Here is a 55,537-nt window from a genome sequence, read left to right as displayed (position 1 = left end):
CAAATGCGAGCAACGTCGTCATTTGTTGCATCGATCGCCCAAGTGTACCAATCTCATCGGAACGGTTCTGAAAATCATTCTGTTCCAATCGATCAGGCTGTTTCGTTTGATCGACGAGATCGAGTAAATCTGTTCGAAAAGACCGCACAAGTCTTAAAATCAAGTAACTGAGAAGACAAAAAGCGATGATCATCACACCAAAGGCGTAGCGTAATACTTCAGCGGTTCTTTGTTGTAGCGACTGCTGTGCGTTTTTCTCTTCATTATGAATCATTCGAAAGTAGTCGTTAACGACGAAGTCAGACTGCTGAACCAGCTTTTGATTATCCGTAGGTATTTGCAAAGTGACTTCCTGTTCCAAAAATCTTGAAAATTGAACGAGTTGATTCGCAAATCGTTCGTCTGATGGATCTGAATAACGTTGACTGAACGATTCAACGTTTTTTTGTAAACGTTTCAATCTTTTATTGATTTGCTTCAGATCATCTTGATCATTAAAATCAATTTGTTGGACTTGGAGATTGACTTGTTGTGCTTCATTCCAAAGCGTGCGAGCTTGCGTTTTTTGTAATGTGATCTTCTGTGATGAAGTTCGGTGTTGCTCTAGCTCTTTTTGAGCAAAGTAAAATGTTAAGACGCTGATGCTTGCAAAAATTAAGAAATTCGAAAACAATAAAATATAAAACCGATGGAACATACTTGATGAGAGCCAATTCATGACAAGACCTCTTTCTAAAAAATATATAAATAAACTTTAAACGTACATGTTTAAAAGAATCTTATCATAGACTTGAAATAACTAAATGGTTTGCTTCATCAAATTAAAATACCATTTTACTTTTTCCGAGAAATGCCTAGATTTTGACACTTCATATCCTTTAAGATAAACGATATACATATGTGCAAAACCACTATAAACGACACTTTAAGCCATACTATTGATTGTGAAAATGAGTGAGCTTCTGTACTATGTCTATATAAAGGAAAGAAAAAGAAGGTGAAATGGATGAAGATGACTCGCTCTACGGACTATGCCATTCGTGTGCTTATTTTCGCAGCGTCGCATCCGACTCGGCTCGTGCAAATTCAGGAAGTGGCAACCCATTATGATATTTCTAAAAATCATTTGATGAAGATTGTCCATTCATTGAGCAAGTTTGGTCTCATCATTTCTGTACAAGGTCGTAATGGTGGGTTCAAATTAGCGAAATCCCCAGAAACGATTACGTTAGGAGAAATCGTTCATTTATTTGAAGAAGTATCCTATCTTGAAAATGTGACAGTTCCAAATAAAAATGGTAGTTTGCAAAACACACGACAAGCGTTCGATCAAGCATTCACGTCCTTTACGGACGCGCTGCAGGCATATACGTTACAAGATTTAATCGCGCCAACGATGAACGATTGATGGAAGAGTCAGAGAGGAATAGATGATCTCTGGCTCTTTATCCGTGTACATATTCCAGTCATGCAGATTTTTATCAGATGATCATATTAAATATGATTATAACTAGTATCTTTTATGTTACTATAAACAAGATTCGGAGGCTATTCGAATCTTAGTTTTGAAACATAAACATGTACACTTTGTACTTGTTTTTGTGGTATAACTTTACAGAAGGGAGGTTTTTTTCCCAATTCACCTGCTTGATTTCATACAGGACTCTTACTGTCCATTCACATAAAGGATTAAAGGCATTCGTCCGTTGATCCATGCAAAAGGGAGGGTTTCGGTATGTCCGAAATGACCATCGAAATGTTCGTTCACTTCGTTCAACATTTAGTGCATTCTCCACGATTCATCGTCCAGCGTCAGCATGAACATGAGAACGCCTACATGTTTGAAATTCGAGAGTTGAATCTATCGCGAGTCTCAAAAGCCGTATTGCTTCATAAGACAGTTGATCTTCTCCAGGAAAAGACGTCAGAAGATACACGCGAAACGTTGACGAATGAACTGGTCACTCTATCACAAAAGACATTAATGAAGTCAGATACGATTGCTACACTTAAAGTGGAGTCAACAATAGACGACTCATTGCATCTTACATTTTCAGAAGACAAAAAGATCTGGTTTTCTGGAAATCTTGATACAGAAGAAGCGATCAATCGATTCACAGAACATTTTCAAAGCGTCATAAATGACGATCGAACGTCTTATTAAATAAAGCAGGTCGAGCCACATCAGTGGTTCGACCTGCTTTTGTCTTATCTTCTGCAGAGCATTAAGACGTTGCCGTTGGAATAAAGTAAGCAAAATCATCGAAACATTTAATGTCATAAATGATAAATGCTTGTAGTGGTCGGACGAACTGATAAGATGCATCAATGTCCGTCGTATAATAATTAAACAAGGCATGTGGTGAAGGAGGATGTCGATCTATTGCGTCATTCGTGTGATCATCGAGCGTTAAACGAGCTGGACCTTCGAAGGGATTATTATAGACAGTTGACGTGACACATAACGAATCAAACGGCAGCTGAAGTAACTAGTGATACCAAGCGGCGAAACGTCTTACATCTAAAAGACAGTGTTCAAACAGTGCACAATGAGAGGAAACGAAATCGACATAATAATCTCATGCTTCATTTTTCATACATGTTCATTTCAGTGAGCACATCTTAATCCCTATAATTGGAATATGTTAAGATGTATCAGGAAAATCATTTACGAATTGGAAAGGAATGATGATATGGAAACCATCATCTGTACGACGTGTGGAGTCGAACAAATCAATCCGCATCGCGAAACGTGTTTGATTTGTTTAGAGGAGCGACAGTATGTCAATCCAACCGGTCAAACATGGACGACACTCGCTGCCATGCAAGCGTCAGGAACGTACCAAAATATCATTACGGATGACGGAGCAGGTGTCTATGCGATTCAGACGACACCAGCATTCGGCATCGGTCAAACGGCATATCTCGTCCAAGGAAAATCGTTCAACCTGTTATGGGACTGCATTACATATCTTGATTCCGCAACGAAAGAGCAGCTTGACGAATTAGGCGGGCTTCAGGCGATCGCTTTATCACATCCGCATTATTACGCGACACAAGTCGAATGGGCAGAGGCTTTTGACGTACCGATCTATATTCATGAAGACGATGCGTCGTTCGTGACGCGACCAAGTGAGCGCATCGTATTCTGGAGTGGTGAACGCTTGGAGTTAACGGAAGATTTGATGTTACATCGCGTCGGTGGTCACTTCAAAGGAGCAGTCATCTGTGAACGAAAAGATGCGTCAGCAGGACTTTTGTTGACAGGAGACATCATTCGAATCGTTGCCGATCGGGCATGGGTCAGTTTCATGTACAGTTATCCGAATATGATTCCGCTTCCTGCAAAGACGGTCGCGCGCATGGCAGAAACGATACGCCCGCTTCGCTTTGAAAAATTATATGACGCCTTTCATCGGAAGATCGAAACCGGTGCGTCTGAAGCAGTGGCGCGCTCTGCAGAGCGGTACATTGCTGCCTTGAACGGAGACTGGTTCACGACATGAAGTCGCGCTTGATCGTCATCCGCGGGAACTCCGGTAGTGGAAAAACGACGCTAGCTAAGGCATTACGATTGGTCTTACCGGATAGTATCCTGTTTTCGCAAGATGTCATCCGTAGAGAAATGTTGAACGTAAAAGATGGACCAGGAAATCCGACGATTCGCTGGATCGAGGAGTTGGTTGGACTTGCTGATGGACGTCATGCGACGATTCTGCTAGAAGGAATTCTCGCACAGGATTGGTACGGTGAGATGATTGACCGGTTGGAACGACGCTTTACTTCACGGTATGCGGCGTATTATTTTGACGTTTCATTCGAAGAAACCGTCCGTCGCCACGCAATGCGCCAGCCGACGGAGTTTTCTGAGACGGATATGAAACGCTGGTGGATTGATCAGGATCACCGCCCGACGGATCGTCTGATTGCTGAGGATAGATCCATAGAAGCCATGATTCAGATAATAAAGCGTGAGCAGATAGGAGAGAGTCAATGACACATTATATTTTTGACATGGATGGAACGTTGTTTCAAACGAATGCCGTGCTTGCGCATGCGCTAGAAGATGTCTTTCATGAGTTGCGTCAGACGGGGCGCTGGGAAGGAGAGACTCCACTCGCGCTCTATCAGCAGATCATGGGCGTCTCGTTACCGGAAGTCTGGCAGACGTTACTACCGGACTTTTCAGCCGCAGACCAACAGGCTGCGGATCAAAAGTTTCGACATGGCTTAGAGCAGGCAGTCAAGTCCGGACATGGTTGTTTATATCCAGGAACGGTCGAGTTGCTCGCTCGTTTGAAACAAGCGGGTCACTCGGTCTATATCGCTAGTAACGGATGGCCGTCCTACCTATCAGCGATCGTAACGACGTATGGTCTTGAAGCGTATATCGATCATGTCTATAGCATTGAAGACATTCGTTCCGGTGATAAATCAGCACTCGTACGAGAGATTTGTAAGACGCACGATATCTCGTCCGGATACGTCGTCGGTGACCGTTTGTCCGATTTCAAAGCAGCGCAAGCGAACGGACTAGTAGCAATCGGTTGCCAGTTCGATTTTGCGCAAGAGCAGGAACTCGTAGTTGCGGACCGAATCGTAACAGAGCTGAGTGCTGTCTACTAAAAAGAGCCGTCTTCTGCGGAAGACGGCTCTTACTTGTAGCAATTATTCTGCCCACCAGAGGGCATCGTCTGGTTTTTTTGCGATCGACGCGACTTCTTTTTCACTCGATACAGTCGGATGCGATCCTTTAAGTGCTTTACCGGCTGTATTTTTAAAGAGGAAGAAGAACGTGACGAACCCGATGACGCTGACTGCTGTTAGATAGAAAGCAGGAGCGAGCGGATTTTGCGTCTCATGGACGAGCCAAGTCGAAACGAGTGGCGTCGTTCCACCGAAGATCGAGACCGAGACATTGAACGTCACGGATAGTGTCCGGTAGCGGACATCCGTATAGAAGATACTTGGTAGCAGACTTGGCATCGTTCCTTCAAAGATCGCCAAGAAGAATCCGAGGATGAAGATTCCGATTCCGACGAACAAGAGTGGTTTAAGACCAATCAAGAAGAACGACAGGATCGAAAGCAACGATAGTCCTGCTAACGCGAAGAGGACGATATTGCGATTGCCTTTTTTATCACTTAGTTTTCCGAAGAAATAAGCGAGTGGAATCATGATCACCATGACACCGGTGATGAGAATCGTACTTGTCGAACTTGACATACCAATGACTTCATCAAGGTATGATGGCATGTAGGACAAGAGCATATAGTTCGTAATGTTGAAGAACGCGACAGCAATGAAACAAAGGATGATATCACGCTTATGATCGCGTAAGATTTCGCGGAATGTCGCGGGTTCTTCTGTATTTTCATTAATCTCATTTTCGAAGATTGGCGACTCATCCAAATGACGACGTAAATAGAGACCGAATAAACCGAGTGGTGCTCCAAGGATGAATGGAATCCGCCATCCCCAAGATGCCATTTGATCATCTGATAAAGTGACAAAAAGTGTTGTAGCAAGTAATGAGGCAAGAATGTACCCACCGAGTGTTCCGATTTCAAGACCACTTCCAAGAGCACTCCGTTTGTTATCAGGTGACGACTCGGCAATGTAGACCATTGCTCCGGCATATTCTCCGCCAGTCGAGAACCCTTGTAAGATGCGGGCTAATAGTAAAAGGATGGGTGCCCAAATTCCAATTTGATCGTAGGTCGGTAATAATCCGATGATAAGCGTTGAACCGGCCATCATAACAATTGTCGTCGTTAAGACGACCTTCCGTCCAAGTCGATCTCCGATGCGTCCAAAGACGATTCCGCCGATTGGTCGCATTAAAAAAGCGATCGCAAAGGTCGCAAAAGTAAAGACAAGCTTCAGTTCATCATTTTCAACAGCGCTAAAGAAGTTTTGACTGATGATGATTGCGAGATAGGAATAAAGACCAAAATCGAACCATTCCATCGCATTCCCAATTCCGGTCGCGTAGACACTCTTTTTGGTTTGCTGCATGTCAACGACATTGACTTTTTCTTTTCTGAATTTCATAAGTTCTGTTCACTCCCTTTGATAAGTTTGTATCGTACCATAGCGAGAAATGAAGTCAAGTTACCAATGGGCTTAACCAATTGAAAATGACTGAAAACGGCTCTATGCCGGGGGTTGTCAAACCGTTGATGCTCTAAGGACGAACAGGGGTGTGCATTTTTTATGAAAAAAATTGAAATTTTTTTAGATGTTTTCTTAAAATCGAAACTATTTTCATGTGTTTTCATAATTTAAAAAATCAGTAATCCGCCTATAGAAGGAGGGCAGGAGGACCATATTTTGGTAAGTTAAAAATGCAGATGGAAAAGTGAAGGAGGAGTACATATGAAAAAGAAATGGATCGCAATCCTGGTTATCGGTCTCATTGTAATAATCGGTGGTTGGTATGTCAGTTTTCAAGAATCACAAGTATCTGGTTTTCCGGTGCCGCGATTTGCTACGGCAATTGAAAAACAAGGTGAGTGGAAGATCAAAACTCGACTTGTCTCGGAAACCGATGGACCGGGTTTACTGTATGGAACTCGGATTCGACAAGCCGGTTGGGAAGAACTCGATCGTGAAGGCGCAACAGCGTGGTATGAAAAAGACGGGAAAGTGGTTGCCTTGACGACGTTTGATGGGGAACTGTACCTCGAAAATTCTAGTAAAGAAGAGATTCGATTATAAAATCACAAAATGAGGCCATGATTGGATCATTGCTGTAAGAACTTCAAAAGGATTGCATGGCACTGGCTCATGCAATCCTTTTTGTTTTAATCGTCTTTAGAAGAGGAGAGTTGTTTATGGGTCTTAGAATCATAAATTTTATAGGAAATCGGGAACTGATGATTCTTCGTTGAAATGACGCGACAATAATAGGGCACGTCTTCTCCGTACGCTCCTAATTCCGGATTTTCTAGGAAGGTGAAATCCTCATAATCCTCTGTTGAGTCGAAAATAATAGAAATGGAGTGAGTCTTACCCGAGTTTTCCTCTACATAACAGTCACCTTTGATGACAGCATGGTTCTTGAAAACGATCTGCGTAAGGCTAGGAACCGTCCAGTAGAGTAGTCCAACTCCAAATAACGTGATCAAGATGAATTGAAGTTTGGTTTTAAATGATTCTGTTGAGTCTTTCCATGTACTAATCGTAAAAAAAACGCCGCCAAAAAGTGTAATGATTCCGAGGATGAGCATTCCATAGTATTGAATAAGTTCACCATTCATTCAAGTTTGCTCCGTTCCTCATAAATATAGTCCGTTCGCCTGGACGACGAAGTGTGAATGTTCGTAGTGGTAGGTTATGACGGAATAGTCGAACGGACGACCATTCGTTAAGTGAAAGACTGTCTCGATCGTCAATCCAGGATCGCCCTCGGCGAGATCCAGATGACGAGCCGTCTCTGCGCTTAATTTCCCGACGTGCATGTACATATCCGAGAATCCAATGTTCAATTGGAGTGCTGTCTCTAAGTATTCGAAGATCGATTGTTCGACGATTTCGCGATTTAAGTACGGAACGATCGATTGACGATAATAAGACTCTTCGAGACAGAGGATTTTGCCGTCAATGAAACGGATTCGCTTAACGTAATAGACTGTCTCACCCGATTCGATCCCAAGATTCTTCGCGATATTATCCGTTGCATCGATTGGTTCGAGTACGAGAACAGTTGACTCAATCGTATGACCGACGAGATTCTGCTTGAATCCTTGAGTCGAGAACAGTCGAATATAGCCGGTCCGATTCGTCTTACGGACAAAAATCCCGCTTCCACGGACTTGAAAGATGATGCCTTTTCGTTCAAGCAATTCGAGTGATTTTGTCATCGTCGTTTTACTGACAGCGAACTGCCGGATTAGTTCTTCGAGGATGGGTAGTTTGTCGCCTTGCTTTAACTCATGTTTTTCTATGTATTGCTCGATTTCATCGGCAGTTTGCTGGTATTTCAGCATAGGACACCTTCTTTTCTCACGAACTGATTTCTAATGTGAGTTTAGCATATTATTGATGTCTCCAAAATAGAATAGTTAATTAAATTATTTATGTATTGATTAATTGTGCATGTACAATTAAAATGAAAGGGTATTCAACGCGTCATATTCAGGGGAGGTACACAATATGGGCAAGGTTCGCGATTATCAAAAACTGGCGCACTCGATTTTAGAAGCGGTCGGAGGAGAAGAGAATATCATCAGTGCTGTTCGATGCGCTACACGACTTCGTCTTGTCTTAAAACGTTCAGATCCAGTAGCCAAAGAAACGGTCAGTGCATTACCTGGCGTCATTACGGTCGTTGAGTCTGGTGGGCAATTTCAAATCGTCATTGGTCAACACGTTGGAGAAGTCCATCAAGAATTTGTGAAACTCGTCGATCTAGAGCAACCGGACACGGAAGAGGCACCGAAAGGGACGGTCCTTAACCGAATCATAGCGACGATGTCAGCCGTATTTGCACCGTTCGTTTATATCTTAGCTGCAGCAGGGATTCTGCAGGGAACATTGATTTTAGCCACACTTGCTTTTCCGGCATTCGCGAAGACGGGCACTTATGAAGTCTTCAGCTTTATCTCGTGGGCGCCTTTTACGTTCTTGCCAATTTTCATTGCCATCACGGCAGCGAACCATTTTAAAGTCAATGCATTCATTGCCGTTGCGTGTAGTGCGGCACTGGTCAGTCCAACGTGGGCAGACATCGCGGCGCGCATTACTGCAGGTGAATCCATCACGTTTCTAGGAATTGCTTTATCCGGAACAACTTATACATCATCGGTCTTACCTCCATTATTCCTCGTCTGGATTTTGTCCTACGTCGAACGATTCCTGAACAAGACGATCCACGAAGTCGTTCGTCCATTGTTCGTGCCATTCTTTAGTATGGTGTTGATGGTTCCATTCACGATTCTCTTGATCGGACCGATTACGACACTTGGTGCAGAAGGGATTGCAAATGGGTATAACTACTTAGCAGAGAATGCTCCTGCGGTCGCTGGTCTGATCATTGGTGGCTTCTGGCAAGTCATCGTCATCTTCGGTGTCCACTGGGGTGTCACGCCGATGGTGCTTGCGAACTTCGAACAATATGGTCGTGATTCATTCCAGGCGTACCAAACGATTGCCGTCATCGCTCAAATCGGTGCTGTCATCGGCGTCATCTTGAAAGCACGCAACAAAGAAACAAAAAAAGTCGGTGTCTCAGCAGGACTAACAGGTATCTTCGGCATTACAGAACCAGCCATCTATGGTGTGACGCTTCGTTTTAAGAAACCGTTCATCTACGGTTGTATCTCTGGTGCGATCGGCGCCGTCACGGCGAGTTTCTTTAAACCGTATTACTTTGCTTACGCCGGATTACCGGGACCATTGACGCTCGTCAATGGAATCGATTCCGACTACCCGTCGTCCATCATCGGTTTATTGATTGGAACAGCGATTGCCTTGATCCTGCCGATTGTCTTGATTCAAGTATTCGGTTTCGGTGAACAAGCATCACCTGTCGTCGCAACGGAAACGACAGCGACCCCTGTTGCTGAACAAGAAGTCAGTGCGACACTAACGAACGAAGAGACGCTGCGTGCACCGCTTGAAGGAACAATCGTTGCCTTATCGGATGTACCGGATCCCGTCTTTGCATCCGGTGCAATGGGACAAGGGATAGCGATTCGTCCGACGAACAACCGGGTCACGGCCCCGTTTGACGGGACCGTCGTCATGGTCGCCCCGTCAGGTCACGCGATTGGATTACGGTCGACGAGTGGTGTTGAAGTCTTGATTCATGTCGGTCTTGAGACGGTGACACTTGACGGCAAACCGTTTACACTTCACGTCAAAGAAGGTGAGGCGGTGACGACAGGTGATCTCCTCATGACGTTTGATGCGACAGCGATTGAGACACATGGACTCGAGACGATCACACCAATCATCATTACGAACACACAGAGTTATGCGCAAATTCTACCGACGGACGAGACGGTCACGACGGCAAATACACAGATTTTGACGATCATCAAGTAAGAGAAAAAGAAGGAGGACATGAAGATGAAGACATTACCAAACGATTTTCTATGGGGCGGTGCGCTAGCAGCGCATCAATTCGAGGGTGGCTGGAACGCTGGTGGCAAAGGACCGAGCGTCGTTGATGTATTGACGGCAGGAGCACACGGCGTCGCACGACGTATCACGGATCAAGTAGAGGAGAATGAATTCTATCCGAACCACGAGGCGATTGATTTTTATCACCGTTATAAAGAAGATATCGCATTGTTCGCTGAAATGGGACTGAAGTGTCTTCGGACATCGATCGGTTGGAGTCGGATTTTCCCGAATGGAGACGAAGCTGAACCGAACGAAGAAGGACTGAAGTTTTATGATGATGTCTTCGATGAATTACTGAAATACGGCATTGAGCCAATTATTACATTGTCGCATTTTGAGATGCCACTTCACCTTGCGCGTGAATATGGCGGTTTCCGTAATCGGAAAGTAGCATTGTTCTTCGAGAAATTCGCAGAAGTCTGTTTCACGCGCTATAAAGACAAGGTCAAGTACTGGATGACGTTCAATGAGATCAATAACAAAATGGATGTCAGCAATCCACTGTTCCTCTGGACGAATTCCGGTGTCCTCCTCGATCCGGAAGAGAACGCGATGGAAGTCATGTATCAAACGGGACACCACGAGTTACTCGCAAGTGCGCTTGCTGTCGCAAAAGGGAAAGCAATCAACCCAGACTTCGAGATCGGGGCAATGGTTTCGCACGTGCCAATCTATCCGTACTCATCGCACCCGGAAGATATTCTACTTGCTGAGACATCGATGCGTCAGCGCTATTTCTTCCCGGACGTCCAAGTCCGCGGCTACTATCCGTCTTATGCGTTGAATGAGTTCAAACGGGAAGGGTATGATATTCCGATCCTAGACGGTGACTCAGAAATCTTGCGAAACGGTACGGTCGACTATCTTGGATTCAGTTACTATATGTCGACGACCGTCAAACATGATGCTGTCGTCAATAACACGGGCAACATCGTCAACGGTGGTCTCGCGAATGGTGTCGAGAACCCATATATCCAATCGAGCGACTGGGGCTGGGCGATTGATCCGGTTGGTCTGCGCTATGCGATGAATCGTCTCTATGACCGCTACCAGATTCCGTTGTTCATCGTCGAGAACGGCTTTGGTGCGATTGATACAATCGAGGATGGTCAGATTCATGACACGGCGCGAATCGATTACTTGCGTGCGCATATCGAAGCGTTCAAAGCAGCCGTGCTCGAAGATGGCGTCGAATTGATCGGCTACACGCCGTGGGGCGTCATCGACATTGTCTCTTTTACGACAGGAGAGATGAAAAAGCGCTACGGCATGATCTATGTCGACCGGGATAACGAGGGCAAAGGATCAATGGAACGGATGAAAAAGGATTCGTTCGATTGGTACCGTCACGTCATCGAGACGAACGGTGCTGCGTTACACAGTTCAGAGACGGCCAAATGATGATGTAAGGGGTAACGGAAAAAATCCGTTGCCTCTTTTTTTTTAAGAATTAGAATGAAAAAGTAGTGGGGTATGGCACACTAAGGAAAAAACGGGGGACCGGTAAATGATCAAAAAACGCTATGCCGATCGACATGACTGGCGTCGCATCACACAACGACACTATGTTCATGAACAAGTAGAAAACGAAGTGTTTAACGGACATGTGACACTTCTTCAACTGATTGAAGTCGCTTCACCGTTAGATGTCCGTTATGGTGACGAAACGATTCGAATCGCTGACGCTGGTTACGTCTGGGTACAACAATTCCCAAGCGATGCTCATCATGCCGTGACCTCGATGTTTGACGCCACAGGTCAGTTGGTACAAACCTATATCGATATTTGTCTTCGTACCGGAGTGGAGGACGGACGAGTCTACTGGGAGGATCTGTTTCTCGATCTGATCGTTTTGCCATCAGGAGAAGTCTTATTAGTCGATGCGGACGAACTGGAAGCAGCGCAGGAGCAAGGGATTATCTCAGAAGCGGAATACACGCTCGCTTGGGTGGAAGCTAAACAATTGCAGAAACAACTACAAAATGGAACTTTTCTGCTCGTCACACACGCAGAAGTGATAAAAGAACGGCTAGAACAGCAATTTAAACAGGGAACACCGCGTTGACGGGGTTCCCTGTTTTTTAGGCGTGTCGTTCTGCTTCAACTTCGTTCGTCGTAAAGTACCGTTGCTTGCTCGGGAGGAGAACCAATCCGAGAAAACAGATTGTCACGATCACGAGGAGGCAGGCAAATAGAATCGTACTGAAGCGAATCGACCAGATGTCACCGAGCAGACCGATCGCGACGATTGCTAGAATCTGTAGCAGACTGACGCCGACACCGTAAAGACTCGTAAAGCGTCCCATCAAATGAAGCGGAATATTCGTCTGTTGGAACGTTAGGAAACCGGTCCCCGCAAATGCGTGGAACCAACCGAGTAACAAGAAACCGATACAGACGATTGAAAACGAATTTGCACTTGCGTACAGCATATAACCGATAGCGACAAACGTATAGCCAATCGTCAGCATCGTCCGAACGGAAAGGGTTTTAGCGTAGCGAGCGACGATCCAGCTTCCGGCAACAGAACCAATCCCCGTTAGGCTCATGAGTAAGCCGTAGTCTGTTTCTGATAAGCCGATGCTTCGCTGTAAAAAGACGACTTCTTGCGTATCGAGTGCAAGCGTCGCAATCATCATCAGCATCGCGAGGACATACAATCCAGTCACATAATACGCGTCTTTACTGAACTGATAGACAAGCCGCCAATCGGACAGGATGTCTTGTAGCCGCATCCCTCGATCGACCGAAGCGGAAAAACGCGGCAACCGCATCAACAGAACCGCTGATCCGAGGAATGAGACGGCATTGAGCCAAATCGCAACGTCAGCAGAAGCGACATATAAGAGTCCACCAGCGAGAGCTGGACCAATTAAAAAAGCACCAGACGTGATCAGACTACGATAGGCATTAAATGATGTCCGATCGTCTTTCGGTACAAGCGTCGTGATATAGGTTAAGGTCGCTGGTTCGACGATAGATTTAATGACGGCTAAGGCAAGCAAGTTGATGTAGAGCATGGATAGTGGTAGAAATGGCAAAATGCCAATCAAGATTGCACGGAGTAAATCGGTCTGAATCAATAAGCGACGTAAGTCGGATCGGTCGACCCAACTCCCCGCGAACGACTTGATGATGAGAGAGACGACCGGACTGATGATCCACAGCGCAGCAACAGCGGACGCTGAACCGGTCAAGCGATAGATGTATACGTTGATCGCAACAAGATAAATGAAGTCACCAAACTGTGAAATACCGAGCGCACTTAAGAGTATTCGTTCCCGAGAAGACATGACAGCATCCTTTCTTACATCATTTTCCAATAGTATACCAGAAAATTCTGATAACGTTTTCGTATAGCTCTATACTTTTTATAGAAGAGTGGGTATACTTGGAAAAAATCAAAGGAAGAAGGGTTCGATCATGTTAACGACCATCGATTTATATCATGCTTTGCCTGTACTTGAAACGGAACGACTCCGTTTGCGACCGGTTCGCACGGAAGATGCAGCAGATATCTATGCCTATACGAAAGATGAAGAGACAGCAAGATATGTCAGCTGGCATGCGCATAAAAGCCTCACGGATTCTGAACAATTCGTCGAACACATCCTTCGCCAATACGAACTAGGGAATCCGGCACCATGGGCAATCGAAGACAAAACGAGCGGACGGGTCATCGGAACGATTGATTTCATCAAAGTCTCGTTTGAGCAACAGCAAGCAGAACTCGGTTATGCGCTGTCGCGCGAGTACTGGGGGAAGGGTTTGATGCCGGAAGCAGCATCGCGTCTTGTGCAGTACGGCTTTGAAACGCTCGGACTCGAGCGCATTCAAGCCCGTTGTTTTGTTGCAAATGATGGATCTGCTCGTGTCATGGAAAAGATCGGTATGACGTTCGAAGGAATCTCGCGGAGTGCTTTATTCGTTAAAGAGCGTTTCTGGGACTTAAAAATTTATGCGATCACGCGTAGCGATTACGAAGGGGAGTAAGCGATGGGTTCACGACTAATGCATGCCTACATCGGACAACGATTGATTACGTCATTACCGAAACTTGACCCGGCTCGATTTCTTCTCGGTACGATCGCTCCTGATGCACGCTATGACGAGAAGGAGCAAGCCCACTATTATACGGGTGAATTAGCGAGCGGGACACGAACAATTGACTACGAAGCATTTTGGAGAGACTCGACGTCTTGGGATCCATCTTTTCGAAGTGGCTACTACGTCCATCTGATAGCGGACGATATTTGGTTACGCGGTTTTTATATGGGGTGGTTACGACAAGCGATCATAGCCGACGCCTCGATGGGTTCAAGGTATCATGATGACTTTAGGCGGTACAATACACGCATCGCTCCGTTCGTGAACTGGAATGAACAAGCGATCAACGGAGCGCTTCATGAAGTGAGTGAACAGTCGAGATGGGAAGCACTTCCACAATTTGTTGGCGAGGTAGAAGAGGACCGACGAACCGTTCTGCCACAAGAATATGATATCTTGTTGCCGCATCAATTGGACGGATACATCGAAACAGCGATTGAACGGTCCATCTATCACCTAGGTGAAAAAAGGCTAAAGATCAATCCAGCCAAAGAATCATCTCCGAATCATTGAAATGATCCATTTAACGGTTCCGAATAAGATGTAGCAACATCCGTTCAGCAGACCAATCCAAATGATACTTAATAAATTTCCTATACCTGTGAACCAGTCCGTAAATGGTGTGAGAAATAGAAAGAATACGATAACGGTCGAACTGACAGAAAGAACGAAGAAAAAAATTGCTAAACCAGCGAGAATGGAAGAAATAAGTCGTTTGTAGATAAGATAGATCGCTGCAACGTTCAAGAATATAATATAGACCACAAAGGCAATTGAAAATAATTGCGACATAAAATACCTCCAATTAACGATTTGATAAGGAACGCATCCACATAAAAATAGGATGCGTTTTTTCTTTATTCAATTGTAAGTTGTTTCAAGAGTACTTATATACATAAGCTTACACAAAAAGAAAATCGATTTTTAAATTTTAATTCAAAGCAAAACACTCGGAATAAGTTTAGAACTATGTTATATTGGAAATAAGAAAAGTAAGGAAGTAAGGAATACAAGAAAAACACAGAAAGAAGGAAGTTCGTGATGGAGCTATCAAAGTTAACGTCAAAAGGACAGATCACCATCCCCAAAAAAATTCGGCAAGCCTTGCAAGTGGAGGAAGGAGATCGCGTGGCATTCATTGAGGAGGACGGGTTTGTCATCATGGCGAAAGCGGATTTGAAACAGCTGCATGACCTTCAAGATATATTGAGCGATGAGACGTTCAAGACACTCATCCACAAAGCGAATCATCATTTGTAAAAAACAAATAAGGAGGAAATAACAGATGGATATGCGCGAAGTAGATTTACCAGGAATCGGACGGAAGTTCGAAGGCATCACGACACGAGGAGATAAGGTGGTCGTCATCGTCCATGACGACGGACGACGCGAAATGCATCATTATGATGACGATGATTTTGATGAGAGTATCTCGAGCGTGACGTTCAATGATGCAGAAGCTCGTCAGATGGCAGGGATTCTCGGAGGGTTGTCTTATAAGCCAAAGGATCTTGAAAAAATTGAACTCGCGTTTGATGATCTCGTCATCGAGTGGTTTAAAGTCGGTCAGGATTCAAAGGTCAACAATCGAACGATTGGGGAACTCGATGTCCGTAACCAATATGACATCTCGATCATTGCAGTGCTTAAACATGACCGTTCGAAATCGCTCAATCCTGGACCAGAAACGCGCCTTGAAGCGGGAGATACGATTGTCCTGTCAGGAGAACGTCAAAACGTCCGTCACATCACGAAAGCATTATTCTCAATCGAAGGAGGCGGATAATATATGGATCATCTCATATTTGAAGTCGGTACCGCGCTTATCTTAGTGGCAATCGCGGCAGTGCTCGCGAACAGACTCAATTTCTCGATTATCCCGTTTCTGATTATTCTCGGGATGATTGTTGGACCGCACGCTCCGACAATCGGGATACTAGACTTCAAGTTCATTGAAAGTGCTGAGTTCATCAGTTTCCTCGGACGAATTGGCGTCCTATTCCTCTTGTTCTATCTCGGACTCGAGTTCTCGATCGGTAAGTTGATCCGGTCTGGAAAATCGATTGTCACGAGCGGAACGATTTATTTATCGATTAACTTTACCGGTGGTCTCTTATACGGATTCATCGCCGGATTCCCACTCTATGAAGTGCTCGTCATCGCCGGGATCATCACGATCTCCTCGAGTGCGATCGTGGCGAAAGTCCTCGTTGATCTCCGCCGGACCGGTAACACGGAGACGGAATTGATCCTTGGGATCATTATGTTCGAGGATATCTTCCTAGCAGTTTACTTGTCTGTTTTATCAGGACTCTTGCTTGGTGATGGAACAACCTTAATGTCTTCTGTCACATCGATTTTGATTGCTCTTGGGTATATGTTGTTGTTCTTCATCATTGCTCGAAAAGCGACACCACTCTTGAACAAAATGCTAAAAATCGCTTCGGATGAAGTCTTCATCATCGTTGTCTTTGCTTCCCTGTTCTTCGTTGCTGGTTTTTCAGAAACGATTCATGTCGCAGAAGCAATTGGTGCCTTGTTACTCGGTCTCGTTTTCTCGGAAACCGATCAAGGAGAGCGGATCGAACATCTTGTCGTCCCGTTCCGTGACTTCTTCGGCGCCATCTTCTTCTTTAGTTTCGGATTGAGTATCGATCCGACGATGCTCTTAGATGCTGTCTGGCTCGCACTTGGTGCTGTCGTCATCACGATTGTCGGAAACTATGTCGCGGGAATGATTGCGGGGCGTAAAGCAGGCTTGTCACACAAAGCATCCTCGAACATCGGCTTGACGATTGTCTCGCGCGGGGAGTTCTCGATCATCGTCGCGAATCTCGGAATCGCCGGTGGATTGATGGATATCTTGTCACCATTCTCTGCCTTATATGTCTTGATTCTCGCCATTCTTGGACCGTTGATGACGAAGGAATCGAAACGCATTTACAACTTCATGAATAAAATCTTCAAATGGACGGAACCGAAAGAGAAAAAGACAAAGAAAAATGCGTAATACGATGTAAACGAACAGCCAGTTCGGATTTCTCGAACTGGCTGTTGTTTTGTTTAAGTCAAGACATCATATGTCGCCATCAGGAATTGTCCCGATTGACGACTGCCCTTCAAGTGAAGTTTCGTTTCAACGGTTCCTTCTGGGAATAACGGGATACCCGTTCCGAGAATGACAGGGGCCATCGCGAGTTCGATTGAACTGACGCACTGTAACCGTAGCGCTTCTTGAATCAATTCGCCGCCACCAACAAGCCAGACCTTGCCATCAATTGTCGGTGTGATCCGCTCAAGTAATTGATCGAGCGGTTCATCCGTATAGGTGACCGTCTCTGACGTTCGTTGCGTCCGGCTGTAAATATAACTTGGAATATCCGCGTATGGATACGTCTCGCTGAGTTGAAGGACTTCCTCATACGTTTTTCGACCCATGATGACGGCACCAATCTGTTCATAAAAAGTTTGATAGCCATTATCACCGTCTCCAGCAACAGCAAATAACCAGTCGAGGGAACCATCGTGTCTAGCAATTTTTCCATCAAGACTACAAGCGATATACAGTACGGTCGTAGATTGAGACATTAAAATTCCTCCTTAAGATTTGTGTGACTTCATCTTAGCGTATAATGACGACAAAAGATGTCGTCATTTGAGGAGGAACTTTATGAATACGAGACAATGGCGTTTGGTCCGTTTATTAAACCGGGGGGAACACTTTTCTGCACGTATGCTAGCGGAAGAATGTAAGGTATCGATCCGGACGATTCAACGAGACATGACCGTTCTTGAAGCAAATGGTTATCCGATTTACAGTGAACCGGGCATAGCCGGGGGCTACCGGATGCTGCCGCACCGGAATATGCCGCCACTCGTTTTGACAAATGAAGAGACGATTGTCTTGTTCATGCTACTCGAATGGGTCGGTCAGATTCCAGATTTTCCGTTCGGGACGATCCGCCAGGAAGTCGCTGAACGCTATGCGAACGAGTTACCGAAGATGACGGAGCAACAGATTGTAAAATGGAAAGACCGCTTTCGCTTTCAAGCGGTCGATACACCACCGTCACCGCAAAATCCTGCGTTACTCGACCTTTTAGAGAGCGGACGTATGGGGAATATTCTCTATGAGACGACAAAAGGACGACGCATGATCGTTGTAGATCCGATCGGCTTATCGTTCGAACACAATCGTTGGTATTTTTATGGACGGACTGACCGTGGATTTCGGCAGTTCCGTGTCGACCGAGTTCTAGGTGTATCGCTTCATGAGTTGCCAGCAACTGATTTGACCTTTTCTGATTTAGAAAAGAACATGACACATGTACCGATGACGACGGTGAAACTAGAATTAACTTCTTTAGGTGAACGAATGCTCGAAGGCATTTTACCTCTTCGTCGTGACCGAACATGGCAAATTCCGATTCGCGAGCTCACTTTTTTAGGACGACAATTGATGCGGCTCGGTCCGGAAGTTCGAGTCATAGAACCGCAGGATCTCCGCGAACAATTGATTCGTCAAGCAGAAAAAATGATCGCTGTGCAACAGTCCGATAAGCCGTTCGGACAGAATTGATCAAAAAACTATGTTACGATATAGCTAGAAAGAAACAATAGAGGAAGGGGTCTTCCATGGAAACACTATCACTGATTTTATTGATGCTTGCGCTCATCTTACTGACGCAAGTCGTCGGACATTACATCCGTTTCATCCCAACGGCTTTGATCCAAATCATTGCCGGAACCGTCGCCGCTCTCCTGATGAGTGGCTTGACGATTGAGGTCGAATCCGAATGGTTCCTCCTGTTATTTATTGCTCCGTTACTTTATAACGATAGCTCTCACTTTCCGCGCGAAGATTTGTGGCGGATGCGCACAGCGATCTTCGGTAATGCAATCATCCTCGTCTTATTGACGACGATCGTCGGAGGATACTTCATCAATTGGTTGATTCCGGTCATTCCAGTTGCTGCTGCGTTTGCCTTAGCCGCAATCTTATCGCCAACGGATCCAATTGCCGTCAACGGAATTGCAAAACGTGTCCAGATTCCAGAACAAATCTTGACACTCGTTCGCGGAGAATCGCTGATCAATGATGCATCGGGATTAGTCGCGTTCAGTTATGCTGTTGCCGCTGTTGTCACGGGTTATTTCTCGATTCAGAGTGCGACAACAGAGTTCTTTTACATGTTCTTCGTTGGAGCCTTGATCGGATTGTTGATTTCGCTCACGATGAACTTTCTCAAGGTACGCTTGCGTCGAGCGGGTATTGAAGATGTCGTCTTCTACGCTTTACTGCAAATCCTGACACCATTTATCATCTTCTTCGTTGCTGAAGAAGGATTTCATGCATCAGGCGTCATCGCCGTCGTCACAGGTGGTATCTTGCATGCCTTGATCAAAGAACGAACAGAAACGTTCTTTGCGCAAGAGCAGACGTTGACGGATAACATCTGGACGATGATTGCGTATACGTTAAACGGGATTATCTTCTTATTGCTCGGTTTGACGTTGCCAGAAGCGACACGCGAGATTTTTGCGGATGACGCGATCAACAACTGGCGTCTCATGCTATATGTCATCGAAATCGGTTCATTCATTCTCGCGATCCGTCTCGTCTGGACGATGTTCTTCAATTGGTTCGATCATCGGTTCTTTAAAAAAGAGGACCGCGATCATCGTCGACCGTCCTTCAAACAAGATTTAATTACGACACTGGTCGGGGTTCGCGGAACGATCACGATGGTCGGGGTCTTGTCATTACCGTTCTTGACGGAGTCCGGCGAAGCCTTCCCGGAACGCTCATTGATTATCTTCCTTGCAGCGGGTGTCATCATCTATACGCTCGTTCTCGCGACGATTCTCTTACCGGTATTGAACCGTGGTGAGGCGGCAACGCCGATCGCACTCGACCTGAATGCCCAAAAACAACGGATGATTCGCCGGGCGATCTCAGAGATCAAACAAGTGACGGACGAAGACAATGCGGTCGTTGCGTTTGATTTACTCAATGAGTATCATGTGATGCTCCGGTTGTTGCGCGCGCAGGAAAAAAGTCAAGAAGAGCTCGATCAATTCAATGATCAGTTGAAGGCACTTCGTCTTGAAGCCGTCCAGTGGGAAAAGGAAGAATCAAAACGTTTCGTCGCTGAGAACAAGGTGCCGGATCTGCTGAAAAAGGATGTTTTCCGCTCGATTGAAAATCGTCGCAAGGCAATCGGTAAGGATTCGCGTTTCCAGATCGTCCAGCCGATTCGTAAATTGTGGTGGAAACGGAAACGATCGAACATGTCGTCGGATGCGTTAATTCAAATGACGCAAGTCGAGCATGATCTGTATGAAAAGGTCATGGGCACAGTCATCGAACGTCTCGAGAATTGCCGCACGTCTTATCCACCAGACGTCGTTCAAAGTGTGCTTGAGTTCTATAAACGACTTCGTTTCAAACATACGCGTTGGTCATCACCAATCGGTGGCAAGGACGTCGATCAGCAGAAGGAAGAGCTCTGCTTGAAAGCCATCGAAGTCCAGCGTCTTGAAATCGCCAATATGTCAAAAGAAGGGGATCTCTCGAACGAAGAGGAGAAGGAGTTACGCCGCTTCATTCACTATATCGAGAGTGTCGTTCTTTACGAATACGTTGAATAATATATAAAAAAAGACAAGAAGAGCAAACTTTTAATGCTCTTCTTGTCTTTTTTTATATCACGACTTGAGTGCCAACTTCTGAAAAAATAAAACGAGTAACTGTATGCGCATAAGGATGGATTTGTTCTATAAAAAATTCTGCCTCTTGAAACGTTTGGAAATGTAATTTTAGCATGAAGCAAGAATCACCAGATATTCGATAACAAAAGTCAACGTTAGTAAGTTGCTGAATATGATTTTTAAATGAATCGTACCGTCCTTCTTTAATGGTTGCTTCTACTAAACATTCAATAGGAGAACCTAGCTTTTCGTAATCGATTTTTAAACTGTATTCTTTAATGAGTCCAAAAGATTCCATTTGTCGGACACGCTCTGTTACGGAAGGAGCTGATAAATTAATTCGTTTAGCTAATGAACGCATCGACAGTCGACTATCTTGAGCCAGTTCATTTAATATTTGTCGATCAATCATATCGATTTTCAAATGTAAATCCTCCTTCAAAATAAGTTGTTGGATATAAAGTATTAGTTCGATATTTGTTTCAAATGAAATGTGATAATTTTTAATCATTATATAAAATTATTGTAGAAGGAGTGAATAAAATGACAAAAATACCTTTATCCCAAATAGGAGAAACACCATTTCAAAAATTACTAGGTCATAATCCTAAAATCTTATCCAGTTGGACAAGGCTAGAAAAAGATTTGATTGAAGAGGGAGCCTTAAGTTCGGATGTGAAAGAACAAGTTAGAAGAACATTAGCGCAATCAAATGGATGTGCATATTGCAAGGCAAAAGGAAAGCCAAAGAAAAAAATGATGGATGAAAAAATGATTTTAGCAACTGGATTTGCAGATCTTTTTTTTAAGGTGAAAGGAAATATTCCTGATTCAATATTTTTACTCATGAATGAAACATTTACTATTCCAGAAATCAGTGAATTATGTGCATTCATTACATTTTGTACAGCATCTCAATACTACGGAGCAATCATGAATTTACAGCCAATTGATAGTCCCTGATTTTACTTTTTTTACACACTTTTATATTTTTTCTTTAGTGCATTCTGAACAGTCCATCTTTGATGTTCATGAAATAGATGATCGATTGCATCAGCCGGATCGATCCATTGTAAGACATGATCATCCTCGATTGGACTTTGTACTTCCTCTCCAGCATCACAACGATAGAACTGCCCTTCGTTCAAATAATATGTCGTTTCATTTTGTGAATAGAAATATTGATTGGCTCGTCCGATGAAATCACCGATATTGACGTCCATTCCCGTTTCTTCAAGTACCTCTCTTTTTAAACATTCTTCTGGCGTCTCATTGGCCTCAATACCGCCACCCGGAAGAAACAACTTGCCGTCCTTTTTTTGAATGACGGCGATTTTACCTGTTTGAGGGTCGCGCATGACCACATAAACAGCAGGTCTCGTGATGTAGTGTTGGTTCTGTTGTCTCTGCCCGAATGTGATGACATCCATTGTTTAATCACTCCTTTTCGTATAATCATTTGAATTCAATCATACCTTACAAAATAGTATGTAAGCATCAGCCGTACAAAAACCCCTCATTTCGATTTAGAAATGAGGGGTTACCTATGAATAAAGATGGTTCGTTTCAAACGAAATGTCTAATGGATTAACCGAGCGACAAGTATTTGACTTCGAGATAATCTTCGATGCCGTAGACGCCACCTTCACGGCCAAGACCACTCTCTTTATAGCCACCAAATGGGGCTTGTGCAGCTGATGGCGCACCATCGTTCAGACCGACGATCCCGTATTCGAGTCGTTTTCCGAGCATCAATGCTTCATCGATGCGTTCAGAGAACGCGTAAGCCGCAAGTCCGTATGGTGTGTTGTTCGCCCGTTCGATGACTTCATCAAGTGTCTCAAAGACAGAGATCGGTGCGAGCGGACCAAACGTCTCTTCCTGCATGCAAAGCATATCTTCCGTGACATTCGCAAGCACGGTCGGTGTGACGAAGTAGCCGACCGATTCGTCAATCGTACCACCAGTCAAAATCGTTGCTCCTTTTGCGACAGCGTCATCGATGTGTGCTTTGACTTTTGCAACGGCTTTCGCATTGATCAATGGACCAACTGTCGAGTCAGCGTCCATGCCGTTCCCGACTTGTAGTTGTTTGACGGCTGCTGTGAATTTTTCCGTGAATGCATCAAGGACCGATGCTTGCACATAGAAACGGTTCGTCGCGACACACGCTTGACCACCGTTGCGGAATTTTGAACGCATTGCCCCTTCGACAGCTTTATCGAGATCCGCATTTTCCGTGACGATGAAGGGTGCGTGACCACCGAGTTCAAGTGATAGTTTTTTCATCGTATCGGCTGCTTGGCGCATGATCAATTTCCCAACGGCTGTTGAACCTGTGAACGTGATTTTGCGAACACGGGAATCGGCTTGCCAGACACCACTGATTGTTGCCGCGTCACCTGTTAGGACATTGATGACACCTTTAGGGATACCTGCTTCTTCTGCTAGTTCAACGAGGCGAAGTGCCGTAAACGGTGTCTCTTCCGATGGTTTAAGGACGATCGTACAACCTGCTGCAAGAGCCGGTGCGAGTTTACGTGTGATCATCGCTGCCGGGAAGTTCCACGGTGTGATTGCTGCAACGACACCAACCGGTTCTTTTTCGACGAACAGTCGCTTTCCTGGAACGGAAGCCGGAATCGTTTCACCGTAAATCCGACGTGCTTCTTCAGCGTACCAACGAACATATTGATTGCCGTAATCGACTTCACCGAGCGCTTCGACATACGGTTTCCCTTGTTCCGTCGTCATGATTCGGGCGAGTTCCTCGCGGTGTTCATTGATCAAGCGATACCAGGCATCGACTAAATTCGCACGTGTGTCTGCGGTTTCGTTTGACCACTTGACGAATGCTTCGCTCGCTGCGTCAACGGAACGTTGTGCGTCTTCCGCTGAACTGGCCGGAACATGTCCGAGCAATGCTTTCGTTGCTGGGTCATAGACCGGAATCGTTTCTGACTTATCGTACCATTCCCCATTAATTAAGTTCTTTTCAATCATCTTGTTGCACCTCCGTGAATTTCATTACGTCCTCCATTAAACACCTCAAAACGAATGAGCGGAAGTTCCGCTTTGGATGGACCGTCATAACGAAACGGAATGACTCAACGAAATAGTTAATCGACTGAATAATCGGGAACAGTTACAATAAATGGGGAATGAAAATGTCAAAATTGATAAAGGGGTCGAAAGTCATGAAATGGAACTGGATCATTAGCGGTGTGGTGCTAAGTTTACTACTAAGTGGATGTGGGGGAAGCGAAGTCGCCGAGAAAAAGTCTGAAAAACCACGAGAAACTGAACAAAAAAGGCAAGCTACTCAGCAAGCATACATAGAAAAGACGATCCAGCGAGCGGAGCGTTACGCTGCCCAGTACGATTATGACCGGGCGATCAAGGTATTAAAACCCGTGCGGACAAAAGAGACGAAGCAGAAAACGGAAGAATACGAAAAGAAAAAGCAGGCGCTTCTGCCTTTGACAAAACCTGTGCCGCATCTCTTCTTTCATTCATTGATTGCTGATCCAAAACGAGCATTTGACGGCGACCGGAAGGAAGCAGGATACGATGATTACATGGTGACGCAACAGGAGTTCGAACGAATCTTAGATGCGTTATACAAAAACGATTACGTACTCGTTCGACCGACGGATTTAGCAAAAGAGATGAACGGCAAGATCGTCGAGACACCCGTCCGTTTACCAAAAGGAAAACAACCGCTCGTGTTGTCGCAGGACGACGTCAATTATTACGAATACATGGAAGGGGATGGATTTGCGAAGAATTTGAAAGTGAAGGATGGTAAAATCGTCAACGAGATGGTCGGAAAGCCGGATGGTGCTTATGATCTCGTACCGCTCGTTGATGCGTTCGTCCAGTCTCATCCTGACTTTTCCTATAAAGGAGCAAAAGGGTTGCTCGGTATTACAGGTTATAATGGGGTGCTCGGGTATCGTTCCTCCTACAACCAGTACGGACACAATAAACAGGTCGAAACGGCACGAAAACAAGCGAAGCAGACCGCTGTCGCATTAAAACAGGACGGCTGGCAGTTCGCGAGTCATACGTACGGACATATTTGGGTCGGGAAAGAATCAGTCACGACGATTCGCGCGGATCTTAAACGCTACAAACAAGACGTTGCACCGCTGATCGGAAAAACGACGCAATTGATTTATCCGTACGGCAGTGATGTCGGGGATTGGCACGATTATTCGGGTGAGAAATATCGTTTGCTCATCGATAGCGGTTTCCGCTATTTCTTTAATGTGGATGCGAGTCAACATGCGTGGAAACAAGTTGGTCCCGACTATTTCCGTCAAGCCCGAATCAACGTTGACGGGATTCGTCTACGTCAAGCCGTTGCTGGAAAGACGAGTGTCCTCGATCCATTCTTTGATGCGAAAAAGGTCTTTGATCCAGCGCGACCGGAACGGAAGTGAGTGATTGAAAACTAGTTAATCCATCGAGTAAAGCAATTAAAACGGTAGTGGCTGCGTCCCGTCCTGATCTGTAAATTGATACGTCTTCGCGAGATCGGCAACGAAGATGGCTTGTCCAGAATAACGGCTAACGGCGTCATCCGCCATCAGCGCTGCAACGGCTCGTCCGATATAGGTCGTCGATTCAGTCGCGGCACTCGCGAATCCAGCATCGACGACCCGTTCCGTTCGCATGAAACCGGGGCAGAGCGCGATAACGGAGATGGTCGTCTGAGCTAACTCCTGCGCCATGACGTGCGTCATCCGATTAATCGTTTGCATCGCCAAATCATAATAGAGGTTTCCAGACACCTGCTCTGGAGCGAATGACGTCAGATTGATGACGAGCGCGGCTGGACTCTGTTGCAGTAATGGCATCGCAGCCCGAATCGTCCACAAATACGCTTGTGGTCCGGCAGACATCATCGCGTCCCAATGTTCTGGTGGTCGCTCCCAAAACCGTCGTCCGGTTCCAGACGGCAAGTGGCTTTCCGAACCACCGAACACGCAGTTGACGAGGAGATCGATTCGACCATGTTGATGTTGGATCTGCTGAACGAGACGATCGATATCATCAAGACTTGTATGGTCACAAACGACCGGGATGCCAAGTCCGTCGCGTGCCGTGACACCAGCAGCCGTCTCTTCGATCGTCTCGCTACGATTGTCCGTCGTCTGTTCATTCGTACTTCGTCCCGTGACGTAAACAATCATTCCGGCGTCACCTAAAGCATAAGCGATGCCACGTCCGGCGCCACGGGAGGCGCCAGCTACGAGTGCAATACGTTTTGGCATGATGAAACTCCTTTCAGATATGAGAAGACGGATGGGCAGATGCGCATCCGTCTTCTTCTGTTTTAAAATCCTTTAATCGTCATCCCGCCATCAACATAAAGTGTTTGTCCCGTCACGTAACGGGCAGCGGCAGATGATAAGAAGACAACTGGACCAACGAGCTCTTCTAATTCACCCACCCGACCGAGTGGTGTCACGTCAACGATCTCCTGCAGATATGTAGGATCTTTTAGTAAGGGTTCCGTCAGCGGTGTTTTAAAATACCATGGTCCGATCGCGTTGACACGAATGTTTCGTGGTCCCCATTCAAGCGCCAGTACTTTCGTCATCTGAATCATCGCCGCCTTCGTCGTCGCATACACGACACCGGTCCGTAAAGCGACGTGCCCCGCGACGGAGGCGATGTTCAGAATACTTCCACCTGTCTCTTGCATCCGTTTCCCGATTTCTTGAGCAAAGAAGAAGGCGGATTTCAGATTCGTCTGTTGAATCGTTTCCCACTCGTCTTCTGTTACATCGAGTGCCTTCGAGCGAATGTTCATTCCGGCATTGTTGACGAGTCCATCAATCTGCGGTACTTGTTCATAAGCTCGAGCTACCGTCTCGACGACTTGTTTCCGGTCAGTGATGTCGCACGGGAATATGTAAGCCGTTCGACCGAGTCGTTCGATTTCTTGCGCTGTCTCCTTTAAGTCACGTTCCGTCCGGGCGACGAGAATGATGTCGGCACCAGCTTCTGCCATCCCGATAGCAAGTGCCCGTCCAATGCCTCGCCCAGCTCCGGTGATAAGAAATGTTTGATTCGTTAACGAAAAACTAGGAAGATACATGATGTCACGTCCTTTTATTGAGAGTCACTCCTTACTCTAATGAAAAATAGACTGAAAAGAAAGAAAAATCAATGCATTCCGAAATGATAATGGTAAAATATTGAAAAGGAGGGATGAGATGAAGCGTGGTTTAGTTATGACATTATGTATAGCACTCGTGAGTCTTTTAGCTATTCAATTGGTCGGAACGGAAGTCTACCGTTATTTCTTTTATGATCCGGCAACTTCTCAAGCCCAAATTATAGTTAATGGAGGAGGAGAAGAAGGTAAACCGACCAAACAAAAGATAGATGTACGAAGCGAGGGATTTGCGGATAAGGATGCATTAGGAGTTGTTACCTTTTACGGTGTCGTCGGTCTTGTCATACTACTGATTGTCCTCTTCAGTGTACGCTACTTCTTGAAGCGTTTACGAAAACGACGCAGACGAGAGAATGTAATCGACGATTTAATGGAGCCGCCGCCAGTGTTTACACAGAATCGTTCGATACGACAAACACTTGTTGGTGAAGAATCAGAGTCAGAGATTCGCCGTCTGTTACAAACGTTCGATCGAAAACTGACACGACAAAAACGCCGCCGCTCCGAAGAGACGGTCGGCGAATGGTTACAGCGGATTGATGTCACGCTCGATCCATCGATCTATCATCTCGTCCGGTACGGTGAGACACCGGACTCGGCGATTTCACAAGATCAGGTCGATGATCTAAGACATGAACTACAAGTGCACCTTCAGCGCGACTGACCGAGTAAATCAAGCAGGATCGCATGATGGGAGGCGTCTCGTGAGACGAGTGACAATTCGCGGACGACATCAAGCCCGTCGACCGGTAACGTCTTGATTTCAGGGGATAGTCCATCTTGGAAAATCTCCGGCAATAGAGCGATACCAAGTCCTGCACGGATGAAACCGAGGACGCTCGATCCGAATTCCATCTCGTTTTCTGCTTGATAGACGGCACCTCGCTCGATGAACGCGTCCTTTAGGATGTTCGTCGAATCGCAATCGATCGGAAGCGATAAGAAAGAGGCGTCACGAATTTGCTCAAACGCCACAGACGTACAGCCTATAAATCGTTCATCGTCTTGATGCAAGTAAAGCAAAAAATTCTCCGTGTACAAATGCGTCGTATGATACGGATGGACATGGTGACGATCGTCGAGTAAGACAGCATCGTATCGCCATTCTTCAAGACCTTGCATCAAATCGATCGTCGTATGCGCCGTCTTCAACTTGAGATCCGGGGCCGTCGCTTGACGCGAGACGTGACGGGGGAGATACGTCATCGCGACGCTTGGCCATGATCCGAGCGTCAGGGTCGTCCGTTCGTCGATCGTACCGATTCGTCGTTTCATCTGATCGATCCGGTCAAGCAGTTCACGACTCTCTTCAAAGACGATTTCGCCTGCAGGCGTCAACGTGACACCATGTGCTGATCGGTGCAACAGCGAGACTTCGAGCGCACTCTCAAGACTCTTGATTTGTTTACTTAATGCCGGTTGCGTCATATGCAGTACTTCACTTGCTTTCGTCAGGCTTCCGGTTTCTGCAGTGACGAGAAATGCTTCCATCCATTCGGTCTTCATTGGTTCACGCTCTTTTCATACAGGTTGTCTAGAACGTACGCCATTTGAACGCGTCTGACAATCATTTTGCACTTTTTATATTCTTGGTTTGGAATATTCCGAATTGGGAATATATAAAATAAAGAGGTGAACGGATATGAACGAGCAGATGTCCGCACGATTTTCAGCACTCGGCGACCCAATACGATTACAACTCATCGAAGCATTACGAAATGGTCCTCGCTCCGTCAATGAGTTAGCCGATCAACTACACTTACGCCAACCGCAAACCTCGAAGCACTTAAAGCTGTTGCTTGAAGCAGAACTAATCACTGTCGAGCGGCAGGCGAATCGTCGCTTGTATAGCCTTCGTCCAGAAGCTTTTCGAGAACTTATCACGTGGAGTAACACAATGGCTCAGATGGAAGCACGCATGTATCGTCTAGATGAACATTTGCAGCGGATGCAATCATCCGCGAAGGGAGACGAGACGAATGAAAAAGGAACTGAAGACATCGATTGATGGTAAGGTGCTACGAATGGAATGGGTTTGTGAGGCACCGCGAGAAATCGTGTTTGCCGCATTCACGGAAAAAGAGCAACTCGAAGCCTGGTGGGGACCAGAAGGCTGGGAGACGACAATCAAGACGTTCGAATTTCAACCGGACGGCGTTTGGCATTATTGCATGCGGTGTGTCGATCCAACACAAGGTGATTTTTATGGCATGGAGTCGTGGGGGAAAGCAATTTTTAGACATATCGATGCCCCGAACACCTATAGTCATGCCGATTACTTCTCCGACGCGTCAGGAGCTATCTCTGAAAATTTACCAGGTAGTGAAAATGTCACGACATTCATTGACCATGGAGAAACGACCTTGATTGTCTTTGAATCGACCTACGAAACGGAAGCAGCTGTGCAAGAAGTGCTGGGGATGGGAATGAAGGAAGGTTTCACGTCGCAACTGTATCGCCTAGATCACCTATTGACGAAACAGTAAGAAGGAGTCGATGTTTTGGTGCGGAAGATCGGTTTGGCTTTATGTATCCTATTCTTAGTAGGTTGCGGAAAATACACGATGGAAGAGGCAAAGGAGAACGGCGACATCATCGTCCAGAAAGGTGTTGAGAACAGCGACCGATTCGAGTCTTTTTTGAATAAGTCGAAGCAAGGAAAATCAGATCAGATTCGCATCACAGCCTACACGACCGAGGGAGATCCGATTGTGTATGACGTCGAGTATGACGGCAAGACGTATCAGTATTCGTCTGATGCATCACGTGATCAGTTCGGTTCAACAGACGACGATCGAAAGAATGAAGTCTGTCAGCAACTCGATAAAACGATCGTGAAGCAAGAGGCAATCTATACGTTAAGTAAATGCGCTGAAGGAACGGATCATGAATTGCTACGATTACCAAAACAATAATCAAAAAGGATCGTGTCCCGTCGAAATGATCAGCGGGCACGATCCTTTTCATTCGCTATCAAGACGACGCAAAGCTTCACGCCAACTTGAAAAACGTTCAATCAATAAAGTCAGTGAAGGTGCTTGGTGCGCACGTGCCCACTTAGCATACTGCTGACTCGTCAATAACGGTCCATGAGTTTCTGCAGCTTGTTTAAGTGCTTCTAGGCAGTCTTGGTCAGTGAAGAAACCGTTCGAGGTGAGGTCGAAGTGTGCTAAGGCTTTTTTCCACGTACCGAACCGACGAATGATCGTATTCGCACTTAACATCTCTGGATGTAAATCCCGTAATTCCGTGTAGGAGCGAATCGTCATGTTCGTTCCTTTTTGTGCGACATAAAAGGCGACGCTTTCTTCGATTGACCACCGTTTCGTTCGTTTGACCGCAGCCGGGCGATTCAACGTCATCCGGTCTTTGGTCGATAAGTGAGAAGCCTTGACGATGCCAGCTTTCTCTAAAAGGTGTGCCCACGAGCCGAATCGTGCATTGATTTCTTCAAGTGATGGGTAAGGAAGTTGAGCCGCTAACTTTTGATAATGGGTAGCTTTCATAGGTGAATGGTGCATTTGATGAAGACCTTGAATCAAGCGGATGATCTTCTCATCCGTTGCTAAGGTAGAAGTGGAAGTCGGATGTTGACGCATGCAAGATATCTCCCTTTTGAATGGTTGTTTCAATTAAAGGCTAGTGTAGCATGAGCGATTTCTAGAACATACTAACAATATCGTAAGGTAAGAAAAATAGCGCATTCTCATCCAAGAAATACAGGGGAATCAGAGGTGATATACGAATGTTTTATTATAGAAGAAAAGAGGGGTGACTGATCAAGGACAGAAATTTAGACGATTGATACGATGGAGGATATTTTAAAGATGCTCGATGCGCGACTGCATGAACCAGGACCGTTTTGGGACAAGTTTTATGAAGATCGGAAGAAACCGGTCCCGTTTTTTTAAGAATATTCCTGATGAGAACTTAGTTCGCTACGTCGAACAGGGTTGGATCTCGCCAGATGACGTTCTAGATCTCGGAACAGGACCGGGGCGAAATGCGATCTATCTCGCAACACACGATTTCTCGGTGACAGGACTGGATCTTTCAGCAACCGCGTTAGAATGGGCAACGGAACAAGCACAACAGACTAGAGCGCATGTTGCGTTTCGAAAGCAAGATTTTCTAGAGACGACAGAACAGAATACATATGATTTCATTTACGATTCAGGCTGTTTTCACCATATGGAGCCACATCGCCGTTTGATCTACGTGACGCGACTGAAAGAGATGCTACGACCAGGAGGATATTTTGGGCTGACCTGTTTTATTGCGGGCGGACCGCTTGGCGGGGCGACGTTGACGGACTGGGAAGTCTATCAGGAAAATAGTCTCCAAGGTGGACTTGGCTATACGAAAGAGCGATTACTCTCCATATTCGATGCATTCGACATCATCGAACTAACGGAAATGAAACCCGTCGACAATCCAGAGGCATTATTTGATCATGCTGGACTGTGGACCGGTTTGTTTCGATTAAAGAATTGACTCGTCCGACATCCGAGTTGAGAACCAATCAATAAAATAACGGACAACTTCCAGAGAGACGATTTGTTGCGTATCGTAAGCGGCGAACAGTGACAAAAAGCGCGGTTCGTCAGGAAAATAATGAAACAGGATCGGTCGAAGTGTCTCTAGGTCATGCACGAAGCTTTGATCTTTCTCTAAGAGGAGGTGATAGGCGCTCCGAACAATCCGTTTCACGATTGAATCCGAATCAAGCAGAGCGACCTGACCTGTTTCTAGGAGAAATAAATCAGTTTTCAACTGTTCGCATAACCCACCGTTTAACGCGAAACCAAGAGCGCGTGTCGGACGAAGGGACGGAAATCGACTTTGGAGATTTTCGCCTGCCAAAAATAAGTTGACGGACTTCAACCAGACGCCCCAGCGAAGTGCTTCGTCATCCCGTATGACGTCGCCAAGCAGACCGATGTCATAATCGATTTTGGTGACAAATGGATAGTTCGTCAGCCAATGTTCTGTCCGTTCATCTAACTGCATGTGTTCTTCTTCCGTCAACGGTTCTGTCAAAATCAGTGTAAAATCGAGGTCGGATTCAAAGGGACGAGCCGTTCCTTTTGCAACGCTGCCATACAAGTACACGCCATGAAACGCGGATAAGGTTTGTACATAGGCGACGACGTCGCGAATCACGGTACGATAACGGACAGGAATTGCTTCAGCGGAAGTTGGATTGTGGATGTAGCCATTTTTCGTGCCAAATGTCGTTGGATACTGCATCTGTCTTCCTCCTCATCCTTCAGGAATTGATTGATAGCGATACCAGGTCTTGTTTCGCTGCACATATAAAAACATCGTATCATCTTTTTCTTGATAGATGACCGTACCGCTCTTAAGTCGATTCGCCATGCCGTCCTTGAGTGTCGTTTCGGATCGCATTTTTTTGATACGTGGACCAGGTGTTAAGGAGAGATCCGAGACAGTTACTAATTGATCGAGTCGATAAACACGGTCATTTAAGCGGATCACATCTTGATTTTGTTCGATGGCTTCAGCCGCGATGAGGTCTGTCGTTGTAATCGTCGTCTCTTCCTGGCATCCACTGAGACAAAGAACAATTAACATTGTAGTAGCTAAAACTTTTTTCATGAAACACACCTCTTTTTCTAGTTATATATCGTAATTTCGATATATTCGGGTTATGCGATATAAGGGGGAGCATCATGATTTCATCTGATTTTGAAAAAAATTTACAACCGACTACAGTCACGGTTCAAAGAAAACCTATCTCACCAGAGTGTACGTATTCTCCAACAAATTCAATTTGCGACGAATCCGACGATCAAGGAGATTGCCGAGGCATTTCGCCTCTCACATAATACGACGTCCGAGCACGTCAAAAAGTTGGAGAAATTAGGTTATATCGAAAAAAACGGAATCCGGAAGATCAACGTCAAGTAACGATCGATTTAACAAACGATGGAGATACCATCGTTCGGCGTCACACAGAACTTGATCCTGAACGGTTGAATCGAGTGTTTGCTACGATGTCAAAAACAGACCAACAGACGATTGAACAGGCGTTTCGATTATTGCGGGAGGCTGCAGATGATTGCTTTTCTCGTTAAGGTATTGTCAAGCGCAGTGGTCATCGGTCTCGTTACCGAAGTTGCCCGTCGTTCACCGTCACTAGGTGGCGTATTGTCCGCGTTGCCGGTCGTTAGTCTGATCAGTTTCGCCTGGCTCGTCAAACAAGGAAGTGAACGGACCGAGCTTAGTACATTTTTAAAGAGTGTGTTACTCGGGTTACCGGCGACATTTTTATTGCTAGCTGTCTTGTATTGGCTCATTCGCTTAGGGACTCCAGTGTTTTACAATATAGTTAGTGCAACGAGTTTTTTTATCGTCTGTTGGTATGTTCAACGTTATCTACAACAGTGGTGGCAGACGTAACGGAAAAGGAGAGAAAGCGCTGGTAACCCTTCAAACAGAACGATTGACGATTTATCCATGCACAGCGACAGACGTAACGCGTTTACAACAACAGCAATATGAGAACGGACCTGAAGTACAGCATCACTTGACGTTACTCGCGTCAGATCCATTGATGCTGTACTCGCAAAGACGGATTTGACGAATCAAGCATCGATCAGGGTGCTTGAAAAAGCGGAATTGATTCAGATTGGGAGCGACGATCGGTATATCATGTGGGAGCGTTTGAAGTAGGTGTAAAGGAAACTTGACAGGTGATGCGTTATTTACATATAGTGGAATAAGCGAGGTGGAACTATGAAAAATCAGGTCAAGAAGATGCGCGAGGAACGAGGTTGGTCGCAAGGCGAACTGGCAAAACGATTGAACGTATCGCGTCAGACGGTCATTTCCATCGAAAAAGAGCGGTATAATCCGTCACTTGACCTCGCTTTTGCACTGGCTGATTTGTTTGAGCAACGAATCGAAGACATCTTTACACCGAGTCGAACGAACGAGGAGGGAGCGGAATGATGCGAGTCAATGTGTTACTAGATATTTTTTTAATAGGAGTAGGTCTGTACTTAACAATGACGGATCCTGCGGCTAAAACACTCGGAATCATCCTCGTTTTAGCAGGTGTCACGTCACGTATCACAAGAACGGTATTCTCGCCAACGGAACCGTATGATGAGCGTCAAGGAACGATTAAAATCCGTAGTGGACATATCGCTTATCTCGTAAGTATCGGATATCTTTTTTTGATCTTGATTCTCGTCAATCTGTCGATCATAAAAGACATTCAATTTGCTCTGTTACTAGCATTAGGAGGACAAGTCTTGTTCTTTCCACTTATACTGCTGTACGTGAATCGAAAGATATGAAGAAGCAAATGTTTATAAAAATGATACTTGTAACCGTTATCAACAATGGTATAGAATGTAATGGAATAGGGATTGTTACTGGTCAAGCAGGCGAAACCCAAATCAGCGATCACTGAAACCGTGAGTGACGTTTGATTTGGGTTTTTCTATTTTTCCTGATTTGAAAGGAGGTAACCGATGATCATTCACCAAATTTTCAACAACAATGTTATTAGTGTATTTGACGAAGTAGGGCGTGAGCGAGTCGTCATGGGGAAGGGAATCGGATTTAAGCGGAATTCAGGACAGACGATATTAGCCTCAGATGTAGAAAAAGTCTTTTATCTCGATGATGCAGGTAATCATGAACGATTTAAATTATTACTTCAAGAAATTCCTGAAGAAATCATCGTCTTGACTGATGATATCGTAACGATTGCTAAATTGACGCTTGGAAAAAAACTCAATGAACTTGTCTACATCGCTCTTGCCGACCATTTGCATTTTGCATTAGAACGTCATGAAAAAGGTTTAGAGATCAAAAATGTATTGCTTTGGGAGATTAAGCGTTTATACCAAGATGAGTTTAATGTAGGTTTGCAAGCGCTTAAATTGGTTGAAGAAAAATTCAATATTAAATTACCTGAAGACGAAGCAGCCTATATTGCACTTCATATCGTGAATGCTGAATTAAACGAAGAGATGCCGAATATCGTTTCAATGACAAAAGTCATTCAAGAAGTATTGAATCTCGTAAAATACCACTTTTCACTGGAGTGGGATGAGAATACTCTCGCCTATCATCGTTTTGTTACTCATCTCAAATTTTTTGCACAACGACTCGTGACGCGAACCGAATATGAAGGAGATGAGAGTGCGCTTTTTGATCTAGTGAAAATGCAATATCCCAAGTCCTATATTTGTACTGAAAAAATTTCTTCCTTTATTCAGACAAAATATGATTATCGGTTGACGGATGAAGAAAAATTATACCTAACGGTTCATATCACAAGATTAATTAAAGAAAAAAAGAGTAGTTGACATATAAAGGTAAAAATGTTATTATTTGTTTATTAAATATATATTTATTGGGATTGTTACTGGTCAAGCAGGCGAAACCTAGGTGAAACAAGACGTATTTTCATGAAATACGTTACTTGTTCTCATCTAGGTTTCTTTTTGTGTCTATCAACTATGGAGGTGTCTTATGAAATACGATCAATTAGCAAAAGAAATCATTGAATCTGTCGGAGGCGAACAAAACGTTAGTGCACTTGTTCATTGCGCGACTCGACTACGTTTCGTACTTAAAGACAAAGCAAAGGCTGATAAATTAAAACTTGAAAAACTAGAAGGTGTCATTGCTGTAAAAGAGAGCGGAGGGCAGTTTCAGGTCGTTGTCGGAAATACAGTACCTGAGGTATATCAAGCAATTGGAAAACAAACAAAGCTGATGGAGGAGTCGACAGAAACTAGTAAGACAAATGAAAAAGGAAACATTTTTGGTCGAGCAATCGATATTATTTCAAGTATCTTTACGCCATTGCTTGGTGTCATGGCGGGAGCTGGTATCTTAAAGGGTTTACTTGCGATTGCGACGAATGCAGGTTGGTTAATTCCTACTGAAACAACGTATATCATCTTAAATGCTACAGCGGATAGTCTCTTTTACTTCTTACCTATTTTGTTAGCGGTTACATCAGCGCGAAAGTTTGGTGCCAATCAATTTGTTGCCATGACAGTAGCGGGTGCTTTGATCTATCCAACAATCATTCAATTGAAGACGGATGCAGTCGCGACGACATTCTTCGGTATACCCGTGACGATGATGTCATATACATCTACGGTCATTCCAATCATTCTTGCCGTTTGGGTTATGAGTTATGTTGAAAAATTCTTCAATCGACATGTCCATGAGAGTGTTAAAAATTTTGTTACACCTTTGATTGCTCTCATTACAATCGTTCCATTAACGTTAATCGTGTTTGGACCAATCGGTGTCACGTCAGGCGACTTGATTGCTGCCTTCATTCTAAAGGTATTAGCATTTAACCCAATTTTAGCAGGGGCGTTCATTGCTGGTGTATGGCAAGTCCTCGTCATTTTCGGTATTCACTGGGGAGTCGTTCCGATTTTCATCAATAACATTGCCACTAAAGGATATGACTATATCAAACCGGCAACTGCTCCAGCAATTTTTGCACAGGCAGGAGCATCGTTCGGTGTCATGCTTCGTTCAAAAAATAAAAAGTTAAAAACATTAGCAGGTTCTACGGGAATTACCGCGTTATTCGGTATTACAGAACCTGCCGTATATGGAGTCACTTTACGCTTAAAGCGTCCTTTCATTGCAGCTGTCATTAGTGCAGCAGTGGGTGGAGGGATCGTAGGGCATTTTGGAAGTGTAGCAGTAGCTTCTGGTCCTCCGGGATTATTGACGTTACCCGTCTTCATTGGCGATAGTATGACAGCATTTTACGGGTTGTTAATTGGTGTCGGTGTCTCATTCTTTTTATCGATGGTCTTAACATACATCCTTGGATTTGAAGATGATCCGATTGAAAAAGAAGCAGAAAAAAATGTTCGTTCATCAACAGATATGACGATTCCAAGCCCAGTTTCAGGTCAAATCGTTTCTCTCGAAAAAGTTTCTGATAGTGTATTTGCGAGTGGAGCGATGGGACAAGGTTTCGCAGTCGTTCCAACTGAAGGAAAAGTAATCGCCCCAGTATCAGGTCAAGTAACTGCTATATTTGCAAGCAAGCATGCGATTGGTATTCGATCAGAGAATGGGATGGAAATCCTCATTCATGTTGGGATTGATACGGTACGCTTAGATGGAACTCACTTTGAATTACACGTCGCACAAGACCAGAAAATCGAACCAGGAGATGTATTAATCACTTTTGATATTGAATCGATTCAAGCGGAAGGATATGACATCATCACACCTGTGATTTTCACGAATTTATCAGAAGAACGACAAATTACGATTGATCAGGATCAAATTTCAGTAAGTGAATACAATAAACCTGCTTTTGCATAAGAAAGGATGAGACGATGCAATTTCCAAAAAACTTTTTATGGGGTGGCGCTATTGCGGCCAATCAAGCAGAAGGTGCCTATTTATCCGATGGGAAAGGATTATCTTCCGTTGATTTAATTCCTAGTGGTTCAACTCGAAGAGCCGTTATGAAGGGAGAATTATCGCATTATGAGCCCCTTCCAGAATTAATTTATCCATCCCATGAGGCGATTGATTTTTATCATCGTTATAAGGAGGATATCGCTCTATTCGCTGAAATGGGGTTTAAAGCGCTTCGTTTATCGATTTCATGGGCACGTATCTTCCCAAAGGGTGATGAAGAACAACCAAATGAACAAGGATTGAAGTTTTACGATGAGGTGTTCGATGAATTATTAAAATATGGAATTGAGCCAGTCGTTACAATGGCACACTTTGATGTACCCGTTCATTTAGTAGAGCATTATGGAAGTTGGCGTAATCGAAAAATGGTCACATTCTTCGAACGATATGTTGAGGCGATCGTATCTCGTTATCATTCGAAAGTACGTTATTGGATGACTTTCAATGAAATAAATATGTTGTTCCATCTTCCTTACATGGGAGCTGGATTAGTATTCGCAGAAGGAGAGAATCGACAACAGATTCAGTATCAAGCGGCACATCATCAATTGGTAGCGAGTGCGCGTGCCGTGGAAATTGCTCATACGATCAATCCGAATCTTCAAGTAGGGTGTATGTTGGCAGCAGCCATGACGTATCCTTATACCTGTAATCCAGATGACGTCGAAAAAGCAATGGAACGTGATCGTGAGAATTTCTTCTTCATTGATGTACAAGCTCGCGGTGCCTATCCGGGTTATGCATTAAGACAATTGAAAGAGGCTGGTATTGAAATTCAGATGGAACAAGGTGATATTGAACTATTACGCAACCACACAGTGGACTTTATTGGTTTTAGCTATTATTCGAGTCGCTGTATCAGTACTGATCCAGAAATACTGGATAAAATGACGGCGGGGAATGTGTTCCCGACTGTCAAAAATCCATATTTGAATCAATCAGAATGGGGATGGACGATTGATCCGAAAGGACTCCGTCTAACGGCAAATCAGCTATACGACCGTTATCAACTTCCCTTATTCATCGTCGAAAATGGCTTAGGTGCATTTGATGAATTGGATGGAGAAGGAAACATTCAAGATGACTATCGGATTTCTTATTTAACAGATCATATTCGAGCAATGTACGAATCGATACAAGACGGAGTAGAACTCATCGGTTATACGAGTTGGGGATGTATCGATCTCGTCAGTGCGTCTTCCGGTGAATATGCAAAACGGTATGGCTATATTTATGTAGATCGTCATGATGATGGTAGCGGAACGAATAGTAGACGGAAGAAGGCGTCCTTTGATTGGTATAAAAAAGTAATTGCATCTAATGGTGCCTGTATAGAAAATCAAAAACATATTAAAATTAAATAAAAGTATAGCTAACGATGCGTACCTGAGTACTTCTAAGATACGCGTCGTTAGCTATTTAGCTATTATTAATGATATGTAGTAAGAAGTTATGTTACTTTAACCGTGGCGTGGAGCAAACAGCATGATGCTGACACCGATTAAACAGATTAAGGTACCAATTATGTCATAGGTATCTGGTGATTTACGATCTACGATCCAGCCCCAAAATACGGACATGACGATGAATACACCACCATAAGCTGCATAGACGCGACTGAATGTTGGAAATTGCTGAAACGTAGCAATGATGCCATATAAAATCAGGATCAATCCACCAATCAGACCGAAGTACGAAGGTCGTCCCTCTCTTAGCCATAGCCAAATCAGATATCCGCCACCAATCTCACTTAAACCAGCAATAAAGAAAATGAAAGCCGACATGATCACGATTCAACCCTCGATCGCAAACGTATCACGCAATTCAATGATCGTTCCTTCCGGTGCTTTTAATTTACTCAGATGTCCATTGACGACGAAATAGATGTTGCCACCGTGTTTTGGTAAAAAAGGCATCCCGAGTTGTTCCAGTCGTGTTACTTCCTCTTGCAAGTCGTCAACATAGAGGGCGAAATGAACAGGACCCGCTGCTTGTTTTGTGTAATCGGTGAACGGTTGACCGGATTTGGGTGTCTGTAACTCGATGTAGAAATCACCGAGACGTAACCAGCTGTTAAAGTCGCGGTCATGAAAATCGGGTGTTTCTTGAACGAGCGAAAAGCCGAGCTGTTCATAAAATTGTTTAGACGCGACGTAATCCGTCGTCTGAATACAGATGTGATGAATTTGTTTCATACTAAAACCTTCATTCGTGTTCAATGAAATCATGCAGAACTAGTGTAGCATTTCGCGGATCAGTTGGAGTGATAGAAATGGAGAATACGATGCAACATGCCATAAATTTGATGTGTGAACGTTTTTCGTTAGGGCAAACGATCAGCGAACCTGTCCGATTGACGGGTGGTCTTCTGCATGAGTCGTGGCGACTACAGACAACGACAGGATTCTATGTCTTAAAACGATTGAATCAGGAAATCATGCGACGTCCTGAAGCACGAAACAACTTTAAAATGTCAGAAGACGTTGCGATGCAAGCGTCTCTTTACTTAGCAACATTACCAGCACGTCGCGTCAACGATCAAGTGGTGCAGATGATTGACGGCTCGGATTACCTTTTGTTTGATTGGGTCGATGGCAAGACGTTATCAGCCGATCAAATTCGACCGACACATGCACGACAAATCGGAGTTCAATTAGGACGATTGCATGGTCATTCCGTGGCGACGACTGGCTTTCCAAAGCCAGATACCTCCAGTATGCCAATCGATTGGAACGATTACCTAGAAGAAGGAAAGCGACAGCAATCAGACTGGCTACAGTTGCTAGTCGAAGAACAGGAACAGCTACAACGACTGGAACGATTAGCACAGGAAGCAAAACTTCAACTATCTACAGACTGGATCGTCAGCCATCGTGATCTTGATCCGAAAAATGTTCTCTGGACAACGAATGGTCCGGTCTTGATCGACTGGGAGTCTGCAGGATTGATTCATCGTGCCGTCGACGTATTTGAAACCGCCTGTTATTGGTCAAAACGTAAAGACGATACGTTTGATCGTGATCGATTTAACGCAGTTCTTGCTGGTTATACGATAAATCAACGTTTGCCTGATGTCGACTGGCTTCATGTCATCGATATCAGTGTCCAAGGAAAGTTGGATTGGCTGAAGTTTAATCTGGATCGTTCACTCGGGAAACGCAGTGTTCCTGAAGCGGAACGAACGCTCGGAACAGAGCAGGTCCTTTTAACGATAAAAGAACTACAGGTTCACGATCGGAATCTCTGGATTAAGTGGATAATAGCAAGATGATCATAAGAAAGAGGCACTGAATCATTCGATTCGATGCCTCTTTCTTATTAAAACGACTTGACTAGAAGTTCAACGGTTGATTCAGGAGTACGAAACGGAACATACCCTAATTGCTTGATGCAATCATTCGAAAATGTCGCTTGTTCCGCTGGACGATCTGGTGCTTGAAATGGTTTACCACTTGCTTCAATCAATTTCATGCGGAAATCTGTTTCTGGCAGATTAACATCAATCGCATTAAAGATGTCCCCATCTTGCGCATTTGTTGCAGCAAGAACAATCATCTCGACTAGGTTATCCGCATGGATCCACGGAACGACGTCTTCCGGGTGTACCCAAGTAATGAGATCTGCCACTTTCATCCGCTCGACTTGTCGATCCCCCCAGTAGGATTGTTCCTCGGCACAAATCGATCCTGGTCGTAGGATGATCAAATCGGAATCGGGTGTATATTCCTGTAACAGGCGTTCCGATAACTGCTTTGTATGAATGTAGACGTGCTCTGACGGTAGGAGCGGTGACGTTTCCGAAAAATGTCCACTCACGACTTCTCCGTAAACGGAAGTCGTCGAGATATGTATGATGCGCTTGACACAAGCATTTGTTGCAGCATCGGCGAGATGTTTCACACCTGTGACGTTTGCTTCTTCCGCTAAGTCGGGGTCATCCCCAAGGTAGGCAGCACAGTGGATCAAGAGATCGACGCCTTGAAGTGCTGCAAGAAGCGAAGCCGGATTACCGAGCTCACCGATGATTGGAATAACGTCATTTGTTGAATAGTGATCCGCCTGTTCCTGAGAACGATAGAGACCTCGAACTTCACACGCTTCTTTAAGAAAACGTTGCGCGACACGTGAGCCAAGCGTCCCGGTCATCCCTGTAATCAAAATCGTACTCTCGTTTAAGTTCATGATGCTTACTCCTTTGACTCCGTCTTTTCAGCGAAACATTTCTCACAAATGAAACGACCTTCGCTTTTTAAGTAAGCTTTTACTTCCGTCATCCCGCGATGTTTTGGATAACGCATCTGGATATAAACCTTTTCGTTTCCTTCGATCGTTTTGCCACAATGAATGCATGTCGGTTCTTTACCAAACATCCTATCGCTCCCTATATTTTTATCTTCTACCTTATCGTAAAGGAAAATTAAGGATGTTGGAAGAATAAAGTAAAAAAAGAATCTAAAGAAAGGTGTCTATGATCTTCATTGCTATTTTTCTCGCCGTCGGTGGAGTCGTCTGGTTCATTTCAGCGCGCAGTCAGTCGAAGCATCGTTCGCTCGATGATCAGGAGTATACGCTGAACCAGCACGACGTTCATCAGCAGCAAAATCATCGTGATTTTTGAAGGCATGTCAAGGAGCATCCGGTCGATTGACTGTATGCTCCTTTTAGCGATTGCGTACATAAAGGAAATATTTCGCGTTGCTCCAAATCAAGGCGATAATCAATAAACTGATTGCGAAGATCTGAGACTGTCCGGTTTCATACGAATAAATGACCAATACGACGATGACACCCATCAATAGGAGTTGCAACGAAGATTGTGAACGAATGAGACCTTCTAACATGACGTGTCGTTCTCCGTCATCTGAGGCGGCAAATAGCTTTTTGACATAGTTTGTTTCCGAGTACTTTGGGAAATCACGGTTTGGGTAGATGTGACGCATAAGATTAAGATAATAATAGGATGCAAAACTACTGATGATGAAAAAGAGACCACTTAGTAATAAATGAAGTCCGAAATGATTTTCGATGATGCTAAAAGATGCGAGACCGATGCTGAGAAGAGTAGAAACCTGAACCATCATCATGCCATCCGCATAGTATCGATTCACTTGACCGTCAATCGCATCCTCGTCGTCTGAAGAAACAGGACGTCGAGTCAATTGACGAATTTGCAAATAGCGCACGATATAACTGAGGGTAAGAACCGTCAAGATAACGAAAAGACCAGTGAATATGTAATTAAGATAGAGCGATAGTTCAAACTTTGACAAGCTGGTATGTTTGAAGACAGACATAACGATATAGCTACTAATGAAACCGAGCAGTGCTGCGATGATGACTTTGATTGCTTCTTTTTTCATATTAATTCCTCCTCATCGAAATAAAAAATTTCTTCTAACGGCGTATCAAACACACGAGAAATTTTGACAGCAATCAATAGCGAAGGCATGAATTCTTCACGCTCGATTAAGCTGATTGTCTGGCGTGAAATGTTTGCACGCCGCGCCAGTTCAGACTGATTCCATCCGTGACGAGCACGTAATTCTTTTAAGCGGGATTTCATATAGGGATTCACCTCCTATATAATGTAACTTATCATAGTCTTTTTGACAACGATAATAGTCAAAAAAGATAATATGATGGTCATTAATATGTAAATCAATCATATCGATGGGATAAATTGTATACTAGAATAAGTCGAAAGGAGATGTGAAACACATCGATGAAATCTCAGTCATCTGTAAACGATGTTTTTTATCATGATGAGGATGTTGCGTGCCGAATCGCTTCGGTTCTACAAATCGAAGAGACACTACTCAAACAAAAAATCACCTATCTCCAAGACGTGACAGACTCGGACGCAAGTAATACATACGAACAAGGACGTCAGCAGCTATCAGACAAACTTGATACGTTAAGACGTTCGGTAAAAATGAATCTTATCTCTCGCGACGATGTCCCACTCCGAACGCGAGCACTCTGGAAGCAGTCACTCAGAGCGACGAGTGTAACGGAAGAGGAAGCGCGTCTCATCCAAGAGTATCTTCGGATTGAGGCAACGATGCTGACACAATCAGGAGAAGCGGTTTCTGATCTCTATGCCGCCTTATTTGATGCAGATGAGCCGGCACGGAAACAAGCATTCTTATCGATTGAAGAAGCGTTCCGGACGAATGAATCCGTCATTCAACGATTATTTTCGCAACTTGTCGACTTGCGACAAGTGCGTGCTTCTGCAAGCCATCAGGCGGGTTACGAAGAATTGGCTTTTTCGGAGCTTGGTCGTATCGATTATTCAAGCAAGGATGTCAATCATTACGCCAGCATCGTTCAAACTTATTTCCGACCGGTTAAACAGCAATTTCAGCTCGAGCAACAAACGTTTCTTGGCAAACAGGCGCTCCATCCGTGGGACGTCCGGCAATCGGCCTATACGCAGATTGATCATCGCATAACCGGTTCTGACGCTTCATTTTTAGATAAGGCACAAGCGATTCTTGAGAGCGTTAATCCGTCTTTTGCTGACATATTACAAGAAATGCGCCAAGCGGTTCATCTCGATATCGATGCCCGTTCAAACAAAGCTGGAGGAGGATTTTGTGAGTATTTACCCGTCGAACGTCAATCATTCTTGTTCATGAATCGTATGCAGACATTCGATGATCTCGTCATCTTCATGCACGAGATGGGGCATGCCGTCCATCACGATGCAATGAAAGAGACGTATGATGGACTTCAACCGATTCCGCTCGAAGTAGGGGAATTCGCCGCCATGTCACTTGAGCTGTTGACGATGAACGAGTGGCACCAAGTGATTCCAGATCGAAGAGACGTTGCTCGAGCGAAACTCGAACAGATCCGTTCGATAGTAGAGTTCTTGCCGCAAACGATCATCGTCGATCGTTTTCAATCATGGCTCTATGCTCACCCTGACCATCTGCCGGAAGAACGACAAGCTTCTTTTGCACGTCTCCGGGAGACCTATGATACGGACATCCTCGATTGGTCGGAAACGCCTGATTGGAAAGGACTCGAATGGATGAGTGTCATTCATCTCTTTGAGACGCCGTTCTATTACATTGAGTATGCTATAGCGCAGCTTGCCGCTCTTCAGTTGTATCACCGTTATACGAAAGATCCTGACCAAACGATGAAGGACTTCCTTGCAGCTTTAGCGCTCAGTCAAACCCATTCGGTTCAAGAGGTTTATGTGAGAGCGGGTGTGTCATTCTTACCGAGTGATGCGAAAATGAGAGAGTTGCTGACATTTCTAGAAGGTCAAATCGAAGCTTGGATAAATGAGTTAGATCAATTAGACGATGAAGATGTTAAAAAGAGAAAGTCTTAATCCGGAGCGACAGATGTACAAAACGATAGGAGGACGAACATGAATATACGTAAAAACATTGTCTATGCGACGTTATTCAATACTACAGGCAGTCAGATATTGATGGTCGAGAACCGTGGCGAACACGGTGACTACTATACACTGCCGGGAGGAACCGTCGAACATGACGAAACGCTACATACTGCAATCACGCGTGAAGTACTTGAGGAGACAGGCTTCACCATCATTCCAGGGGACATCGTCCATGTGGCGGAAGCATTCTTCCCGCAAGCGGGGGAACATTGTCTGTTTTTCTTCTTCGCGGGAGAAATCACTTCCGGTCAATTGAAGACGAATGTTCCAGAAGAAATTTCCGGACTCGTCTGGATGGACCGTGAAGAAGCGTTCAAACATCTTAATTTACCGGAAGAGTCAAAAGAGTCGCTTTTTGCTGGTCGAACGGTACCATATGATTTTGCCGGAGAAATCGTTCATACGTAAGGAAGTGTCCCTTGACGTACTAAAGCGACTCGATTTCGGGTACAACACTACAGGAGCATTACCCGAAATTTGCAGAAAGTCAGGTGAACACACAGTATGTCGATTCTTACGTTTCACGAAGTCAGCTATCAACACATCTTACATGAACTAACTGGTGAGTTCCGCGAAGGTGTCATCACAACACTTATCGGACCGAGTGGTGCCGGAAAATCCACGACATTGAAACACATCAACGGACTTATTTCTCCCGATCGCGGCGAAATTTGTTTTCGAGGCGAACCACTCGAGCAGATGAATCTGCTCGACGTCCGCAAACGGATCGGAATGGCGTTCCAAAGCGCGCCGATGATTCCAGGTACCGTCTACGATAATATTAATTTACCGAAATCGATCATCGGGGAATCGTTACCACGCGAAGAGGCGGAACGCTTGCTACAACAAGTCGAACTATCCGTCGAACTTGAACGACCGGTCAAAGATTTGTCCGGTGGCGAACGGAGCCGACTCGGAATCGCACGAACACTCGTTAATCGACCGGACGTCCTGTTGCTTGACGAAATCACGGCAAGTCTCGATTACCGGATGGTACAAGAAATTGAGAAGCTGATTCTTGATTTACAGCAGGAGTTGCAGACGACGATCATTTGGATTACGCATGACTTAGAGCAAGCCAAGCGGGTCAGCGACGACGTCTGGTTTTTAAAAGACGGTCGATTGATCGAGTCTGGTGCTTTTAAAGAACTCGTTTCAAGTGGTCAAGCAGAGACACAAGCGTTCTTGAAGGGGGTATCGGTATGAGTTACCTCCAACTGGCGACTTCGCTGATCTTCATTTTGATCCCCCTCGTCTTAGCGCGGACGTTACGGCTTGGTCTAGAGAAGGACATCCTCATCGCAACCGTTCGATCAATCGTCCAACTCTTGATCATCGGTTATATTTTGACGTTCGTCTTTGAAAGCGGCAGTCTAATTTTCATGTTACTCATGATTCTGTTGATGATCGGTGCAGCGACACTGAACGTCATCCGTAAAGGGGACGGGATTCCCGGGATCCAGTGGATCATCTTGTTGACATTGATTGCGGTCGAAGCATTGACGATGGGCATTTTGCTTGGATTACAAATCATTCCGTTTGAAGCCCAGCAAGTCATTCCAATCAGCGGGATGGTCATTGGGAACTGTATGATTTTGTCCTTGTTGTTTCTTAATAAGTTCAAGGACGAGGTCGAACGAAGCGACGAGGTCATCGAACTGATTCTTTCGCTTGGTGGAGACGCGAAGACAGCGATTGATACGAGCTTAAAAGGCGCGATCCGGACAAGTATGATTCCAACGATTGAAGCGCAAAAAACGATGGGCCTCGTCCAATTGCCAGGGATGATGAGTGGGTTGATCATCGGTGGCGCGGATCCAATGGAAGCGGTCCTTTACCAACTATTGATTCTATTCCTGATCTTGACGACGGCGGCGATGGCATCGGTCCTCGTTGGTTTTCTATCCTACCGTCGACTGTTCAATGAAAAAGCACAATTCATCGGTTTGACATATAAGAAAAAAGATATGTAAGGAGCACGTTATGCAGACTTATCCCATTACAGAAGCCGACCTGCAACTGGTCGAACTAGCAATCGAAACGATTCAAAGCCGCTATGCTGACGATAAACATCACGTCGCAGCTGCTCTACGGACGAAAGATGGCGCGACGAAAGTGGGCGTTCACGTCGAAGCCTATATCGGACGAGTGACGGTGTGCGCGGAAGCCATCACAATCGGTTCCGCCATCACGGATGGATTGACAGATTTTGAGACGATCGTCGCAGTTCGACATCCCTATTCGGATGAGACGGACCGAACGATTCATGTCGTCAGTCCGTGCGGCATGTGTCGCGAATTGATTTCTGATTATGCACCGGACGCATTTGTCCTCTTGAAGATCGACGATCAGTTGACGAAAGTGCGGATTGCAGACTTAATTCCACTTAAATATGTTCGTTCGTGATTATAAGAATGGAAAAAAATTCGTTGATTTAAAAAAGAAACGAAGGAACTATCATCGTCTGAGATGTGTAGTTTCTTCGTTTTTCTTTTTGTAGAACACTTAGTTTTGTAATTGAAAAAAGCTCAACATCGTTAATGCATTCTTTTCTTCTCATTATGGTTTCCTTCCTCTTTTTATGAATTATGAAGTAATATAAAAAAAGAAAGGTATAATTTAAAAATATAAAATTTTTAATTTTACTTAAAAATTTTACTTAAATCTAAATTTAAAAGGAGTGTTATCATTTGGCGACGATTAAAGATATTGCTAAAAAAGTAGGCTGTTCAATTTCGACAGTTTCACGGGTATTAAATAATGATTTAAGTTTATCGGTTGGTGATGAGACGCGAACGCGGATATTTGAGGTAGCTGAAGAGCTTGGTTACAAAAAAAAGACGATGAAATCACTCGTTAAAAATATTGCTTTTTTGTATTGGTTGACAGATAAAGAGGAGCTTGAAGATATTTATTTTCACACGATGCGAATTGCGATCGAGAGATTGGCTAGGGAGAATAACATGGAGTTAACGACCTACAAAGTAGCGGATGGGATTGAAAAGATTCCGCTAAACATCGAGGGATTTATTGCAGTGGGTTCTTTTATGGATCGAGAACTGGAATATTTAAGAGAGTTGACGACTAATGGAGTCTTCATAGATTCGACACCAGATGCTGAACACTATGATTCGGTGCGTCCAGACCTTGACCAAATCACACGAAAGACAATAGAAGTTCTGAAGCAGCAGGGACATAAAGAAATTGGATTTATCGGTGGAACTTTTCAGAATGCTGATACAAATGTAGAAGAAATGGATGGGCGGGAACGTGCTTTTCGTAAGTATATGCAGCAAGAAGGAATGCTAAATGAGACATTTATCTTCTGTCATCATGGTTTTTCAGTTGATAATGGCTATTTTTTAATGAGTCAAGCGATTGAACGCCTTGGTGAAAATATGCCAACCGCTTTTTTTGTAGCGGCAGATCCAATCGCCGTCGGCTGTCTGCAAGCACTTCACGAAAAACAAATTGATGTCCCGAACCGCGTCAGCCTGATCAGTGTGAATAATACGAGTATCGCGAAGTATGTTTCGCCTCCCTTGACGACTTTCAATATTGATATTGAAGAAATTTGTAAAAACGCGATTCACTTATTACTTGAACAAATCATTGAAAAACGAAAAGTAGTAAAAACATTGTATATAGGTTCTGAGTTAATTATGAGAAAGAGCACCATTTAATTTTAGTAAAATTTTTACTAAAATTATTTACTAAATCTTTTTAGAGTGTTATATTTTATTTGTTAAAGCGCTTTCATTTGTGTTTTACAATTCTCTAAGGAGGTTTGGTTTTTTTATGAAAAAACAATTAAAATATTCTGCTGTGCTTAGTGGTTTTGTATTGAGTATGTCGTTAGCTGCGTGTGGTCCGCAAGATGAAGCAAAAAATACAGAGACTCAAAATGGAAAAATCAAATTGATTGTTTGGGAAGATATCGAAAAAAGCGAAGGAATCAAGTCTGCTGTGAAACGATTTGAAAAAGAGAATGATGTTAACATCAAAGTTGTTGAAAAACCGTACGCAAAACAAATTGAAGATCTCCGGTTGGACGGACCTGCCGGAACAGGTCCCGATTTATTGACGATGCCTGGAGACCAAATCGGAACGGCAGTAACGGAAGGAATCATAAAAGAAATAAAGGTTCCGAAAGAAGTCCAGTCTCAATATACGGATGTTGCACTTGATTCACAAATCGTAAAGGGCAAAATTTACGGCGTGCCTAAAGCTGTGGAGACGACGATTCTATATTACAACAAGAAATTAGTCTCAGATAAAGCGTTACCTAAAACGATAGAAGATTGGTATACATTGTCGAAAAAGATGAAAACTGAAAAGTCGTTCGGTTTTTTAGCATTGTTTGACCAAGTTTATTATGCGCAGAGTGTCATGAGTGGATATGGCAGTTACATATTCAAGCGTTCGGAAAGTGGAGTATACGACACAAAAGACATCGGTTTAGCGAATGCTGGCGCAATCGAAGGAGCAAACCACATTCAAAAATTCTACAAGGAGAAGCTGTTTCCGTCGGGAATTATTGGTGAACAAGGGATTAACGTTTTGGAATCACTGTTTATGGAAGGAAAGGCAGCAGCTATCATCTCTGGTCCATGGAATGTTGGACCATTTGAGAAAGCGGGCATCGATTTTGGGGTCGCCAAACTTCCTGAGCTTGAAAATGGGAAAAATATGAGTTCATTTTTAGGTGTAAAAAGTTATAACGTTAGTAGCTATTCAAAACACGCAGAGCTTACTGAAAAATTAGCGCTCTATTTAACGAACGAAGAAAATTCAAAAAAACGCTTCGAAATCACTAAAGAAGTACCTGCCATCAGTGCATTGGCGAATGACCCGATCGTTACAAAAAGTCCAGCAGCTCAAGCCGTGGCAGAACAATCAAAATTCGCTGAGTTGACACCGAATATCCCAGAAATGAATGAAGTTTGGAAACCAGTCGATGCAGCCCTTCAAACTATCGCAACAGGAAAAGCTGAACCGAAACAGGCGATGACTCAAGCCGTTGATACCATTGAAGGACAAATTAAAGCGAAGCACAGCTCAAAATGAGAAGGATGACTCCGATCCGTCGGTTAGCCCATTGATGCAGTCTGTTGCTAAATAATTTGTGAAGAGGTGAAAGGCGTGCAACATCGTAGAATAGGTATGCTTTTGTCAGTGATTCCCGGACTCGGGCAATTGTATCATCGTCAGTGGATTAAAGGCGTGTTGTTATTTACGGTAAGTATTGCATTTTTAATTGCGTTCGCTGACTTGTTGAATATGGGGTTGTGGGGTATCGTGACGCTTGGTACGGAAGTGCCGCGAGACAACTCTATATTCTTACTAGCACAAGGTATCATCGCTATTATTGTATTGATGTTCGGTCTTGCCCTATATTTTTATAATCTTCGAGATGCATATCGAACAGGACAAAAAAGAGACGATGGATTACATATAAGTTCATTCAAATCAGATTACTTGAACCTGATTGGACAAGGATACCCTTATTTAGTAAGTAGTCCAGCATTGTTTCTCTTGATTTTTGCGGTTATTTTTCCGATTTTATTTAGTTTTGCTTTAGCCTTCACGAACTATGATCTTTATCATTCTCCACCAGCAAAATTAGCTGATTGGGTCGGTTTTTCTACATTTGTTCAAATATTCACAGTCGATATATGGCGATCGACATTCTTTGATGTGTTGTCATGGACGATTGTTTGGACATTAGTCGCATCGACCTTACAAATTTCAGTCGGGATATTTTTAGCGGTTCTTGTCAACCAGAAAGAAGTTCGTTTTAAAAAAGTCATTCGAACAATATTCGTCCTTCCTTGGGCAGTTCCAGGATTCGTGACGATTCTAGTATTCGCGGGACTATTCAATGATAGTTTTGGTTCAATTAACAACGATGTCCTCGCATTTTTTGGCATCGACGCTATACCTTGGCTGACGAACGAAAAGTGGACAAGGGTGGCACTCGTATTCATGCAAGGGTGGTTAGGCTTTCCCTATGTGTTTCTTGTCACGACAGGAGTCTTGCAATCGATTCCTGAAGATTTATATGAAGCGGCGACAATCGATGGCGCTTCATTCTTTGCAAAATTCCGCTTCATCACGATGCCGATGGTATTACTTGCGATGTCGCCAATCATCATTACTCAATTTACATTTAATTTCAACAACTTCAATATCATTTATCTGTTCAATGGTGGTGGTCCGTCTGTACCTGGATCAAATGCAGGAGGGACCGATATTCTCGTATCTTGGATTTACAAATTGACGATGCAATCAGGTCAATATGCACTAGCCGCGGCTTTAACGATTTTACTATCGATTTTTGTCATTACAATTGCGCTTTGGCAGTTTAGACGAACAAATTCGTTTAAGGAAGGAGCGTGACGCTAGTGTCGAATATAAAAAGACTACGTTTCATTCGTATGACCATCACCTATGTCATTTTGTTGGTCGTGTCTGTCGTCATCTTTTATCCACTTCTTTGGACGATAGGTGCGAGTTTTAATCCAGGAAATAGTTTGGTCAGTACATCGCTCATTCCGAAAAACCCTACCTTTGATCACTACCGTGAATTATTTGCTGGAAAAGAAAGCCTTCAATATAGCCAGTGGTACATGAACTCATTGAAAATCAGTGTGTTTACAATGATCGGAACTGTCGTTAGTGTCTCTTTCACTGCATATGCTTTTTCTCGTTTTCGTTTCAAAGGACGTGATAAAGCATTGATGTTATTTTTGTTACTTCAAATGATTCCTCAGTTTTCGGCGCTCATAGCCTTGTTCGTACTAGCGCAAATTCTAGGGATGATGAACAGCCATTGGTTGTTAATTTTATTGTACATAGGCGGGCAAATTCCGATGAATACGTACTTGATGAAGGGTTATATGGACTCAATTCCATTAGACTTAGATGAAAGTGCAAAGTTGGATGGTGCAAGTAATACAAGAATATTCCTTCAAATCATCATGCCATTATGTCGACCAATGTTAGCGGTCATTGCGATGAATGGGTTCACCGGACCACTTGGAGACTTTGTTTTGGCATCGACGATACTTCGAACACAAGAATCCTATACATTACCCATCGGTCTATTTAACTTAGTGAATGAAGCGATGGGAGCAAGTTATACGACATTTGCAGCAGGTGCGATTTTGATTAGTATTCCGATCGCTGTCGTCTTCGTTCTGCTCCAGAAGCATTTCGTAGCCGGTTTGACGGCTGGTGGAACAAAAGGGTAATAGATAGAAATCAGTTTTTTTTAGGAGAGGAATATCTATGGAGAAATCAGGTAAATCTTATGTAACGTCTGCTAGGCGAATGCTCCATGGTGGAGACTATAATCCAGATCAATGGTTGGATGTTCCGCATGTCTTACGCCAAGATATCGAATTGATGCGTCTCGCTCATACGAATACGTACTCCATCGGCATTTTTGCCTGGAGTGCATTAGAGCCGGAAGAGGGGGTTTACACGTTCGAGTGGTTGGATCGAATCATAGATGACATTCATCAAAATGGTGGAAATGTAATTTTAGCGACACCGAGTGGAGCGAGACCCGCATGGTTATCGCAAGCATATCCTGAAGTATTGCGCGTCGATGAACGACGGGTTCGACAGCTTCATGGCGGACGTCATAATCATTGTTTCAGTTCGCGTGTTTATCGGCAAAAAACGCAACACATCAATCGACTATTGGCGAATCGTTATGGGAAACATCCGGCATTATTGATGTGGCATATCTCGAATGAATACGGGGGAGAGTGTCATTGTGATCAATGCCAATCCGCTTTTCGTGTCTGGTTACAAGAAAAATATAAAACACTTGATCGACTGAACGCCGCTTGGTGGGGAGCATTTTGGAGCCATACGTTCAACGCATGGTCGCAGATTGAATCGCCGTCTCCAATCGGCGAAAGTATGGTCCACGGTTTAAATTTAGACTGGCGTCGTTTTGTAACAGATCAAACAATTGATTTCTATCAAAATGAAATTCAACCATTACGTGAAGTGACTCCAAATATACCGGTGACTACTAATTTCATGGCAGATACGGATGACTTGATTCCCTTCCAGTCGCTTGATTACAGTCAGTTCGCGAAATATGTTGATGTCGTGAGCTGGGATGCGTATCCAGCTTGGCATAACGACAGGGAGTCAACGAGTCGTTTGGCGATGAAGGTCGGATTTATTAACGATCTATTTCGTAATCTAAAACAACAACCGTTCTTGTTAATGGAATCGACGCCGAGTGCCGTTAATTGGCATCCTGTCAATAAAGCTAAACGACCAGGAATGCATTTGTTATCTTCGATGCAAATGATTGCCCATGGTTCGGATAGCGTACTTTACTTCCAGTGGCGTAAATCTCGAGGGTCATCTGAAAAATTTCATGGGGCAGTCGTCGATCATGATGGAAGTTCTGAAAATCGTGTCTTTCAAGAAGTTGCAGAAGTCGGTCGTTTGTTAGAACATTTAGATGAAGTCGTTGGTACACATCGTCCAGCCGAAGTTGCGATTTTATACGACTGGGAGAACAACTGGGCATTTGACGATGCGCAAGGATTTTCGAATGACACGAAGCGTTATCCCCAAACACTCCAAGAACATTACCGGGCGTTTTACGAGCGTGATATTCCGGTAGATGTCATTACAAAAGAACAAGATTTTGATGGTTACAAACTGTTGATCGTTCCGATGCTTTATTTAGTCAGTCAAGAGACAATCGAACGGTTAAATCGATTCGTCGCGCAAGGTGGGACTCTCATATCGACGTATTTGACCGGGCTAGTTGATGAATCTGACTTAACTTATTTTGGTGGATGGCCAAGTGAGTTAAAAACGATGTTCGGAATCGAGCCAGTTGAAAACGATACGCTATACCCAATGGATAAAAATGGAGTGAAGTTCCGCGATAAGACATATGAACTAAAGGATTATGCGACAGTCTTGAAAGTAGTGACAGCTGAAACAGTTGGAGTTTATACAGAAGACTTTTATGCTGACACAGCGGCAGTGACGCGGAATAATCACGGAGAGGGCGTCGCTTGGTACATTGGTGGAAGGTTGGAGGAGCGATTCCAAAACGATTTTTATGCAGAAATCATCTCTTCGTTGAATTTGCTATCGCCTCTTCAGATTGAACATCCAGAAGGTGTCTCGGTGCAGGTGAGAATCGATGCGTCGTCTATCTACGGATTTATCATGAATTTTTCGGAAGAACGCAAAACGATTGAACTAAAAAAACCAGTCGAAGACTATTTGACGGGAGAACGACTCATCAGAACTGTGTTACTACAACCGTACGAAGTAAGAATTGTGAAGTGTAGCGCCGAATAACAATGTTGTTTGAAAGTGTATTGTGGATATCTGGTGGAAGGGATTGTATAAAATAAACTCAGAAAACGAGACTGTGTTGTGAATCGTTATCGAAATTGAAAAAACGTAGGACCTCCTTATCATTCGGTAAGGAGGTCCTTTCGAGTTTACGAAGTAATAGTCAATCGGCTTAAATTGTCTTTGACTTGATTTCGAGTTGATCGAATTCCAAACTGCCTTGAACAACTAAGAGTGTTCGATGTTCGTGTTTTTTATTTCGAGTAAACCTTCTGTTCTTGAATGTAGTGATCTAACGTAATAATCATCTATTCACTTACTTTCTAATTTGTATGTTTGCTTTTTCCTTATTAGGACTAGCTCGTTCAAATGAGTACAATTCCTTTTATTCCCATGATAATTTGCGTATAACAGCTTTTTATGTATTTACTTCTAAAAAATACTTATATTGGTTATTATAATGATATCATGTTGCTGGAGGGATCTTGGTGGACAGTTTATTAGAAATAGAACGATTATCAAAAACCTATACGCGGGGAACAGAAACGGTCGAGGCATTAAAACAAATCTCCTTCACGTTAGAAGAAGGTGGTTTCATCGCCATCATGGGAACAAGTGGCTCCGGAAAAAGTACACTATTGAATATAGTAGGGGCACTTGACACACCAACTAGTGGAACGTTGACCTTAAAAGAAAAACGGCAACGCGACATCTTCACTGAACCTGCTGCGACGTTATACCGTCAGCAACACATTGGGTTCATCTTTCAATCATTTCACCTGCTCGATGATTTGACGGTCCAGGAGAACATCGCCTTACCATTGATGTTGAAGGGGATGGATGACAAAACGATCAATCAAGAGGTAGAGATTTGGCTCAAACGAGTCGGACTGACGAAATGGAACAATCATCGACCGCAAGAGCTGTCGGGTGGACAGCAACAACGTGTCGCAATCGCACGTGCCTTGATCAGTCGACCACCGATCATCTTAGCGGATGAGCCGACGGGTAACCTCGATTTCAAGACATCTGCTGAAATCATGCAATTGCTTCAAGAACTCAATCGCGAACAACAGACGAGCATCCTGCTCGTGACCCATGATGCGACCGTAGCTGCTCATGCGAAACGTGTACTGTATTTCCATGATGGACAGATCGTCGCCGATCAGCTGTCGACC

Annotated in this window: 64 protein-coding genes and 1 pseudogene (2 of these 65 running past the window's edge); 43 read left to right on the top strand and 22 right to left on the bottom strand. The window is 44.2% G+C overall.

Annotation, left to right across the window (positions count from 1 at the left end):
• Window positions 1-718, bottom strand: partial view of a sensor histidine kinase gene (locus B3S86_RS07065; RefSeq protein WP_290750895.1) — the start only. The gene continues 1,598 nt to the left of window position 1, outside the view; only the first 718 of its 2,316 coding nucleotides appear in the window; the start codon lies at window positions 716-718; its stop codon lies off the left edge, out of view.
• A 288-nt stretch (window positions 719-1,006) separates the two neighbouring features.
• On the opposite strand from B3S86_RS07065, the gene B3S86_RS07060 reads away from it, so the two are divergent.
• The 5 genes from B3S86_RS07060 to B3S86_RS07040 all read left to right on the top strand — a co-directional run bounded on the left by B3S86_RS07060 (window position 1,007) and on the right by B3S86_RS07040 (window position 4,626).
• Complete coding sequence (locus B3S86_RS07060; RefSeq protein WP_056061810.1) at window positions 1,007-1,408, top strand: RrF2 family transcriptional regulator; 402 nt, start codon at window positions 1,007-1,009, stop codon at window positions 1,406-1,408.
• Between the two features lie 327 nt (window positions 1,409-1,735).
• Window positions 1,736-2,164 carry a hypothetical protein gene (locus B3S86_RS07055; RefSeq protein ID WP_056061808.1) on the top strand — a complete coding sequence of 143 codons (429 nt, stop codon included), beginning with the start codon at window positions 1,736-1,738 and terminating at the stop codon, window positions 2,162-2,164.
• Between the two features lie 529 nt (window positions 2,165-2,693).
• Window positions 2,694-3,506 (top strand): MBL fold metallo-hydrolase, encoded by an 813-nt coding sequence (locus tag B3S86_RS07050; protein ID WP_290750889.1) that lies wholly within the window; start codon window positions 2,694-2,696, stop codon window positions 3,504-3,506.
• Complete coding sequence (locus tag B3S86_RS07045; protein ID WP_290750886.1) at window positions 3,503-3,997, top strand: AAA family ATPase; 495 nt, start codon at window positions 3,503-3,505, stop codon at window positions 3,995-3,997. The genes B3S86_RS07050 and B3S86_RS07045 overlap by 4 nt, the downstream gene beginning before the upstream one ends.
• Window positions 3,994-4,626 (top strand): HAD hydrolase-like protein, encoded by a 633-nt coding sequence (locus tag B3S86_RS07040; RefSeq protein ID WP_290750883.1) that lies wholly within the window; start codon window positions 3,994-3,996, stop codon window positions 4,624-4,626. Before B3S86_RS07045 ends, B3S86_RS07040 begins: the two co-directional genes overlap by 4 nt.
• A gap of 42 nt (window positions 4,627-4,668) precedes the next feature.
• On the opposite strand, the gene B3S86_RS07035 is transcribed toward B3S86_RS07040, so the two are convergent.
• The gene (locus tag B3S86_RS07035) at window positions 4,669-6,054 is read right to left on the bottom strand and encodes an MFS transporter (RefSeq protein ID WP_035407564.1); all 1,386 of its coding nucleotides are present in this window, start codon (window positions 6,052-6,054) and stop codon (window positions 4,669-4,671) included.
• 324 nt (window positions 6,055-6,378) lie between these two features.
• Between B3S86_RS07035 and B3S86_RS07030 the strand changes: the two genes are divergently transcribed.
• A complete protein-coding gene (locus B3S86_RS07030) occupies window positions 6,379-6,720 on the top strand; it encodes a hypothetical protein (RefSeq protein ID WP_056061795.1) in 342 nt (113 codons plus the stop codon).
• 86 nt (window positions 6,721-6,806) lie between these two features.
• On the opposite strand, the gene B3S86_RS07025 is transcribed toward B3S86_RS07030, so the two are convergent.
• Together B3S86_RS07025 and B3S86_RS07020 are read right to left on the bottom strand one after the other, a co-directional pair.
• A complete protein-coding gene (locus B3S86_RS07025; protein WP_290750878.1) occupies window positions 6,807-7,262 on the bottom strand; it encodes a hypothetical protein in 456 nt (151 codons plus the stop codon).
• A gap of 18 nt (window positions 7,263-7,280) precedes the next feature.
• Complete coding sequence (locus B3S86_RS07020) at window positions 7,281-7,991, bottom strand: GntR family transcriptional regulator (RefSeq protein WP_035407572.1); 711 nt, start codon at window positions 7,989-7,991, stop codon at window positions 7,281-7,283.
• Window positions 7,992-8,157: 166 nt separating this feature from the next.
• On the opposite strand from B3S86_RS07020, the gene B3S86_RS07015 reads away from it, so the two are divergent.
• The 3 genes from B3S86_RS07015 to B3S86_RS07005 all read left to right on the top strand — a co-directional run bounded on the left by B3S86_RS07015 (window position 8,158) and on the right by B3S86_RS07005 (window position 12,196).
• Window positions 8,158-10,050, top strand: a complete 1,893-nt coding sequence (locus B3S86_RS07015) for a beta-glucoside-specific PTS transporter subunit IIABC (RefSeq protein ID WP_290750874.1) — start codon at window positions 8,158-8,160, stop codon at window positions 10,048-10,050.
• A gap of 24 nt (window positions 10,051-10,074) precedes the next feature.
• Entirely contained in the window at window positions 10,075-11,532 is a 1,458-nt protein-coding gene (gene bglA / locus B3S86_RS07010; protein WP_290750871.1) for a 6-phospho-beta-glucosidase BglA, read from the top strand.
• Between the two features lie 106 nt (window positions 11,533-11,638).
• Window positions 11,639-12,196: a DUF402 domain-containing protein gene (locus B3S86_RS07005; protein ID WP_052019004.1), complete on the top strand. Its 558-nt coding sequence runs from the start codon at window positions 11,639-11,641 to the stop codon at window positions 12,194-12,196.
• Between the two features lie 16 nt (window positions 12,197-12,212).
• On the opposite strand, the gene B3S86_RS07000 is transcribed toward B3S86_RS07005, so the two are convergent.
• Window positions 12,213-13,424 carry an MFS transporter gene (locus B3S86_RS07000; protein ID WP_290750864.1) on the bottom strand — a complete coding sequence of 404 codons (1,212 nt, stop codon included), beginning with the start codon at window positions 13,422-13,424 and terminating at the stop codon, window positions 12,213-12,215.
• Window positions 13,425-13,554: 130 nt separating this feature from the next.
• Between B3S86_RS07000 and B3S86_RS06995 the strand changes: the two genes are divergently transcribed.
• On the top strand, window positions 13,555-14,124 hold the full coding sequence (locus tag B3S86_RS06995; protein ID WP_290750859.1) for a GNAT family N-acetyltransferase: 570 nt from the start codon (window positions 13,555-13,557) through the stop codon (window positions 14,122-14,124).
• Window positions 14,125-14,127: 3 nt separating this feature from the next.
• Window positions 14,128-14,751, top strand: coding sequence for a zinc dependent phospholipase C family protein (locus B3S86_RS06990; RefSeq protein ID WP_290750855.1), 624 nt, complete (start codon window positions 14,128-14,130; stop codon window positions 14,749-14,751).
• Here the strand turns inward: B3S86_RS06990 and B3S86_RS06985 are convergent.
• Complete coding sequence (locus B3S86_RS06985; protein WP_290750852.1) at window positions 14,734-15,030, bottom strand: hypothetical protein; 297 nt, start codon at window positions 15,028-15,030, stop codon at window positions 14,734-14,736. The genes B3S86_RS06990 and B3S86_RS06985 overlap by 18 nt on opposite strands.
• Window positions 15,031-15,279: 249 nt before the next feature.
• Here B3S86_RS06985 and B3S86_RS06980 point away from each other — a divergent pair, with 249 nt between their 5' ends.
• The 3 genes from B3S86_RS06980 to B3S86_RS06970 are packed head-to-tail and all read left to right on the top strand — an operon-like array spanning window position 15,280 to window position 17,248.
• On the top strand, window positions 15,280-15,498 hold the full coding sequence (locus B3S86_RS06980) for an AbrB/MazE/SpoVT family DNA-binding domain-containing protein (RefSeq protein WP_023468485.1): 219 nt from the start codon (window positions 15,280-15,282) through the stop codon (window positions 15,496-15,498).
• 25 nt (window positions 15,499-15,523) lie between these two features.
• On the top strand, window positions 15,524-16,024 hold the full coding sequence (locus B3S86_RS06975; RefSeq protein ID WP_023468484.1) for a cation:proton antiporter regulatory subunit: 501 nt from the start codon (window positions 15,524-15,526) through the stop codon (window positions 16,022-16,024).
• Window positions 16,025-16,027: 3 nt separating this feature from the next.
• Complete coding sequence (locus B3S86_RS06970; RefSeq protein ID WP_290750847.1) at window positions 16,028-17,248, top strand: cation:proton antiporter; 1,221 nt, start codon at window positions 16,028-16,030, stop codon at window positions 17,246-17,248.
• A 53-nt stretch (window positions 17,249-17,301) separates the two neighbouring features.
• Here the strand turns inward: B3S86_RS06970 and B3S86_RS06965 are convergent, their stop codons facing one another.
• On the bottom strand, window positions 17,302-17,826 hold the full coding sequence (locus B3S86_RS06965) for a dihydrofolate reductase family protein (RefSeq protein ID WP_290750838.1): 525 nt from the start codon (window positions 17,824-17,826) through the stop codon (window positions 17,302-17,304).
• Window positions 17,827-17,908: 82 nt separating this feature from the next.
• On the opposite strand from B3S86_RS06965, the gene B3S86_RS06960 reads away from it, so the two are divergent.
• Both B3S86_RS06960 and B3S86_RS06955 read left to right on the top strand, forming a co-directional pair.
• The gene (locus B3S86_RS06960; RefSeq protein ID WP_290750835.1) at window positions 17,909-18,817 is read left to right on the top strand and encodes a helix-turn-helix transcriptional regulator; all 909 of its coding nucleotides are present in this window, start codon (window positions 17,909-17,911) and stop codon (window positions 18,815-18,817) included.
• A gap of 56 nt (window positions 18,818-18,873) precedes the next feature.
• Window positions 18,874-20,889 carry a Na+/H+ antiporter gene (locus tag B3S86_RS06955; RefSeq protein WP_035407603.1) on the top strand — a complete coding sequence of 672 codons (2,016 nt, stop codon included), beginning with the start codon at window positions 18,874-18,876 and terminating at the stop codon, window positions 20,887-20,889.
• A gap of 52 nt (window positions 20,890-20,941) precedes the next feature.
• On the opposite strand, the gene B3S86_RS06950 is transcribed toward B3S86_RS06955, so the two are convergent.
• The gene (locus tag B3S86_RS06950; RefSeq protein WP_035407606.1) at window positions 20,942-21,373 is read right to left on the bottom strand and encodes an Lrp/AsnC family transcriptional regulator; all 432 of its coding nucleotides are present in this window, start codon (window positions 21,371-21,373) and stop codon (window positions 20,942-20,944) included.
• A gap of 119 nt (window positions 21,374-21,492) precedes the next feature.
• On the opposite strand from B3S86_RS06950, the gene B3S86_RS06945 reads away from it, so the two are divergent.
• The gene (locus tag B3S86_RS06945; RefSeq protein ID WP_290750831.1) at window positions 21,493-21,912 is read left to right on the top strand and encodes a carboxymuconolactone decarboxylase family protein; all 420 of its coding nucleotides are present in this window, start codon (window positions 21,493-21,495) and stop codon (window positions 21,910-21,912) included.
• A gap of 11 nt (window positions 21,913-21,923) precedes the next feature.
• Here the strand turns inward: B3S86_RS06945 and B3S86_RS06940 are convergent, their stop codons facing one another.
• Both B3S86_RS06940 and B3S86_RS06935 read right to left on the bottom strand, forming a co-directional pair.
• Window positions 21,924-22,379 (bottom strand): NUDIX hydrolase, encoded by a 456-nt coding sequence (locus B3S86_RS06940; RefSeq protein ID WP_290750827.1) that lies wholly within the window; start codon window positions 22,377-22,379, stop codon window positions 21,924-21,926.
• 157 nt (window positions 22,380-22,536) lie between these two features.
• Window positions 22,537-23,952, bottom strand: a complete 1,416-nt coding sequence (locus tag B3S86_RS06935) for an NAD-dependent succinate-semialdehyde dehydrogenase (protein ID WP_290750824.1) — start codon at window positions 23,950-23,952, stop codon at window positions 22,537-22,539.
• Window positions 23,953-24,146: 194 nt separating this feature from the next.
• Between B3S86_RS06935 and B3S86_RS06930 the strand changes: the two genes are divergently transcribed.
• Window positions 24,147-25,394, top strand: coding sequence for a polysaccharide deacetylase family protein (locus B3S86_RS06930; protein ID WP_290750821.1), 1,248 nt, complete (start codon window positions 24,147-24,149; stop codon window positions 25,392-25,394).
• Window positions 25,395-25,430: 36 nt separating this feature from the next.
• On the opposite strand, the gene B3S86_RS06925 is transcribed toward B3S86_RS06930, so the two are convergent.
• Both B3S86_RS06925 and B3S86_RS06920 read right to left on the bottom strand, forming a co-directional pair.
• A complete protein-coding gene (locus B3S86_RS06925) occupies window positions 25,431-26,228 on the bottom strand; it encodes an SDR family NAD(P)-dependent oxidoreductase (protein WP_290750816.1) in 798 nt (265 codons plus the stop codon).
• 62 nt (window positions 26,229-26,290) lie between these two features.
• Window positions 26,291-27,058 (bottom strand): SDR family NAD(P)-dependent oxidoreductase, encoded by a 768-nt coding sequence (locus B3S86_RS06920; protein WP_290750812.1) that lies wholly within the window; start codon window positions 27,056-27,058, stop codon window positions 26,291-26,293.
• A 118-nt stretch (window positions 27,059-27,176) separates the two neighbouring features.
• On the opposite strand from B3S86_RS06920, the gene B3S86_RS06915 reads away from it, so the two are divergent.
• A complete protein-coding gene (locus B3S86_RS06915; RefSeq protein WP_290750809.1) occupies window positions 27,177-27,803 on the top strand; it encodes a hypothetical protein in 627 nt (208 codons plus the stop codon).
• Here the strand turns inward: B3S86_RS06915 and B3S86_RS06910 are convergent.
• A complete protein-coding gene (locus B3S86_RS06910) occupies window positions 27,791-28,645 on the bottom strand; it encodes a LysR family transcriptional regulator (protein WP_290750806.1) in 855 nt (284 codons plus the stop codon). The genes B3S86_RS06915 and B3S86_RS06910 overlap by 13 nt on opposite strands.
• A 136-nt stretch (window positions 28,646-28,781) precedes the next feature.
• Here B3S86_RS06910 and B3S86_RS06905 point away from each other — a divergent pair, with 136 nt between their 5' ends.
• The 3 genes from B3S86_RS06905 to B3S86_RS06895 are packed head-to-tail and all read left to right on the top strand — an operon-like array spanning window position 28,782 to window position 30,054.
• Window positions 28,782-29,147 carry an ArsR/SmtB family transcription factor gene (locus B3S86_RS06905; RefSeq protein ID WP_290750802.1) on the top strand — a complete coding sequence of 122 codons (366 nt, stop codon included), beginning with the start codon at window positions 28,782-28,784 and terminating at the stop codon, window positions 29,145-29,147.
• Window positions 29,119-29,625: an SRPBCC family protein gene (locus tag B3S86_RS06900; RefSeq protein WP_056061754.1), complete on the top strand. Its 507-nt coding sequence runs from the start codon at window positions 29,119-29,121 to the stop codon at window positions 29,623-29,625. Before B3S86_RS06905 ends, B3S86_RS06900 begins: the two co-directional genes overlap by 29 nt.
• 18 nt (window positions 29,626-29,643) lie before the next feature.
• Window positions 29,644-30,054: a DUF4362 domain-containing protein gene (locus B3S86_RS06895; protein WP_056061751.1), complete on the top strand. Its 411-nt coding sequence runs from the start codon at window positions 29,644-29,646 to the stop codon at window positions 30,052-30,054.
• A gap of 48 nt (window positions 30,055-30,102) precedes the next feature.
• Here the strand turns inward: B3S86_RS06895 and B3S86_RS06890 are convergent, their stop codons facing one another.
• Entirely contained in the window at window positions 30,103-30,738 is a 636-nt protein-coding gene (locus B3S86_RS06890) for a homing endonuclease associated repeat-containing protein (RefSeq protein WP_290750796.1), read from the bottom strand.
• A 210-nt stretch (window positions 30,739-30,948) separates the two neighbouring features.
• On the opposite strand from B3S86_RS06890, the pseudogene B3S86_RS06885 reads away from it, so the two are divergent.
• A pseudogene (locus B3S86_RS06885) lies at window positions 30,949-31,633 on the top strand (SAM-dependent methyltransferase).
• Here B3S86_RS06885 and B3S86_RS06880 read toward each other — a convergent pair.
• Window positions 31,622-32,389, bottom strand: coding sequence for a nucleotidyltransferase domain-containing protein (locus tag B3S86_RS06880; RefSeq protein WP_290750793.1), 768 nt, complete (start codon window positions 32,387-32,389; stop codon window positions 31,622-31,624). The pseudogene B3S86_RS06885 and the gene B3S86_RS06880 sit on opposite strands and share 12 nt — an antisense overlap.
• Window positions 32,390-32,401: 12 nt before the next feature.
• A complete protein-coding gene (locus tag B3S86_RS06875; RefSeq protein ID WP_290750790.1) occupies window positions 32,402-32,758 on the bottom strand; it encodes a hypothetical protein in 357 nt (118 codons plus the stop codon).
• Between the two features lie 90 nt (window positions 32,759-32,848).
• Between B3S86_RS06875 and B3S86_RS15405 the strand changes: the two genes are divergently transcribed.
• The 7 genes from B3S86_RS15405 (at window position 32,849) to B3S86_RS06845 (ending at window position 38,955) form a co-directional block, all read left to right on the top strand.
• Window positions 32,849-33,070 (top strand): MarR family transcriptional regulator, encoded by a 222-nt coding sequence (locus tag B3S86_RS15405; RefSeq protein WP_396210758.1) that lies wholly within the window; start codon window positions 32,849-32,851, stop codon window positions 33,068-33,070.
• A 147-nt stretch (window positions 33,071-33,217) separates the two neighbouring features.
• Window positions 33,218-33,562: a DUF3147 family protein gene (locus B3S86_RS06870; protein WP_290750786.1), complete on the top strand. Its 345-nt coding sequence runs from the start codon at window positions 33,218-33,220 to the stop codon at window positions 33,560-33,562.
• A 336-nt stretch (window positions 33,563-33,898) separates the two neighbouring features.
• Entirely contained in the window at window positions 33,899-34,114 is a 216-nt protein-coding gene (locus B3S86_RS06865) for a helix-turn-helix transcriptional regulator (RefSeq protein ID WP_290750784.1), read from the top strand.
• Complete coding sequence (locus B3S86_RS06860) at window positions 34,111-34,464, top strand: hypothetical protein (RefSeq protein ID WP_290750781.1); 354 nt, start codon at window positions 34,111-34,113, stop codon at window positions 34,462-34,464. Before B3S86_RS06865 ends, B3S86_RS06860 begins: the two co-directional genes overlap by 4 nt.
• Window positions 34,465-34,641: 177 nt before the next feature.
• Window positions 34,642-35,484: a BglG family transcription antiterminator LicT gene (gene licT / locus B3S86_RS06855; RefSeq protein ID WP_290750777.1), complete on the top strand. Its 843-nt coding sequence runs from the start codon at window positions 34,642-34,644 to the stop codon at window positions 35,482-35,484.
• 166 nt (window positions 35,485-35,650) lie between these two features.
• Window positions 35,651-37,489 carry a beta-glucoside-specific PTS transporter subunit IIABC gene (locus B3S86_RS06850; RefSeq protein WP_290750774.1) on the top strand — a complete coding sequence of 613 codons (1,839 nt, stop codon included), beginning with the start codon at window positions 35,651-35,653 and terminating at the stop codon, window positions 37,487-37,489.
• Between the two features lie 14 nt (window positions 37,490-37,503).
• Window positions 37,504-38,955, top strand: a complete 1,452-nt coding sequence (locus B3S86_RS06845; protein WP_290750769.1) for a 6-phospho-beta-glucosidase — start codon at window positions 37,504-37,506, stop codon at window positions 38,953-38,955.
• Between the two features lie 96 nt (window positions 38,956-39,051).
• On the opposite strand, the gene B3S86_RS06840 is transcribed toward B3S86_RS06845, so the two are convergent.
• Both B3S86_RS06840 and B3S86_RS06835 read right to left on the bottom strand, forming a co-directional pair.
• Window positions 39,052-39,375, bottom strand: a complete 324-nt coding sequence (locus tag B3S86_RS06840) for a YnfA family protein (RefSeq protein WP_396210757.1) — start codon at window positions 39,373-39,375, stop codon at window positions 39,052-39,054.
• Between the two features lie 9 nt (window positions 39,376-39,384).
• Entirely contained in the window at window positions 39,385-39,786 is a 402-nt protein-coding gene (locus B3S86_RS06835) for a VOC family protein (RefSeq protein WP_214854090.1), read from the bottom strand.
• Between the two features lie 89 nt (window positions 39,787-39,875).
• Here B3S86_RS06835 and B3S86_RS06830 point away from each other — a divergent pair, with 89 nt between their 5' ends.
• Window positions 39,876-40,862, top strand: a complete 987-nt coding sequence (locus B3S86_RS06830) for a phosphotransferase (RefSeq protein WP_290750761.1) — start codon at window positions 39,876-39,878, stop codon at window positions 40,860-40,862.
• Between the two features lie 47 nt (window positions 40,863-40,909).
• On the opposite strand, the gene B3S86_RS06825 is transcribed toward B3S86_RS06830, so the two are convergent.
• Window positions 40,910-41,773, bottom strand: a complete 864-nt coding sequence (locus B3S86_RS06825) for an NAD-dependent epimerase/dehydratase family protein (RefSeq protein ID WP_290750758.1) — start codon at window positions 41,771-41,773, stop codon at window positions 40,910-40,912.
• A gap of 5 nt (window positions 41,774-41,778) precedes the next feature.
• Window positions 41,779-41,961 (bottom strand): hypothetical protein, encoded by a 183-nt coding sequence (locus tag B3S86_RS06820; RefSeq protein WP_035407678.1) that lies wholly within the window; start codon window positions 41,959-41,961, stop codon window positions 41,779-41,781.
• Window positions 41,962-42,059: 98 nt separating this feature from the next.
• Between B3S86_RS06820 and B3S86_RS06815 the strand changes: the two genes are divergently transcribed.
• On the top strand, window positions 42,060-42,209 hold the full coding sequence (locus B3S86_RS06815; RefSeq protein WP_023468457.1) for a hypothetical protein: 150 nt from the start codon (window positions 42,060-42,062) through the stop codon (window positions 42,207-42,209).
• 43 nt (window positions 42,210-42,252) lie between these two features.
• Here B3S86_RS06815 and B3S86_RS06810 read toward each other — a convergent pair whose 3' ends face one another.
• Both B3S86_RS06810 and B3S86_RS06805 read right to left on the bottom strand, forming a co-directional pair.
• Complete coding sequence (locus B3S86_RS06810) at window positions 42,253-42,951, bottom strand: DUF3169 family protein (RefSeq protein ID WP_035407681.1); 699 nt, start codon at window positions 42,949-42,951, stop codon at window positions 42,253-42,255.
• On the bottom strand, window positions 42,948-43,154 hold the full coding sequence (locus tag B3S86_RS06805) for a helix-turn-helix transcriptional regulator (RefSeq protein ID WP_035407684.1): 207 nt from the start codon (window positions 43,152-43,154) through the stop codon (window positions 42,948-42,950). Before B3S86_RS06805 ends, B3S86_RS06810 begins: the two co-directional genes overlap by 4 nt.
• A gap of 159 nt (window positions 43,155-43,313) precedes the next feature.
• On the opposite strand from B3S86_RS06805, the gene B3S86_RS06800 reads away from it, so the two are divergent.
• The 11 genes from B3S86_RS06800 to B3S86_RS06750 all read left to right on the top strand — a co-directional run.
• The gene (locus B3S86_RS06800; RefSeq protein WP_290750752.1) at window positions 43,314-44,939 is read left to right on the top strand and encodes a M3 family metallopeptidase; all 1,626 of its coding nucleotides are present in this window, start codon (window positions 43,314-43,316) and stop codon (window positions 44,937-44,939) included.
• A gap of 39 nt (window positions 44,940-44,978) precedes the next feature.
• Window positions 44,979-45,419, top strand: coding sequence for an NUDIX domain-containing protein (locus B3S86_RS06795; RefSeq protein ID WP_290750749.1), 441 nt, complete (start codon window positions 44,979-44,981; stop codon window positions 45,417-45,419).
• Window positions 45,420-45,515: 96 nt separating this feature from the next.
• Complete coding sequence (locus B3S86_RS06790) at window positions 45,516-46,217, top strand: ABC transporter ATP-binding protein (protein ID WP_290750746.1); 702 nt, start codon at window positions 45,516-45,518, stop codon at window positions 46,215-46,217.
• Window positions 46,214-46,984, top strand: a complete 771-nt coding sequence (locus B3S86_RS06785) for an ABC transporter permease (RefSeq protein ID WP_290750743.1) — start codon at window positions 46,214-46,216, stop codon at window positions 46,982-46,984. Before B3S86_RS06790 ends, B3S86_RS06785 begins: the two co-directional genes overlap by 4 nt.
• Window positions 46,985-46,994: 10 nt before the next feature.
• The gene (locus B3S86_RS06780) at window positions 46,995-47,417 is read left to right on the top strand and encodes a cytidine deaminase (RefSeq protein ID WP_290750736.1); all 423 of its coding nucleotides are present in this window, start codon (window positions 46,995-46,997) and stop codon (window positions 47,415-47,417) included.
• 284 nt (window positions 47,418-47,701) lie between these two features.
• Window positions 47,702-48,694 carry a LacI family DNA-binding transcriptional regulator gene (locus tag B3S86_RS06775; protein ID WP_214854065.1) on the top strand — a complete coding sequence of 331 codons (993 nt, stop codon included), beginning with the start codon at window positions 47,702-47,704 and terminating at the stop codon, window positions 48,692-48,694.
• Between the two features lie 115 nt (window positions 48,695-48,809).
• The gene (locus B3S86_RS06770) at window positions 48,810-50,078 is read left to right on the top strand and encodes a sugar ABC transporter substrate-binding protein (protein WP_290750730.1); all 1,269 of its coding nucleotides are present in this window, start codon (window positions 48,810-48,812) and stop codon (window positions 50,076-50,078) included.
• Between the two features lie 75 nt (window positions 50,079-50,153).
• Complete coding sequence (locus B3S86_RS06765; RefSeq protein WP_214729384.1) at window positions 50,154-51,410, top strand: carbohydrate ABC transporter permease; 1,257 nt, start codon at window positions 50,154-50,156, stop codon at window positions 51,408-51,410.
• Between the two features lie 38 nt (window positions 51,411-51,448).
• Window positions 51,449-52,264 (top strand): sugar ABC transporter permease, encoded by an 816-nt coding sequence (locus tag B3S86_RS06760; RefSeq protein WP_290753232.1) that lies wholly within the window; start codon window positions 51,449-51,451, stop codon window positions 52,262-52,264.
• A gap of 37 nt (window positions 52,265-52,301) precedes the next feature.
• Window positions 52,302-54,362, top strand: coding sequence for a beta-galactosidase (locus B3S86_RS06755; protein ID WP_290750725.1), 2,061 nt, complete (start codon window positions 52,302-52,304; stop codon window positions 54,360-54,362).
• Window positions 54,363-54,844: 482 nt separating this feature from the next.
• Window positions 54,845-55,537 carry the 5' portion of an ABC transporter ATP-binding protein gene (locus B3S86_RS06750; protein ID WP_414651169.1) on the top strand. It continues 54 nt past the right edge of the window, so the window shows 693 of its 747 coding nt (coding positions 1-693); it begins with the start codon at window positions 54,845-54,847; its stop codon lies off the right edge, out of view.

The organism is Exiguobacterium sp. UBA3968 (assembly GCF_002385115.1).
Lineage (GTDB): Bacteria > Bacillota > Bacilli > Exiguobacteriales > Exiguobacteriaceae > Exiguobacterium_A.
This window is presented reverse-complemented; position numbering and strand designations above follow the sequence as displayed.

What these genes read in the sequence shown, in the direction of transcription:
- B3S86_RS07060 (WP_056061810.1), top strand. Translation starts at nt 1,007, where the DNA reads ATGAAGATGACTCGCTCTACGGACTATGCCATTCGTGTGCTTATTTTC.
- B3S86_RS07055 (WP_056061808.1), top strand. Translation starts at nt 1,736, where the DNA reads ATGTCCGAAATGACCATCGAAATGTTCGTTCACTTCGTTCAACATTTA.
- B3S86_RS07050 (WP_290750889.1), top strand. Translation starts at nt 2,694, where the DNA reads ATGGAAACCATCATCTGTACGACGTGTGGAGTCGAACAAATCAATCCG.
- B3S86_RS07045 (WP_290750886.1), top strand. Translation starts at nt 3,503, where the DNA reads ATGAAGTCGCGCTTGATCGTCATCCGCGGGAACTCCGGTAGTGGAAAA.
- B3S86_RS07040 (WP_290750883.1), top strand. Translation starts at nt 3,994, where the DNA reads ATGACACATTATATTTTTGACATGGATGGAACGTTGTTTCAAACGAAT.
- B3S86_RS07035 (WP_035407564.1), bottom strand. Translation starts at nt 6,054, where the DNA reads ATGAAATTCAGAAAAGAAAAAGTCAATGTCGTTGACATGCAGCAAACC.
- B3S86_RS07030 (WP_056061795.1), top strand. Translation starts at nt 6,379, where the DNA reads ATGAAAAAGAAATGGATCGCAATCCTGGTTATCGGTCTCATTGTAATA.
- B3S86_RS07025 (WP_290750878.1), bottom strand. Translation starts at nt 7,262, where the DNA reads ATGAATGGTGAACTTATTCAATACTATGGAATGCTCATCCTCGGAATC.
- B3S86_RS07020 (WP_035407572.1), bottom strand. Translation starts at nt 7,991, where the DNA reads ATGCTGAAATACCAGCAAACTGCCGATGAAATCGAGCAATACATAGAA.
- B3S86_RS07015 (WP_290750874.1), top strand. Translation starts at nt 8,158, where the DNA reads ATGGGCAAGGTTCGCGATTATCAAAAACTGGCGCACTCGATTTTAGAA.
- bglA (WP_290750871.1), top strand. Translation starts at nt 10,075, where the DNA reads ATGAAGACATTACCAAACGATTTTCTATGGGGCGGTGCGCTAGCAGCG.
- B3S86_RS07005 (WP_052019004.1), top strand. Translation starts at nt 11,639, where the DNA reads ATGATCAAAAAACGCTATGCCGATCGACATGACTGGCGTCGCATCACA.
- B3S86_RS07000 (WP_290750864.1), bottom strand. Translation starts at nt 13,424, where the DNA reads ATGTCTTCTCGGGAACGAATACTCTTAAGTGCGCTCGGTATTTCACAG.
- B3S86_RS06995 (WP_290750859.1), top strand. Translation starts at nt 13,555, where the DNA reads ATGTTAACGACCATCGATTTATATCATGCTTTGCCTGTACTTGAAACG.
- B3S86_RS06990 (WP_290750855.1), top strand. Translation starts at nt 14,128, where the DNA reads ATGGGTTCACGACTAATGCATGCCTACATCGGACAACGATTGATTACG.
- B3S86_RS06985 (WP_290750852.1), bottom strand. Translation starts at nt 15,030, where the DNA reads ATGTCGCAATTATTTTCAATTGCCTTTGTGGTCTATATTATATTCTTG.
- B3S86_RS06980 (WP_023468485.1), top strand. Translation starts at nt 15,280, where the DNA reads ATGGAGCTATCAAAGTTAACGTCAAAAGGACAGATCACCATCCCCAAA.
- B3S86_RS06975 (WP_023468484.1), top strand. Translation starts at nt 15,524, where the DNA reads ATGGATATGCGCGAAGTAGATTTACCAGGAATCGGACGGAAGTTCGAA.
- B3S86_RS06970 (WP_290750847.1), top strand. Translation starts at nt 16,028, where the DNA reads ATGGATCATCTCATATTTGAAGTCGGTACCGCGCTTATCTTAGTGGCA.
- B3S86_RS06965 (WP_290750838.1), bottom strand. Translation starts at nt 17,826, where the DNA reads ATGTCTCAATCTACGACCGTACTGTATATCGCTTGTAGTCTTGATGGA.
- B3S86_RS06960 (WP_290750835.1), top strand. Translation starts at nt 17,909, where the DNA reads ATGAATACGAGACAATGGCGTTTGGTCCGTTTATTAAACCGGGGGGAA.
- B3S86_RS06955 (WP_035407603.1), top strand. Translation starts at nt 18,874, where the DNA reads ATGGAAACACTATCACTGATTTTATTGATGCTTGCGCTCATCTTACTG.
- B3S86_RS06945 (WP_290750831.1), top strand. Translation starts at nt 21,493, where the DNA reads ATGACAAAAATACCTTTATCCCAAATAGGAGAAACACCATTTCAAAAA.
- B3S86_RS06940 (WP_290750827.1), bottom strand. Translation starts at nt 22,379, where the DNA reads ATGGATGTCATCACATTCGGGCAGAGACAACAGAACCAACACTACATC.
- B3S86_RS06935 (WP_290750824.1), bottom strand. Translation starts at nt 23,952, where the DNA reads ATGATTGAAAAGAACTTAATTAATGGGGAATGGTACGATAAGTCAGAA.
- B3S86_RS06930 (WP_290750821.1), top strand. Translation starts at nt 24,147, where the DNA reads ATGAAATGGAACTGGATCATTAGCGGTGTGGTGCTAAGTTTACTACTA.
- B3S86_RS06925 (WP_290750816.1), bottom strand. Translation starts at nt 26,228, where the DNA reads ATGCCAAAACGTATTGCACTCGTAGCTGGCGCCTCCCGTGGCGCCGGA.
- B3S86_RS06920 (WP_290750812.1), bottom strand. Translation starts at nt 27,058, where the DNA reads ATGTATCTTCCTAGTTTTTCGTTAACGAATCAAACATTTCTTATCACC.
- B3S86_RS06915 (WP_290750809.1), top strand. Translation starts at nt 27,177, where the DNA reads ATGAAGCGTGGTTTAGTTATGACATTATGTATAGCACTCGTGAGTCTT.
- B3S86_RS06910 (WP_290750806.1), bottom strand. Translation starts at nt 28,645, where the DNA reads ATGAAGACCGAATGGATGGAAGCATTTCTCGTCACTGCAGAAACCGGA.
- B3S86_RS06905 (WP_290750802.1), top strand. Translation starts at nt 28,782, where the DNA reads ATGAACGAGCAGATGTCCGCACGATTTTCAGCACTCGGCGACCCAATA.
- B3S86_RS06900 (WP_056061754.1), top strand. Translation starts at nt 29,119, where the DNA reads ATGAAAAAGGAACTGAAGACATCGATTGATGGTAAGGTGCTACGAATG.
- B3S86_RS06890 (WP_290750796.1), bottom strand. Translation starts at nt 30,738, where the DNA reads ATGCGTCAACATCCGACTTCCACTTCTACCTTAGCAACGGATGAGAAG.
- B3S86_RS06880 (WP_290750793.1), bottom strand. Translation starts at nt 32,389, where the DNA reads ATGCAGTATCCAACGACATTTGGCACGAAAAATGGCTACATCCACAAT.
- B3S86_RS06875 (WP_290750790.1), bottom strand. Translation starts at nt 32,758, where the DNA reads ATGAAAAAAGTTTTAGCTACTACAATGTTAATTGTTCTTTGTCTCAGT.
- B3S86_RS06870 (WP_290750786.1), top strand. Translation starts at nt 33,218, where the DNA reads ATGATTGCTTTTCTCGTTAAGGTATTGTCAAGCGCAGTGGTCATCGGT.
- B3S86_RS06865 (WP_290750784.1), top strand. Translation starts at nt 33,899, where the DNA reads ATGAAAAATCAGGTCAAGAAGATGCGCGAGGAACGAGGTTGGTCGCAA.
- B3S86_RS06860 (WP_290750781.1), top strand. Translation starts at nt 34,111, where the DNA reads ATGATGCGAGTCAATGTGTTACTAGATATTTTTTTAATAGGAGTAGGT.
- licT (WP_290750777.1), top strand. Translation starts at nt 34,642, where the DNA reads ATGATCATTCACCAAATTTTCAACAACAATGTTATTAGTGTATTTGAC.
- B3S86_RS06850 (WP_290750774.1), top strand. Translation starts at nt 35,651, where the DNA reads ATGAAATACGATCAATTAGCAAAAGAAATCATTGAATCTGTCGGAGGC.
- B3S86_RS06845 (WP_290750769.1), top strand. Translation starts at nt 37,504, where the DNA reads ATGCAATTTCCAAAAAACTTTTTATGGGGTGGCGCTATTGCGGCCAAT.
- B3S86_RS06840 (WP_396210757.1), bottom strand. Translation starts at nt 39,375, where the DNA reads ATGTCGGCTTTCATTTTCTTTATTGCTGGTTTAAGTGAGATTGGTGGC.
- B3S86_RS06835 (WP_214854090.1), bottom strand. Translation starts at nt 39,786, where the DNA reads ATGAAACAAATTCATCACATCTGTATTCAGACGACGGATTACGTCGCG.
- B3S86_RS06830 (WP_290750761.1), top strand. Translation starts at nt 39,876, where the DNA reads ATGCAACATGCCATAAATTTGATGTGTGAACGTTTTTCGTTAGGGCAA.
- B3S86_RS06825 (WP_290750758.1), bottom strand. Translation starts at nt 41,773, where the DNA reads ATGAACTTAAACGAGAGTACGATTTTGATTACAGGGATGACCGGGACG.
- B3S86_RS06820 (WP_035407678.1), bottom strand. Translation starts at nt 41,961, where the DNA reads ATGTTTGGTAAAGAACCGACATGCATTCATTGTGGCAAAACGATCGAA.
- B3S86_RS06815 (WP_023468457.1), top strand. Translation starts at nt 42,060, where the DNA reads ATGATCTTCATTGCTATTTTTCTCGCCGTCGGTGGAGTCGTCTGGTTC.
- B3S86_RS06810 (WP_035407681.1), bottom strand. Translation starts at nt 42,951, where the DNA reads ATGAAAAAAGAAGCAATCAAAGTCATCATCGCAGCACTGCTCGGTTTC.
- B3S86_RS06805 (WP_035407684.1), bottom strand. Translation starts at nt 43,154, where the DNA reads ATGAAATCCCGCTTAAAAGAATTACGTGCTCGTCACGGATGGAATCAG.
- B3S86_RS06800 (WP_290750752.1), top strand. Translation starts at nt 43,314, where the DNA reads ATGAAATCTCAGTCATCTGTAAACGATGTTTTTTATCATGATGAGGAT.
- B3S86_RS06795 (WP_290750749.1), top strand. Translation starts at nt 44,979, where the DNA reads ATGAATATACGTAAAAACATTGTCTATGCGACGTTATTCAATACTACA.
- B3S86_RS06790 (WP_290750746.1), top strand. Translation starts at nt 45,516, where the DNA reads ATGTCGATTCTTACGTTTCACGAAGTCAGCTATCAACACATCTTACAT.
- B3S86_RS06785 (WP_290750743.1), top strand. Translation starts at nt 46,214, where the DNA reads ATGAGTTACCTCCAACTGGCGACTTCGCTGATCTTCATTTTGATCCCC.
- B3S86_RS06780 (WP_290750736.1), top strand. Translation starts at nt 46,995, where the DNA reads ATGCAGACTTATCCCATTACAGAAGCCGACCTGCAACTGGTCGAACTA.
- B3S86_RS06770 (WP_290750730.1), top strand. Translation starts at nt 48,810, where the DNA reads ATGAAAAAACAATTAAAATATTCTGCTGTGCTTAGTGGTTTTGTATTG.
- B3S86_RS06760 (WP_290753232.1), top strand. Translation starts at nt 51,449, where the DNA reads ATGACCATCACCTATGTCATTTTGTTGGTCGTGTCTGTCGTCATCTTT.
- B3S86_RS06755 (WP_290750725.1), top strand. Translation starts at nt 52,302, where the DNA reads ATGGAGAAATCAGGTAAATCTTATGTAACGTCTGCTAGGCGAATGCTC.